Origin of the sequence: Kineococcus rugosus (genome assembly GCF_050871975.1) — a bacterium.
Classification (GTDB): Bacteria; Actinomycetota; Actinomycetes; order Actinomycetales; family Kineococcaceae; genus Kineococcus.
This window is the reverse complement of sequence record NZ_JBJLSJ010000008.1, coordinates 1-57,270: the sequence shown is the minus strand read 5'-3', so window position 1 is coordinate 57,270 and position 57,270 is coordinate 1. Positions and strand designations below refer to the sequence as shown.

The following is a 57,270-nucleotide window of genomic DNA, read 5'->3' as shown; positions in this document are numbered from 1 at the left end:
TCCACCCGGACCAGGGCGGGGCGTTCGAGCATGGCGGCCCCGGCGACGCCGGGCCCGAACCGGGCGACCTCGCGGACGGTGGCGCCGCCGTCGTCGGAGCGGGACAGCACGAGGGCGTCGGTGCCGGCGCGCTCGCGGTGGGCCAGGACGAGCGACCCGTCGCGGTCGAGCACGGCGCAGGGGGCACCGGCCCAGCGCTGGGGGCCGGTGGTGGGGGCCGGGACGAGGACCGAGGAACCGGTGGGGATCGAGGGGATCGAGGGGACCGGAGGGATCGTCAGCACGGCTCCAGGGTCGGCGGGCGGGGGCGCGCGGACCAGTGGCAGGACTGTCGGGGGACCGGACGTTCCTGCCATGCTCGCGGGGTGCGTCCCGCCCGCGTCGTCGCCGCCCTCACGGGCCCGTGCGTGGCGACGTTCGAGCTCGGGGTCGCCACCCAGGTGTTCGGCCTGGACCGCACCGACGACGGGTTCGCCGCGACGGAGTTCCTGCTGTGCGGCCCGCGCCGGGGGCCGGTCGCGACGACGTCGGGTTTCGCGGTGCACGTCCCGCACGGCCTGGACGCGCTGGAGCGCGCCGACCTCGTCGTCGTGCCGGGGTGGCCCGCGCTGGACGACCCGCTGCCGCGGGGGGTGGGGCCGGCGCTGCGGCGGGCCGTCGAGCGCGGGGCGGACGTGCTGACGATCTGCTCGGGCGCGTTCGCCCCCGCCGCGGCGGGCCTGCTCGACGGGCGCCGCGCCGCGACGCACTGGCAGTTCGCCGACCGGTTCGCGCGCCGCTTCCCGCGGGTGCTGCTGCAGCGCGACGTCCTGTACGCCGAGGACGGCCCGTTCGTGACGAGCGCGGGGGCCGCGGCGGGGATCGACGCGTGCCTGCACGTGGTGCGCCGGGACCGCGGGGCCGCGGTCGCGAACGCGCTGGCCCGCCGGATGGTGACGGCCGCGCACCGGCCCGGCGGGCAGGCGCAGTTCGTCGACCGCGCGGTCCCGGCCGAGCCGTCCGACGCGCTGGCCGGCGTGCTGGACCGGATGCGGCGCGACCTCGCGGCGGACCTGACCGTGGAGGAGCTGGCCCGCGGGGCCCTGCTGTCCCCGCGCACCTTCGCCCGCCGGTTCCGGGCGGCGACGGGCACCACGCCGCACCGCTGGCTGGTGGAGGAGCGGCTGCGCCGGGCCGAGGAGCTGCTCGAGCGCACCGACCTGACCGTCGACGTGGTGGCGCGCCGGTGCGGGATGGGGACGGCGGACGCCCTGCGGCGGCAGTTCACGGCGCGGCGCGGGGTGGGCCCGGCCGCCTACCGGCGGGGTTTCCGGGCCGTCGACCCGCCTCGTCGTGACGGTGGGTGAAAGTTCAACAGCGCTCGGTCAGGAAATGCCCGCGATGGGGGTAAAACGCGCACCGTCCCCCCGCATCAGGGCAGACTGCGACCAGCGCGGGGGGCGCGCCGACCAGGAACGACGACAGAGCCGGGGGGCTGCGCGATGACCGTCGTGGAGTGGGACCAGACCGACGACCGCACCACCGGAGCCGCGCGGCACCGCACCGCCGGAGCCGTGCGGCCGGGCCTGGGCCGCCACCTGCGTCGCCACCGGGGCCCCGCCGCGGCCGCCGCGCTGTCCGTCCTGTGGCCCGGCCTCGGCCACGCCCACCTCGGCCGCACCGCCCCCGCCGCGGGGCTGATCGCCGCGCAGGTGCTGCTGGTCCTGCTCACCGTCGCCCCCGGCGCGTGGCGGTTCACCGTCCCCGCCTGGGGGGTCCTCGTCGCCCTCGCCGCCGTCACCGCCTGGCGCGCCGCGCGGGAGCGCCCCGGGCAGCGCCGGCGAACCTGACCCCGGCAGGGTCTGGCCCCGGCGGCGGCGAACGCCTAACGTCCGGGCCGTGGCGGCACCCGAGGCGAGCGAGGAACAGCGACCGGTCCTGCTGACCGTGGACGACGACCCCGCCGTCTCCCGCGCCGTCGCCCGCGACCTGCGCCGCCGCTACGGCAAGGACTACCGCGTCGTGCGGGCCGAGTCCGGGGCCGACGCGCTCGGCGCGCTGCGCGAGGTCAAGCTCCGCGGCACCGCCGTCGCCGCCGTCCTGGCCGACTACCGGATGCCGCAGATGGACGGCGTCGAGCTCCTCGAAGCGGCGATGGACCTGTTCCCCTCCGCGCGGCGGGTCCTGCTGACGGCGTACGCCGACACCTCCGCCGCCATCCGCGCCATCAACGACGTCGACCTCGACCACTACCTCCTCAAACCGTGGAACCCGCCCGAGGAGAAGCTCTACCCCGTCCTCGACGGGCTGCTGGAGCGCTGGCGCGCCGAACCCGTCCGCCCGCCCGACGAGGTCGTCGTCATCGGCGACCGCTGGTCGGCGCGGTCCTTCGCCGTCCGCGACTTCCTCGCCCGCAACGAGGTCCCCTACCGCTGGCTGCTCGCCGGCCAGCCCGAGGCCGACCGGCTGCTGCGTGCCGCCGGCGCCTCCCAGCTGCCCGTCGTGCTGGCCCCCGCCGACGGCGCCTGCCCGGAGGTCCTCGTCGACCCCGACGACGTGACCCTCGCCGACCACGTCGGGCTCACCACCCGCCCGCAGCGCGAGTTCTACGACCTCGCCATCGTCGGCGGCGGGCCCGCCGGGCTCGGGGCCGCCGTCTACGGCGCCTCCGAGGGGTTGCGGACCGTCCTCGTCGAGCAGCACGCCACCGGGGGGCAGGCCGGGCAGAGCTCGCGCATCGAGAACTACCTCGGGTTCCCCGACGGGCTCTCCGGGGCGCAGCTGGCCGACCGCGCCCGCCGGCAGGTCGCGAAGTTCGGCGCCGAGACCCTCACCGCCCGCACCGTCACCGGCCTGGAGGAGGTCGGCGGTTCCCGCGTCGTCCGGTTCGCCGACGGCACGAGCATCGCCGCCCACACCGTCCTGCTCGCCACCGGCGTGTCCTACCGCACGCTGGAGGGCCCCGGCCTGGCCGAGTTCACCGGCCGCGGCGTCTACTACGGCGCCGCCCTCAGCGAGGTGTCCGCCTGCGCCGACGAGGACGTCTACGTCGTCGGCGCCGCGAACTCCGCCGGGCAGTCCGCCGTGAACCTCGCACGGTCGGCCCGCAGCGTCACGGTGCTCGTGCGCGGCACCTCCCTGGAGACGTCGATGTCGGCGTACCTCATCGAGCAGATCGCGGCCCTGCCGAACGTCCACGTCCGCACCGGCACCGAGGTCGTCGCCGCCGCCGGGGCCGAGCGGCTCGAACAGATCACGCTGCGCCACAAGGACACCGGTGAGGAGACCGAGGTGCCCGCGCACCACGTCTTCGTGTTCATCGGCGCCGCGCCCCGCACCGCCTGGCTCGACGGCGCCGTCACCCGCGACGACCACGGGTTCGTCCTGGCCGGGCCCGACCTCGTCGTCGACGGCGAGCGCCCCGCCGGGTGGCGGCCCGCGCGCGACCCCTACCACCTGGAGACGTCCATGCCCGGCGTGTTCGTCGCCGGGGACGCCCGCGCCGAGTCCGTCAAGCGCGTCGCCTCCGCCGTCGGCGAGGGCGCGATGGCCGTCATGCTCGTGCACCGCTACCTGGCCCAGCAGTGAACCGCCCGGCGAACCGTCCCGCGACCCCCGCCGAGCTGCGGACCCTGTTCCTGTTCGCGGACCTGTCCGACGCGCAGCTGGAACGCCTCACCGGCAGCGGGGACGTCGTCACCGCCGACCCCGGCTGGCTGTACCGCGAGGGGGACCCCGCCACCTGCTTCTACGTCCTGCTCGACGGCCACGTCGGCCTGCACCACCACGGCGCCGGGGAGGACCTGGAGATCGGCCGCACCCGCCAGCGCGGCGTCTACGCCGGGGCGTGGGAGGCCTACCTCGGGGACGCCGCGCCCGCCGGGTACACGTCGTCGCTGCGGGTCCTGGAACCCTCCACGTTCTTCGTGCTGCCCGCGGCGACGTTCGGGCAGGTCGTGCGCGAGTGGTTCCCGATGGCGGTGCACCTGCTGGAGGGGCTGCGCATCGGGCTCACCGAGAAGCAGCAGCTCACCAGCGCCCGGGAACGGCTCCTCGCCCTCGGCTCCCTCACCGCCGGGCTCACCCACGAGCTCGGCAACCCCGCCGCCGCGCTGGCCCGCACCCTCGCCCAGCTCCAGGACGAGCTGCGCGACCTGGAGGGCACCGTGCGCGGGCTGCTGCCCGCGCTGCCGGTCGTCCCCGACCGCGGCGCCGCGCCCGTCCCGACTGACCCGCTGCGCCGCAACGACGCCGAGGACGCGCTCGTCGACGCCCTCGACGAGCTCGGCGCCCCCGACCCCGACGACCTCGCCCCCGTCCTCGTCGAGCACGGCTTCGCCGCCGCCGACCTGCCGCCCGACCCCGCCACCGCGGCCTGGTTCGCCCGCACCGTCGCCGTCCGCTCCCTGCTCGCCGAGGCCGCCACCGCCTCCGCCCGGATCAGCGCCCTGCTGACCTCCGCCGGGAACTACGCCCAGCTCGACCGCGCTCCCCAGCGCTGGGTCGACGTGCGCGAGCTCCTCGACGCCGCGATCTCCATGCTCGGCGCCGGAGCCGGACGCGCCGTCGGGAACTCCCGCGTCAGCACCCGCTACCAGGACGTCCCGCAGGTCCTCGGGCACACCGGCGAGCTCACCCAGGTCTGGACGAACCTGCTCGACAACGCCCTCGACGCCCTCGGCCCCACCGGCGGCACCGTCACCGTCACCGTCCACCCCGACCGCGACGGCGTCTGCGTCGAGGTCGCCGACGACGGCCCCGGCATCGACCCCGACGTCCTGCCCCGCGTGTTCGAGCCCTTCGTCACCACCAAGGACGTCGGGGAGGGCACCGGGCTCGGCCTCGACATCGCCTGGCGCGTCGTCGTGCACCGCCACCACGGCCGCATCGACGTCCAGAGCGTCCCCGGGAACACCGTGTTCCGCGTCTGGCTGCCCGTCGACCCCCAGGAGGAGACCCCGTGACCGACCAGATCGACCCCATTGCCGCCCCCAGCGGCCCCGGCTGCGCCGACTGCGAGACGGCCCAGCCGCAGGGCTGGTGGTTCCACCTGCGCCGCTGCGCGGCCTGCGGCCACGTCGGCTGCTGCGACTCCTCACCCGCCCAGCACGCCCGCGCCCACGTCGCCGCCTCCGGCCACGCCGTCGTGCGCAGCTACGAACCGGGCGAGGAGTGGTTCTACGACTTCGCGACCGACCGGACGTACGCCGGCGGGCCCGACCTCGCCCCGCCGCTGAACCACCCCGAGGACCAGCCCGCCCCCGGCCCCCGCGGCCGCGTCCCCGCGAACTGGACGACGCTGCTGAACCGCTGACGACGGTCAGGAGACGACGGCGTAGAGGATCCAGACGAGGGCGAAGGCCATGAACCCGATGCCGGTGGCCACGACGCTCCAGGTCTTGAGCGTCGTGGCGGTGTCGAGGCCCAGGAAGCGACCGACCAGCCAGAACCCCGAGTCGTTGACGTGCGAGAAGGTGATCGCACCGGCCGCGATCGCGACCGTCAGGCAGGCCAGCTGCAGGGCCGACAGCGACCCGCCGGCGGCGACGGCGGGGGCGAGCAGACCGGCGGCGGTGGTGCCGGCCACCGTCGCCGAACCCTGCGCGATCCGCAGGGCGACCGCGATGAGGAACCCCGCGACGATGAGCGGCAGCCCGGCGGCGTCGAGCTCCCCGGCCAGCGCCCCGCCGATCCCGGTGTCGGTGAGGACCCGGCCGAACATCCCGCCGGCCCCGGTGATGAGGATGATCGAGCAGACGGGGGCGACGGCGTCGTCCACGACCTCCTCGAGGCGGCTGCCGACCTTGCCGCGGTGGGGGCGCACGACGAGCAGCAGCATCGCCAGCAGGCTGGTGATGAGCAGCGCCACGGGGGTGGCGCCGATGATCTGCAGCACCACGACCAGCGCGTTGTCCTCGGCCACGCCGTAGTTCGCCACCGCGGTGCTGGAGGCGGTCCCGCCGAAGATCAGCACGAGCGGGAGCAGCAGGACCAGCAGGATCACGCCGAAACCGGGCCGGGGCTGGTCACCGCTGTCGCTGGGGCGGCCGAGGAGCTCGGGGACGGGCAGGAACGGCGAGCGCTTGGCCAGGGCGTACGCCAGCCGGTACCCCACGACGTACCAGGTGGGCAGCCCGACGAGCAGACCGACGACCAGCACGAGGCCGACGTCGGCGCCCAGCAGGCTGGAGGCCGCGACGGGTCCGGGGTGCGGGGGGACCAGGGCGTGCATGGTGAGGAAGGCGCCCGCCGCGGGCAGCGCGTAGAGCATCAGCGACCCGCCCAGGCGGCGGGCGACGGTGTAGATGATCGGCAGCATGACGACGAACCCGGCGTCCAGGAAGATCGGGAAGCCGTAGAACAGCGACGCCACGGACAGCGCCAGCGGCGCGCGCTTCTCCCCGAAGCGCGCGAGCAGGGTGTCGGCGAGGACGCGGGCCCCGCCGGAGATCTCGACGATGCGCCCCAGGACCGCGCCGAAGCCGACGAGCAGGGCGACCGTGGCCAGCGTGTTCCCGAACCCGCTGGTGAGGGTGCTCACCAGTTCGCCGCGGGGGATGCCGGCGGCGACGGCGGTGAGCAGGCTGACGACGACGAGGGCGTAGAAGGCGTGCAGCTTGACCTTGATGATCAGGACCAGCAGCACGGCGATCGCGACGACGGCGGTGATGAGCAGGAACGGCGTCGACCGCGTCGTCTCGACGGCGGCCGCCGTGGCGAACCCGGCCGAGACGGCGGGGGCACTGGCGAACATCGAGTGGTTCCTCTCCTCGGCGAGCGGCTGCCGCGACCCTACCCCCGATCTCTCTACGGAGATTCTCAGGAGGCTCACGGGCGGGTGGACGACGGGACGTGTGGTCGCCGCCCCCGGAACGTAAGGTCGGGGGGTGAAGTACCTGCTGATCGTCCTCGTCCTGGCCGTCGTCGCCTTCCTCGCCTACCGCCGCCTCAAGGGTTCCGGCTCGGCCCTGCGCGACACCGACCCGCGCACGCTCAAGGACGAGTTCCGGGGGAACCCCGGCGACTGACCCGCCGCCGCAGCAGCACCAGCACGGCCAGCGCCACCGCCGACCCGGTGGTGCCGAGCACCATGTCCCCGAGCGTGTCCTCGTACGCGGTGCCCAGCTCCGTGCCGTGGCGGATGAACGTCCACCACTCCCCGATCTCCCACAGCAGCGCCAGCAGCGCGCCGCCCCCCACCGTCGCCACCGCCCGCGCCCACCGCGGCCGCACGTCGGCGACCCGCAGCACCAGCCCCAGACCCAGCGTCAGCAGGCACCAGTTCAGGAAGTGCAGCAGGTCGTCCCACCACACGACCGTGTCGTACAGGTCCAGCGTGTTCCCCGAGACGTCGACGAGGAACGGCAGCATCACCAGCGTGAACCCCGCCCACGGGGCGGGCCGGGACCCGCGGTGCACCGCGAACCACACCACCGGCACGAAGAGCATCAGCAGCGGGTAGGACACCAGCCGCGCCCCGAACGCCTTCCCCTCGAACTGCGGCAGGTCGCTCGCGAACGTCGCCACCAGCAGTTGCCCCACCGTCGCGGCCAGCACCGCGGCGGCCCCGGTCCACGAACGGCCCCGCGCGCGCAGCATCCGGCGACCCTACTGCGGTTACCCTCTCCGACGGTCCGGTGCTCGCCGGGCCGTTCCCAGGGAGGGTGACGCGCGTGGCGGGTACGGGTTGGCGGCTGCACGGTGACGGACGGGCGGTCTCGCCGGGCGAGGTCGTCGCCCCCGACGAACGCCTCACGTGGGGCCGGACCGTCGGGATCGGCCTGCAGCACGTCGTCGCGATGTTCGGCTCGACCGTCCTCGTCCCGGCCATCACGGGGTTCCCGGTCGCGACGACCCTGTTCTTCTCCGCGGTCGGCACCGCCCTGTTCCTGCTCGTCACCCGCAACCGGCTGCCCAGCTACCTCGGGTCGTCGTTCGCGTTCATCGCGCCCATCCTCGCCAGCTCCGCCGGCTCGGCCACCGGCGGCGTCCTCGTCACCGGGCTGCTGCTCGCCGCCGTCGGGGTCGTCGTGCACCTCGCCGGGTCCCGGTGGATCGACGTCGTCATGCCGCCCGTCGTCACCGGCACCGTCGTGGCGCTCATCGGCCTCAACCTGGCCCCCGCCGCGTGGGGGACCACCGAGGACTCCGGGTTCCGCGCCGACCCCCTCACGGCCGTCATCACGCTGCTGGCCATCGCGCTGACCAGCGTCCTGTTCCGCGGGCTGCTGGGCCGCCTCGCGATCCTCGTCGGCGTCGTCGTCGGCTACGTCGTCGCCGCGCTGCGCGGGCTGGTGTCCTTCGACGCCGTCGAGAGCGCCTCCTGGGTGGGGCTGCCCACGTTCACCGCCCCGCGCGTCGAGGTGTCCGACCTGGCCCTGTTCCTGCCCGTCGTGTTCGTCCTCGTCGCCGAGAACGTCGGGCACGTGAAGTCGGTGGCCGCGATGACGGGCAGGGACATGGACCCGCTCGCCGGGCGCGCCCTGGTCGCCGACGGCCTCGCCACCACCCTCGCCGGGCTCGGCGGCGGGTCCGGCACGACGACGTACGCCGAGAACATCGGCGTCATGGCCGCCACGAAGGTGTACTCCACCGCGGCCTACTGGGTCGCCGCCGCGGCCGCGCTCGTCCTGTCGTTCTCGCCGAAGTTCGGCGCCCTCGTCGGGTCCGTCCCCGCCGGGGTCCTCGGCGGGGCCGCGACCCTGCTGTACGGGATGATCGGCGTCCTCGGCGCCCGCATCTGGGTGCAGAACAAGGTCGACTTCTCCGACCCCGTGAACCTGACGACCGCCGCCGTCGCCCTCATCGTCGGGATCGCGAACTACACCCTGACCACGTCGTCCGGGCTGACGTTCGAGGGCATCGCCCTCGGCACGGTCGCCGCGATCGGGCTGTACCACCTCATGCGGGCCGTCGGGCGGGCCCGCGGGACCACCACCGCCTGAGGGGTCAGCGGCGGCCGGTGACGTGCAGCAGCACGTCACCGTGCTGCAGCGCCGCGACCTCGTGGAACAGCAGGGTCCGCCCCTCGCGCCGGACCGCGAGCACGGGGAAACCCAGACCCCCCGGGGCCCGGCCCACCTCCCCGGCCTCCACCGGCCGCTCGTCCAGGTCCAGCCCCGTGCCGAAGGACACCAGGTCCTCGACCACCTCCACGGCGGCGGGGCTGCCCGCGGCCAGCCCCAGCAGCCGCCCCGACGTCTCGGACGTCACCACGACCGAGTCCGCCCCCGACTGCCGCAGCAGGTCGGCGTGCTCGACCTCGCGGGCCGTGGCGACGACGGTGGCCCGCGGGTTCAGCCGGCGCAGGGCCAGCGTCGCCAGGATCGCCGTGTCGTCCCGGTCGACGGCCACCACGACCGTGCTGGCCCGGTCGGCCAGCGCCGTCGTGAACGTCTCCGACCGCGTGACGTCACCGGTCACGCACAGGTACCCGTCGCGGGCGGCGTCGGCGGTCGCGCCCGGGTTGCGGTCCACCACGAGGACCCGGTCGGCCGGGGTCCCCTTCAGCCGCAGCTCGCGGACCGCGTTGCGGCCCTTCGTGCCGTACCCCAGGACCAGGACGTGGTCGTGCATGCGGGCCCTCCACCGCGCGAGGCGGATCTCCTTGCGGGAACGCTCCGTGAGCGCCTGGATGGTGGTGCCGACGAGGATGACGACGAACAGGATCCGCACCGGCGTGACGAACAGGGCGTTGACCAGGCGCGCGCTGTCGGTGACCGGGACGATGTCGCCGTAACCGGTCGTCGAGAGCGTGACCGTCGTGTAGTACAGGGCGTCCAGCGCCGACAGCGACCCGTCCACCCCGTCGCGGTAGCCGTCCCGTTCGAGGACGACCACCCCCCAGGACAGCAGGACCAGCCCCAGCGCCAGACCCAGCCGCAGCGCGATGGCGCCCAGCGGCGAGACCGGGCGACCGGCGGGCAGGCGCAGGCGCGCATCGCGATCGGCCACGGCCCGAGTCTGCTGGATCACCGGTGGTGCGTGCACCCGGGGGGCGCGCGGTGCCAGGATGGGCGGCCGGAGCACGGACGAGGGGGCGGCGTGGACGAGTACCGACCGAGGCCGGACGACACCGGGGCGTGGCAGGACCGGGACCCCGAGCGCGAGCGCCGGGAGCGGCGCCCCGCGCCGCCCCCGCCGGCCCCCGTGCAGCCCTACCAGCAGTCCTACCCGCAGGCCCGGCCCGTGGTGCTCGTCCCCGCCAAGACACCCGGCCTGGCCGTGCTGTTCTCGTTCCTGTGGCTGGGCGCGGGGAACTGCTACGCCGGGCAGGTCGGGCTCGGGGTGACGCTCATCGTCGCGCAGGTGGTGTGCGCCCCGGTCGCCGCGTTCCTCGCCTCCATCACCTTCGGCCTGTCGCTGGTGGTCACGGTGCCGATCTGGCTCGTGGCGTTCGCCGTGTCCGCCGCCACCGGGTACTCCCGGTGCACAGAGCACAACCGGTCCCTCGGGCTGCACCGGTACTGACGGGGACGACGAAGGCCCCGGTCCAGCTGGACCGGGGCCTTCGCGCTGCGCGGGCTCAGGCGGTGAGCTCGGCCGCGATGAGCTCGGCGATCTGCGCGGTGTTCAGCGCCGCGCCCTTGCGGAGGTTGTCGCCGCAGACGAACAAGTCGAGCGTGTTCGGGAAGTCCAGCGCCTGCCGGAGGCGGCCCACGACGGTTGGGTCCCCGCCGACGGTGCCCGCCGGGGTCGGGAACACGCCGTTCGCGAGGTCGTCGCGCACCTCCACGCTCGGGGCGGCCTCCAGCGCGGCGGTCGCCTCGGCCACGGTGATCGGCCGCGCGAACGTGGCGTGCACCGCGAGGGAGTGGGTCGTCTGGACCGGCACCCGCACGCAGGTCGCGGAGACCTTCAGGTCCGGGATGCCGAGGATCTTGCGGGACTCGTTGCGGACCTTCAGCTCCTCGCTGGTCCAGCCGTCGTCCTTCAGCGAGCCCGCGACGGGGATGACGTTGAGGGCGAGGTGGGTCTGGAACGGGGAGTCGTCGCCGAGCTTCTCGGAGACCACCCGGGCGGTGTCGCCCGCCGTCGAGCCGAGGGTGCGCTGACCGGCGATCACCTCGATCTCGTCGTACAGCCGGTCCACGCCGGGCTGGCCGGCGCCGGAGGCCGCCTGGTAGCTGGCGACGACGAGCTCGGTGAGCTGCCACTGCTCGTGCAGGGCGCCGAGGGCGTCCATCATCGTCAGCGTCGTGCAGTTCGGGTTCGCGATGATGCCCTTGGGGCGGTTGCGCGCGGCCGCGCCGTTGACCTCGGGCACCACGAGGGGGACCTCGTCGTCCATCCGGAAGGCGCCGGAGTTGTCGACGGCCACCGCGCCGCGCTCGGCGGCGATCGGCGCCCACACCGCGGACACCTCGTCGGGGACGTCGAACATCGCGACGTCGACGCCGTCGAAGACCTCCGGGGTCAGCTCCCGCACGACGACGTCCTCGCCGCGGACCCGCAGGACCTTGCCGGCCGAACGGGCGGAGGCGACCAGGCGGATCTCGCCCCACACGTCGGGGCGCTCGGAGAGGATGCCGAGCATGACGGTGCCGACGGCGCCGGTGGCGCCGACGACCGCGAGGGTGGGCTTGCGGGTGCTCATCGTCCGGTACCTCCGTAGACCACGGCTTCAGCTTCGGCGTCCAGGCCGAAGGCGGTGTGCACGGCGCGGACCGCGTCGTCGAGCTGGTCCGCGCGCGTCACCACGGAGATGCGGATCTCCGAGGTGGAGATCATCTCCAGGTTGATCTCCTTCTTCGCCAGCGCGTCGAAGAACGTCGCCGACACGCCCGGGTGCGAGCGCATCCCGACGCCGATGAGCGACACCTTGCCGATCTGGTCGTCGTACTCGGTGCGCTCGAAGCCGATCGCCGGCTTCACCTTCTCCAGTGCGCCGATCGCCGTCGCGCCCTCGGCCTTGGGCAGCGTGAACGAGACGTCGGTGCGGCCCGAGGCCCCCACCGACACGTTCTGGACGATCATGTCGATGTTGACCTCGGCCTCGGCGACGGCCTTGAAGATGGCCGCGGCCGTGCCCGGGTTGTCCGGGACCCCCACGACGGTGATCTTGGCCTCGCTGCGGTCGTGCGCGACCCCGGAGATGATCGGCTGTTCCACGGGTTCCTCCCCGGTCTGGTGGGTGGCGAAGGCGGCGGGGATCGGGGAGTCGGTCACCCAGGTCCCCTCGTGCGGGCTGAAGGAGCTGCGCACGTGGATCGGCAGGTCGTAGTTCCGGGCGTACTCGACGCAGCGGAGCATGAGGATCTTGGCGCCGCTGGCCGCCATCTCCAGCATCTCCTCGCTGGAGATGCGGTTGATCTTCCGCGCGGTCGGCACGATCCGCGGGTCGGCCGTGAACACGCCGTCGACGTCGGTGTAGATCTCGCAGACGTCGGCCTTGAGCGCCGCGGCCAGGGCCACGGCCGTCGTGTCCGACCCGCCGCGCCCGAGGGTGGTGATGTCCTTCGTGTCCTGGCTGACGCCCTGGAAGCCGGCGACGATCGCGATCGCACCCTCGTCCAGCGCCGAGCGGATGCGGCCCGGGGTGACGTCGATGATGCGGGCCCGCCCGTGCGAGGAGTCGGTGATGACCCCGGCCTGGGAGCCGGTGAACGAGCGCGCCTCCAGGCCCAGGTTCGAGATCGCCATGGCGAGCACCGCCATCGAGATCCGCTCCCCGGAGGTCAGCAGCATGTCCAGCTCGCGCGCGGGCGGCATCGGGCTGACCTGCTCGGCGAGGTCGATCAGCTCGTCGGTGGTGTCGCCCATCGCCGAGACCACCACGACGACCTCGTGGCCGGCGCGTTTGGTCGCGGCGATGCGTTTCGCCACGCGCTTGATGCCGTCGGCATCAGCGACCGAGGAACCGCCGAACTTCTGCACCACGAGAGCCACGGTGAGCGATTCTACGGACCCTCCGGCGTGCTCCGGGCCGTGCTCAGCCGCGCGCGGGCGGGCTGTGCAGTGTGCTCAGCGCCCGGCCCGATCGGGGCGCGATCAGGGGTGGAGAGCGTCGAACTCCGCGTCCGAGGCGGTCTCGGCGTCCACGTCCAGCCGCAGGTGGGACAGCAGCGACTGCAGGACGCGCAGCGCCGCCGCGGCCCGCGGCCCCCACGAGGACAGGTACGAGAACTGCCACCACCACAGGGCCTCGGTGAGGTCCCCGCGCTCGTGGTGGCGCAGGCCGTGCTCCAGGTCGGCGGCCACCGCCGTCAGGTCGTCGGACAGCGCCCCCCGCACCAGGGCCGCGTTCGTCAGCGGGTCCACGACGTCGGCGTAGTCGTCCAGGCCCTCCAGGACGTTCGCCAGGCTCGCGCGGACCGGGTCGACGTCGGGGTCCGGGCCGGCGTCCGGCTCGAAGCGGCGGGCCGGGACGACGTCGTCGACGGCGCCGAGCCGGGCCCCGGTGACCAGCGTCTGGCTGACGGCGAGCAGCAGCACCGACAGGGCGGTGGAGTCCAGCCGGCCGGTCGCGACCTCGGTGACGGTGGCCAGGTACGCGCGGACCTCGGCGGCGGTGGTGTCGGCGAGCCGCGCGAGCTCCTCGTCGGCCGCCCCGGCGCGGTCGTTCTCAGCCATCGAGGGACCTCCGTCCAGCGAACGCCCGCCCGAGCGTCACTTCGTCGGCGTACTCCAGGTCACCGCCGACCGGCAGGCCGGAGGCCAGACGGGTCACCTTCAGCCCCATCGGCTTCAGCAGCCGCGCCAGGTACGTCGCGGTCGCCTCGCCCTCGAGGTTCGGGTCCGTCGCGATGATCGTCTCGGTGACCTGCCCGTCGGACAAGCGGGAGAGCAGCTCGCGCATCCGCAGGTCGTCCGGGCCCACGCCCTCCATGGGGCTGATCGCGCCGCCCAGGACGTGGTACCGGCCGCGGAACTCGCGCGTCTTCTCGATCGCGACGACGTCCTTGGACTCCTCCACGACGCAGATGACGCTCGGGTCGCGCCGGGGGTCGCGGCACACCCGGCACAGCTCCTCCTGGGCGACGTTGCCGCAGACCGAGCAGAACCGGACGCGGCTCTTGACCTCGGTGAGGACCTGCGCGAGCCGCCGCACGTCGTCCGCGTCGGCGGCCAGCAGGTGGAACGCGATGCGCTGAGCGCTCTTGGGCCCCACGCCGGGGAGCCGACCGAGCTCGTCGATCAGGTCCTGGACGACTCCTTCGTACACGCCACGAGACTACGTGCCCGTTCCGACACCGACGGCCACCGCGGCTCCTCAGTCGTCGGTCGACAGGACCTTGCCGCCGAGGATCTGCTCCACGACCGCGATGCCCGTCAGCGTGGACTCCTCGGCGTCGGCGTCGTCCCGGCTGGGGGTGTCGTCCTCCACCGCGACCGGCGCGGGGGCGGGGGAGGGCTCGGAGCGGCGCGGGCGGGACAGCTGCTCCTCGCCCGGGTCGTCGATGGGCTCGGCCGGCGGCGGGACGTCGGCGTAGTAGTCGTTCTGCGCCGGGGCCGGCGGCGCGGGGGTGCGCGGCGCCGCGGCGCGCGGGGCCGCCGCGGGGGCCTGCTGACGGGGCTGCTGAGCGGCCTGCTGGGTGGCCTGCTGAGGGGGCGGCGGGGCGGCCTGCTGCGGCGGCGCGGCCGGGCGCGGTGCCTGCTGCTCGGGAGCCGCCGGGCCCCACCCGCCGCGCGAGGGGCGCTGCGGGGCGGCCCGCCCGCCGCCGGCGTCGCCGCCCCCGGCGGCCTGGACCTTCGCCTCGATGCCGGTCACCTGGAACAGCGCCTCGGCGACGTACCCCGCGTCGTTGCCGCGGGTGAACCGGGCCGCGAGCTGCGGGGAGCGGAACTGCAGGGTCAGCACGCCCCCGCGGAAGTCCGCCACGGTCGCGTTCTCGGCGACCAGCGACCACGTCAGCCGCTTGAGGCTGAACAGCTTGCCCAGCACGTCGGTCCACAGGCGGCGGACCGTCTCGGCGTCGCCCCCGGCCGCCGGGGCCGACGGGACGGGGGCCTCGACGTGCACCGGGGTCGGGGCGGCGGGCTGGGCGGCGGGCGGGGCGGCGGGCGGGGCGCCGGGGGTGCGCGCGGACGGCCAGCCGCCCGCCGCGGGCTCGCGGGGCGCGGTGGCCGCCGGGGCGGGCGCCGGCTCGGGGGTCGGGTCGGGAGTCGGGTCGGTCGGCGTCGGGGTGGCCGGCGCCGGGGTGGCCTCCCGGACGGGCGGCGGGGCCGCCGCGGGCGCGGCGGCGACCGGCGGGGCCGCGGCCGGCAGCCCACCGCCGGCGCTGATCCGCCGCTCCAGCCGGTCCAGCCGGGTGCCGAGGCCGCCGTCGGCGTCCGCGCCCGGCAGCAGCAGCCGGGCGCACAGCAGCTCCAGCTGCAACCGCGGGGAGGTCGCCCCCGTCATCTGCTCCAGGCCCGCGGCCACGACGTCGGCCGCGCGGGACAGCTCGGCGCGGCCGAGGTGGGCGGCCTGCGCCTGCAGGCGCTCGAGGGCGTCCTCGGGGACGGCGAGCGCGTCACCGGCCGCGTCCCCGACCGCGGCGACGATGACGAGGTCGCGCAGCCGCTGCAGGAGGTCGTCGGCGAACCGGCGCGGCTCCTGGCCGGTGTCGACGACCCGCTCGACCGCGCGGAAGACCGTGGCCGCGTCCCCGGCCGCGACGGCCTCCACCACGTCGTCGAGCAGCGAGGCGTGCGTGTAGCCCAGCAGCGCGACCGCGATGTCGTACGTGACGCCGTCGTCGCCGGCGCCGGCGATGAGCTGGTCCAGGACCGACAGGGTGTCGCGGACCGAGCCGCCCCCGGCGCGCACGACCAGCGGCAGGACGCCCTTGCCGATCCGGACGCCCTCCTTCTCGGCCAGGTCGGCCAGGTACGCCGTCAGCTGCGCCGGCGGCACCAGCCGGAAGGGGTAGTGGTGGGTGCGGGAGCGGATGGTCGTCAGGACCTTGTCCGGCTCGGTGGTGGCGAAGACGAACTTCACGTGCGGCGGCGGTTCCTCGACCGTCTTCAGCAGCGCGTTGAAGCCCGCGGCCGTGACCATGTGGGCCTCGTCGAGGATGTACACCTTGAAGCGGTCGCGCGCGGGGGCGAAGGAGACGCGCTCGCGCAGGTCGCGGGCGTCGTCGACGCCGTTGTGGCTGGCCGCGTCGATCTCGACGACGTCGATGCTGCCGGGGCCGCCGTTGGCCAGGTCGGTGCACGAGTCGCAGACCCCGCAGGGCGTCGGGGTGGGGCCCTGGGCGCAGTTCAGGCAGCGCGCCAGGATGCGGGCGCTGGTCGTCTTCCCGCAGCCGCGCGGACCGGAGAACAGGTAGGCGTGGGTGACCCGGCCCTTGGCGAGGGCCTGCATCAGCGGGGTGGTGACGTGTTCCTGGCCGATGACCTCGGCGAAGGCCTCGGGCCGGTAGCGGCGGTACAGCGCGGTCGTCACGGGGTCGAGGCTAACCCCGTCCCGCGACACGACCGGCGGGTCGCGCGGGCGGCCGCGGAGCCGGGGGGACGAAGGGACCCCCCGCACACCCGCCAGAGCCCATCTACCCTTGCTGCCTTCCGGCCCTGGGGGGGTTTGACGGGGTGACGCCGCACGAGGGGTCTGCGACCACCGTACGGCACGGCCCGTCCCGGGGTCCAACCGCCCCGCCCGGACGGGGGAGGGCGACCGGGGGACACGGGGGTGGTCGAGAGCACTCGTCACGGCGCGCTACGCTGGTGGCACTGGAGGATTCGCCTAGTGGCCTATGGCGCACGCTTGGAAAGCGTGTTGGGTTAACGCCCTCAGGGGTTCAAATCCCCTATCCTCCGCCGCACGAGGCCCGTCCCGGACACGTTCCGGGGCGGGCCTTCGTCGTCCCGCTCCGCAGCGCGGCCGGGACACCCGGCGCGGTGACCGCCCGTGAGCTCGCCTCACGCCTAGACTCTCGCGCTGTGATCTTCCAGGCCGTCGGCGAGGGACGCCCCTACCCCGACCACGGGTACGAGACGACGAGCCAGTGGTCGAAGGTCCCGCCGCGGCAGGTCCGGCTGGAGGAGCTGACGACCACCAAGCGGACCCTCGACCTCGACGCGCTCCTCGCGGAGGACTCGACGTTCTTCGGCGACCTGTTCGCGCACGTGGTGTCCTGGCGCGGGCGGCTGTACCTCGAGGACGGGTTGCACCGCGCGGTGCGGGCCGCGCTGCACCAGCGCCAGGTCCTGCACGCGCGGGTGCTCACGCTGCCGGACTGACGATCGAGCACGGGGACCGAGGGGGAACGGTGGCACGCGAGCACGAGGGGCGCGAGGAGCACGGGGCGGGCGCCGACGACAGCGTCGACGACCTCGCCGGCGAGAGGGCCGGCGAGAGGGCCGGCGAGGGGGTCGACGAGGGGGCCGGCGACCGGGTGCTGCCCGACGTCGAGGACGACCTCGACGAGGAGTCGTACCAGCGGCTGGCGCGCCAGCGGCGCACCCGGCTGGTGCGCCAGCGGGTCGTCTTCGCCGTCGTCGTCGCGCTGGTGCTCGCCGTCGGCGGCGGCGCCTACCTGGTGTGGAGCGACCGCTGGCAGCCCGGTGGCGCGGCGACCCCGTCGGCGGCCGCGACGCCCAGCTGCGCGCCCGCGGCCCCGGTGCTGCTGACCCCGGGGGAGGTGACGCTCGACGTCCTCAACGGGACCGACCGCCGGGGCCTGGCGGCCGCGGTGGCCGGCGAGCTGCGCACCCGCGGCTTCGTGGTGGGTTCGGTCGGCAACGCGCCGACGCCGACGGGACCGGGGACGGCCCTGGTGGCGTACCCGGCCGGCGCCGTCCAGCAGGCCGTCACCGTGGCGGCCCGGCTGCCGGAGGCCCAGCTCGTCGAGGACCCGGCCGCGACGGTCGTGACGGTGAGCCTGGGCGACGGGTACCAGGCGCTGCTCGGCGAGGACGCCCTCGTGCCCCCGGTGCCCGCGAACGCCCAGCCGGCCTGCTGACGCCGCTGCAACCCCGGTGCGACGCCACCCGTGGCGCTGCTCCGGCGTCGTGGGTCTGCTGCCGCACGTCGTGAGCCTGCGCCCGGACCCGGCCCGCGCGGCCGAGTCCGGTCCCGAGGGGGCGTCGTCGCCGCCGAGCGGCTCGCGGCCGGCCTCGACCCCGTCGCCGGCGGCCTCGGGGGCCGCCCCCGCACGACGAAGGGCCCCGGGGGAACCCCGGGGCCCTTCGCCCTCACTGCGGTGACGGTGGGATTTGAACCCACGGAGGAGTTGCCCCCTCACACGCTTTCGAGGCGTGCTCCTTAGGCCGCTCGGACACATCACCTTGGTGCCCGACCAGGGTACACGCCGGCGGGCGGTGCCCCCCGTCAGCCCCTGCGCTCGGCGAAGAAGGCGTCCAGCAGGGCGCGGCACTCGTCCGCGCGGACGCCGCCGGCGACCTCGACGACGTGGTTCAGCCGGGGGTCGCGCACGACGTCCCGCAGCGAACCGGCCGCGCCGAAGCGCTCGTCCCAGGCCCCGAACACGAGCCGGTCCACCCGGGACAGCACCGTCGCGCCCGCGCACATCACGCACGGTTCGAGGGTCACCACGAGCGTGCAGCCGCTGAGCCGCCACTGCCCGTGCCGCGCGGCCGCGGCCCGCAGGGCGAGGACCTCGGCGTGCGCGGTGGGGTCGTTCGCGGCCTCCCGCTCGTTGCGGCCCACCCCGAGGACCTCGCCGCCGGCGTCGACGACGAGCGCCCCCACGGGGACGTCGCCGGTGGGCAGGCAGTCGCGGGCCTGCTCCAGGGCCGTCCCCATCCAGTCCGACCAGCGGGCCGGGACGGCCAGCCCGCTCAGCGCAACGACTCCAGGACGTCGGCGAACCCGAGCAGTTCCCCGACCTCGACCGTGGCCTCGGCCGGGTCGACGCCGGAACCGGCCAACCGCAGCAGGACGGCCGCGGGGCAGCCGAGGTCGGCGAGGAGTTCGGGGTCCCCGGCCCACACGTCCTCGGCGACGGCCGGTTCGGGTCGCGCCTCCTGCGTCCCGTCGTCCGCGTCCTCGTCGTCCTCGTCCCCGTCGTCGTCCCCGTCGTCCCCGCCGGCGGTGCCGGCCCGGTCGTCGGCGGTGGGGAGTTCGGCGAACAGCGGCGCGTAGGCGCTCTCGGCCGCGGCGACCGCGTCGGAGACGAACACCTTCACGTCGATGGGGCCGTCGGTCCGCACGACCGCGAACCACTCGTCCTCGCGTTCGAGGACGGCCAGGACGGGGGCGTCGGGGGACCCGGAGCCGTCGACGGCCCCGCGCAGGACGTCGCCGAGCTCGTCGGGGGAACCCGCTTCGAGGTCGACGTCCACCGGACGCCAGTCGAGGTCGCCGGTGGAGCCGTCGCCCGAGCCGTGGGGGGAGAGCACTGCGGTGAAGTACGCCACGGACCCATCGTGGCAGGACCGGACCGGCCGGGGCCACCACCGCAGTTCGCCCGGGGCCCGGAGCGGCGTATTTTGGTGCTCCATGCGCCTGTCCGTCATCGACCACCCCCTCGTCGCCCACAAACTGACCGCGTTGCGGGACCGTGGCACCGATTCCCCGACGTTCCGGCGCCTCGCCGACGAGCTCGTCACCCTGCTGGCCTACGAGGCCACCCGCGACGTCGCGGTCGAGCCGCACCCCATCACCACCCCCGTCGGGCCGACCACCGGCGTGCGGATCCGGTCGCCCAAACCGATCGTCGTCCCGATCCTGCGGGCCGGGCTCGGGATGCTCGACGGCATGGTGCGGCTGCTGCCCACCGCCGAGGTCGGGTTCCTCGGGATGATCCGCGACGAGCAGACCCTCCAGGCCACGACCTACGCGAACCGGCTGCCCGACGACCTCACGGGCCGGCACTGCTTCGTGCTCGACCCGATGCTGGCCACCGGGGGAACCCTCGTCGCGTCCATCACGTACCTGCTCGACCGCGGCGCCCAGGAGGTCACGGCGCTGTGCCTGCTGGCCGCCCCGGAGGGCATCGAGGTCGTGCGCTCGGCCTTCGACGACCACGCGCAGGTCACGGTCGTCACCGCCGCGGTCGACGAACGCCTCGACGAGAACGGGTACATCGTGCCCGGCCTGGGCGACGCGGGGGACCGCCTGTACGGCGTCGTCTGACCCCTCGCCCGCACCCCGGAGCCCCGTGCCGAGCAACTCGCGGCGCGGGGCTTCGTGCTGGGCGGCGTTTCCGGCAGGATGTCCCCCGATCAGCTCAGCTTTGTCCGCACTCCGTGAGGTACGACGAGCGTTCGGTGGAACGCAGGGAGGAGCCGGCCCGTGAAGTGGCGCCGAGTTCTGTGGTGGGTGCTGGTGGTCTTCGCCGTCTACGCGGTCTACCGGTCCCCCGACCAGGCGGCCGGCTTCGTCCGCAACGTCGGTGAAGGACTGGGGACGGCGGTCAGGAGCATCGCCGACTTCTTCGACGGGTTGCTGAGCTGAAACACGACCCGCACCCCGACGGGCGGCCCGAGGACCCCGACGACCAGGGCCGGGAGCTGGTGATGTTCTCCGGCACCCGGCTGCGGAAGTCGGCGCGGGACGGCACCTGGCGCGTCGTGCGGCCCGCGGACGACGAGCACCGCCTGCCCGGCCTCGAGGACGACCCGCTGCCCAGCGGGGCGGACGAGGACGACGAGGACGACGCGGACGAGATCGGCGAGGGCGGGACCCCGGGCCGGGTGGCCGGGACGGCGCACGACCCCCTGTGGGAACGTCCCCCGGCGCGGGTGCGCCGCTACGTGCTGGACACCGAGAAGCGGTTGGTGTGCCTGCGCCGGCACCTCGTGGTGCTGGCCGAACCGGTGCTCAGCTGCGTCGCCGGGCTCGTCCTGTGGCTGTGGCTGGTCGGGCGGATCGAGGACGTCCCGCACCTGCCGAACGTCCTGTTCGCCGGCTGGCTCTGCCTGCTGGCGCGGGCGGTCTGGAAGTGGTTGCAGTGGCGCGGCGACTGGTTCGTCGCGACCGACAAGCGGTTGTTGCTGACCTACGGCGTCGTGAAGCGCCAGGTCGCCATGATGCCGCTGACGAAGGTCACCGACATGAGTTACCACCGCTCGCTGCTCGGCCGGTTCCTGGGCTACGGCGAGCTGGTGATGGAATCGGCCGGGCAGAACCAGGCCCTCAGCGACGTCGACCGGCTGCCGATGCCCGACCAGGTGTACGTGCGCATCTGCGAGCAGTTGTTCGGGGAGGTCGGGGCCGCCGACACGCCGCCCCGGCGGGGTTCACGGGTGCGGCGGCTGGCCCGCGCGGCGGTGCCGCGGCGCTCGCGCTGACGACCGGAGGGCGGGGTGGACCGCCCCGGACGTGCGACAGGGGGCGGGGTCGTGAAGACCCCGCCCCCTGTCGCGTCCAGGCTGGACTCAGCTCACTGAGCGGCCTTGAACTGGTCGATGATCGTCGTGGAGATCGGGCCGCGCGGGGCGACGGCGATCCCGTTGGCGGCGGCCCACTCGCGCACGGCGCGGGCGTCCACGGCGGCGCTGGAGGCCGGAGCCGACTTCTTGGCGGTGGTCTTCTTCGTGCTGGCCTTCTTGGCGGCCGGAGCGGGAGCCGGGGTCGCGGCCGGCGCCTCGGCGGCGGTTTCCTCGACCGGGGCGGCGGGGGCCGGGGCGGCCTTCTTGGCGGTGGCCTTCTTCGCCGGGGTGGCCTTCTTCGCCGGGGCGGCGCTCTTGGCCGGGGCGGCGCTCTTCGCCGGGGTGGCGGTCTTCGCCGGGGTGGCGCTCTTCGCCGGGGTGGCGGTCTTGGCCGGGGCGGCGTTCTTGGTCGCAGCGGCCTTCTTCGCCGGGGCGGCCGCCGGGGCGGTGGCGGTACCGGCCAGCGCGGCGGGGAGGTCCTCCCACGTCACGTTGGTGGCGGCCTTGGCGGTCGCCGGGTTCCACGAGACACCGTTCGCGTTCACCGTGAAGGTGCCGATCTTGCGACCGTTCCGCTTGACGGGGATCTCGAGGTCGACGGCACCGACGGGCAGTTCGGTGGCCACCTTCAGTGCGACGTCGTGACTTGCCATGCTGGGCTCCCGGGGGAAGTGGGCTGGATAATCCTGAGTCAATGAAACCACAGTTCCATCGGAGTTCGCGCACCGGAGCGTGGATTCTCCGGTGAGTTCCACCCTTCTTGCGGTATGGGGCCGGGGAGTTGTCCCCGGCTCCCGGTGTGAACGGTTCTCGGCCCTCAGAACCCGTTCGCGAACGGGTTCTGGCGGTGTTCTGGCGCGGGTCGGTCCCGTGGGGAGCGGGGTGGTGCGGGGTGAGCGCCGCAGTTGTCCGCGTGCCGCCGAGGTGTTCTGGGGGTGTTCTCGAGGTCTTGACCGGGGGAGTTCTCGGTGGGTTGTCCGCGGGGTTGTCCCGGGGTTCTCCGCGGGGGTTGTCCCGGGGTTGTCGCGGCGTTGCCGCGGGGTTGTCGGGCGGGGTGGACTGGGGTGGACCGGGGTGGACCGGGGTCGTGGTCCACCGGGGTCCGGAGCCGGGGTCGGAGCCCACCGCCCGCGTCCGGGGCCGGAGCGCGGCCGGTCGTCGACTCCACTGGGCCGGGCCGGGCCGGGCAGGGCCGGGGCGAGGCGGGGACCGGGCCGGGGCGTCGAGGCGCGCGGGGCCGCCGTCCCGGCCGGGGTGACCCCACCCGGCGATCGTCGCGGGGCGCCGGGCAGGGGGGCGGGACCGGGGGTGCGTGGGACGCCGCGCGACGCGCGCGGCCGGCGAGCGAGGGGGAGCCGCCCGAGGGCGGGAACGCGAGAGGCCCCCGGCGGTGCCGGGGGCCTCTCGTCGTGCAGGTGTGCGCCCGAAGGGATTCGAACCCCTAACCTTCTGATCCGTAGTCAGATGCTCTATCCGTTGAGCTACGGGCGCGTCCAGCGCGCCGTGACGCGCTGACTGGACCTACTGTAGCGGGCTTCGGGCCGCGTCACCAATCGGTTGCCCCGCAACGCCTTCCGGGTCACTGGTCGGCCCTGCGGGTCGTCGGGGAGGTCCCGGGAAGCGGCGAGGGCCCCGGTCGCGGTGTGCGACCGGGGCCCTCGACCCTGGCGGAGGCGGCGGGATTTGAACCCGCGAGGGGGTGTTAGCCCCCAACCCGCTTAGCAGGCGGGCGCACTAGGCCACTATGCGACGCCTCCAACGTCATGAAGGCTAGCAGCCCGTGACGTGCGAGCATCACCGACGATGACCGACAACGCGCCCGAGCCCGAGTCCCCGTCGTCCGGCGGTGCCGCCGGCGCCCCCGCCGCGGGAGGTGGCCACCTCGCCCGTCGCGCCCTCCTGGCCGGTGGCGGAGCCGTCGTCGTGGCCGGCGCGGGGGCCGGCGCCTGGTGGCTGGCGTCCGGGCGCGACGACCCCGAGCGGGACGTCCGCGCCGCGGCGCAGCAGCTGGCCGACGCCTGGTCGGGCCCCGGCCTGGGCGCCGCGGGCCTGGTGCCCGCCCCCGCGGACGTCGAGGCGGAGCACGCGCGCCTGACCGGGTCGCTGGCCTCCCCGCCGCCCGCCGTCACCGTCGCCTCCGTCGACGCCGCCGGAGCGGGGGAGGGCGCGGCGCGGGCCACCCTCGACGTCGTCCACGACCTCGCCGCGACGCACGGCGCCCCGCCCGGGGCGGTCTTCCGGTACAGCACCACCGCCCGGTTCGCCCGGCAGGACGACGGTTCCTGGCGCCCGGTGTGGGAACCCGCCCTCGTGCACCCGGCGCTGGCCTCCGGGGCCACCTTCGTCGTGGACCGCACGGTCCCGCCGCGCGCCGACGTCCTGGGTCGCGACGGTTCCCCCGTCGTCACCGCCACCGACGTCGTGCGGGTGGGCGTCCAGCCCTCCCGCACCACCGACCCGGTGGCGACGGCGAACGCGCTCGGCGCGGCCCTCGGGGTCGACGCGGCCGCGCTGGCGACCCGCGTGCAGCAGGCGGCCCCGGACGCGTTCGTCGACGTCATCACCTTGCGGCGCAGCGACTACGACGCCCAGCGGGCCGTCCTGCAGCCGATCCCCGGAGCGGTCTTCGCGGAGTCCACGCTGCCGCTGGCGCCGACCCGGGGTTTCGCCCGCTCCCTGCTCGGCGGCGTCGGCCAGGTCACGGCCGAGGTCGTCGAGGGTTCCGCCGGCCGCTACGTCGCCGGGGACGTCGCGGGGTTGTCGGGGTTGCAGCGGACCTACGACGAACGGCTCGCGGGCCGGGTCGGGCTCGCCGTCCAGGCGCAGGGCGGCGACGACGCCACCTCGGTGGAACTGTTCCGCGTCGAGGCCGTGCCCGGGCGCACCGTCGGCACGACCCTCGACGCGGCCGTGCAGCGGGCCGCCGACGACGCCCTGGCGGCCGCTCCGGCCGACGCCGCCCTCGTCGCGGTCGACGTCGCCACCGGCGCCGTCGTGGCGGTCGCCAACCACCCCGTCGACGGCGGGGACCGCGCGCTGACCGGGCGGTTCCCGCCGGGGTCGACGTTCAAGGTCGTCACGACGCTCGCGCTGCTGGCCGACGGCCTGGACGTGGGGGAGACCGTGCCCTGCCCGCCGACGTACACCGTCGAGGGGCGCTCGTTCTCGAACTTCGAGGACGAGGCCTTCGGGGAGGTGCCGTTCCGCACGGACTTCGCCCGCTCCTGCAACACGGCCTTCGCCGGCCTCAGCGTGCGGCTGGGGAACGACGACCTGCCCCGCGCCGCGGCCGAGCTGGGCGTGGGGGCGGAGTGGGCGGCGGGGGTCGACGCCTTCGCCGGGACGGTGCCCAGCGCCACGTCGGCCGTCGACCTGGCGGCCGCCAGCTTCGGGCAGGGCCGCACGCTCACCTCGCCGCTGGCGATGGCCGTCGCCGCGGCCTCGATCGCGGCGGGGGAGCTGCGGCGGCCCACGATCGTCACCGACCCGGCCGCCGCCGAGCCCTCGGCCCCGGCGTCGGCGGCGGACCCGGCGCTGTTGGGGGTCGTCGGCGGGCTGATGCGCGACGTCGTCACGGCCGGGACGGCCACCGTCCTGGCGGACGTGCCGGGCGGCCCGGTGCACGCCAAGACGGGCACGGCCGAGCACGGGACCGCCGTCCCCCCGGCCACGCACGCCTGGACGATCGGCTACCAGGCCGGGCTGGCGTTCTCGGTCTTCGTCACAGAGGGGGTCAGCGGCGGGACGGTCGCGGCGCCGCTGGCCCGCGACTTCCTGGTCCGGCTGGCGGCGGCCGGGGGGTACGCCGGGGGTTCCTGAGCCGTTTCCTGTGCGCGTCCGGTGAGCGTGCTTCGAGGAACGGCCCGGGTTCGGCACGAAATCTCCGCTTCCTGCGGCGAAGGAATTGCCAACCGCCCCCACCAGGGGTGAGGATGCTGCAGTACGCCCTGTGGGCTACACGCGGGCCCGGCTCATCCCCCCCGAGCCGGACCGTCGACGGCCCCCGCTCCCCCCCAGCGGGGGCCGTCTCCTTCTCCCCCCGAGACCGTCCCGCGCGACGCCACGGTCTCCACAGGCGCCCTCCCCGCCACCGCCGTCCACAGGACGCGACCGGCGGCACCGACGGCCGCACCCCCTCCCGCACGGTGGTCCCCCCGACCACCGCCCAGGAGGCCACCGTGCCCGTCCGTCCCCCGCTCCGCACCCCCCGCCGCCGCGCGGCGGCCGTCCCCGCACCCCCCGCCCACCCCGGGACCGTGCGGCTGCTCACCGACGACCCCGAGCTCACCGCCGCGGTCAGCAGGCTGGCGGCCGCGGCCGGGTGCCCGCTGCGGCGCGACGGTGACCCCCCTGTGGATCCCGCCGACGGCGAGGGGACCCCGGCCACCGCCCTGGTCGTCGCCGGGACCGACGCCGACCCCGCCGCCCTGGCCCGCGCCCGCACCGGTGGCACACCGGCCGTCGTCGTGGGCCACGCCCCGCTCCCGCCCGGCTGGTGGCAGGAGGCCGCCGCCCTCGACCCCGACCACGCCGTCGTCCTGCCCGAGGCCCAGGACTGGTTGCTGGAACGGCTGTCCGACGTCGCTGACGGCGTCGGCGGCCGCGGCCCCGTCCTCGGCGTCGTGGGCGGCACCGGCGGGGCCGGGGCCAGCGTCCTGGCCGCGGCCCTGGGGCGGGCGATGGCCGACACCGTCGGCGGGTGCCTGCTCGTCGACGCCGACCCCCGCTCGGGCGGGCTGGACCTGCTGCTCGGCGGCGACGCCCTGCCGGGCCTGCGCTGGGCCGACCTGGCGGGCGTGCAGGGGCGCCTAGCGCCCCAGGTGCTGCGCTCGGCCGTGGACGTCGGCGGGGGCCTGCACGTCCTGCCCTGCGACCGCGACGGCGGGGGCGGCCCGGACCCGGCGCAGGTGTGGACCGTCGTGGACGCCGCGCGGCGCGCGTTCCCGGCGACGGTGGTGGACCTGCCGCGCGGCGGCCTGGACGGCCTCGCCCCGGTGCTCGGGGCCTGCGCCGAGCTGCTCGTGGTGACCCCCGGCACCACCCGGGGCGCCGCGGCCGCCTGCGTGGTCCTCGACGAGCTGCGGGCCGCGGGCGTGGCCGGGGCCCGCCTCGTCGTGCGCGACGTCGGCGCCGGCGCCGACCCCGACGACGTCGCCGACGCGGCCGGCGCGGCGCTGGCCGGGGTCGTGCGGCCCGACCGGGACCTCGACGCGGCGCTGGAGCTGGGCGAGGGCGTCCCCGGCGGCCGGCGCAGCGGTCTGCGGGCCTTCGCGATGGCCTGCGCGCGCGACTGGGCGGCCGGCGCGTGAGGACGGCCGACGACGCCGCCACCCGCGACTTCGCCCGCGACGTCGAGCGGGTCCGGCACCGCCTCGCCCGCGACGGCGCCGACCCGGGGCCGAGCGCGGTCGCGGCCGCCGCGCGGGCCGAGGGCGTCGTCCTGGGGGCCGCGGACCTGCTGCGGCTGCTCGACGCCGTCGGCGCCGCCGTGGCCGGGGCGGGCCGGTTGCAGCCGCTGCTGCGGGCGCCCGGGACGACCGACGTGCTCGTCAACGGCGGCGGGGAGGTCTGGGTCGACGACGGCCGCGGGCTGCGGCGGGCCGACCTGGCCCTGGCCGGGGAGGAGGAGGTCCGCGCCCTCGCCGTGCGGCTGGCCGCCACCGCCGGCCGGCGCCTGGACGAGGCCAGCCCGTTCGTCGACGCCCGCCTGGGCGACGGGACCCGCCTGCACGCCGTGCTGCCGCCGCTGGCCCCCGACGGCACCCACCTGAGCCTGCGGGTGCCGGCCGTGCGCCGCTTCGGCCTCGAGGAGCTGGAACGGTCCGGCGCCGTCCCCGCCCCCGCGGGGGCGGTGCTGCGCGCCGTCGTCGCGCAGCGGCTGTCGTTCCTGGTCAGCGGCGGGACCGGCAGCGGCAAGACGACCCTGCTGCAGGCGATGCTCGGGCTGGTCCCCGGCACCGAGCGCATCGTCGTCGTGGAGGACTCCGGGGAGCTGCGGCCCGACCACCCGCACGTCGTCCGGCTCGAGGCGCGGCACGGCAACGTCGAGGGCCGCGGGGCCGTCGGCCTCGACGACCTCGTCCGGCAGGCGCTGCGCATGCGCCCCGACCGGCTCGTCGTGGGGGAGTGCCGCGGCGCGGAGGTCCGGGACCTGCTGGCCGCGCTGAACACCGGCCACGCCGGGGGCGCCGGGACGGTCCACGCGAACGCGGCCGCCGACGTGCCCGTGCGGCTGCACGCGCTCGCCGCGACCGCCGGTGTCGACGCGGCCGTCGTCGACGCGCAGCTGCTCGCCGGTGTCGACGTCGTCGTGCACGTCCGCCGCCGCGGCCACGGGCGGGAGGTCGCCGAGGTCGGGGTCGTCGCCGCCGACCGCGGGCGGGCCCGGGTGCTCCCGGCGCTGCTGGTGGGCCCGGACGGCGGTCTGCGCGCCGGGCCCGGGCACGACCGGCTCCAGGCGCGCCTGGGCGCCCCGGTGCCGGTGGGCGCGCCGTGAACGCCCCGCTCCTGGTCACCGGCCTGCTCCTGGCGGCGGGCCTGACCGGCACCGCGCCCGCCCGCGGGGCACCGCGTCCGCTCCGGTCGCGGCGGCCGGTGCGGTCCGGGCGGTTCGAGCGGTCCGGGCGGCGGCGCACCGCCCCGGCCGGCCTCGACGACCTGGCCGGGGCCCGCGTCGCCGAGCGCGCCGCGGCGCTGCTGCGCGCCGGGGTGCCCCCCGCGACCGCCTGGGAGCACGCCGGGGACCGCTCCGGGCAGGTCCCCCCGCCCGTACGGGCCGTGCGGCGGCTCGTCGCCGACACCGGCGCCCCCGCCGCGCAGGCCCTGGAGGCGTGCGCGGCGGGGCTGCGGGCCGACGCCGCCGCCCGCGCGGCCCTGCGCACCGCGCTGGCGGGGGCGCGCGTCAGCGCCCGCACGGTCTCGGCCCTGCCCCTGCTCGGCCTCCTCCTCGGCGCGGCCCTGGGCGCCCCGCCGTGGCAGACGCTGACCGGCTCGACGGCGGGCCGGGTCTGCGCCGTGACCGGTGCGCTGCTGCTCGTGGCCGGGCACTGGTGGAGCGGCCGGCTGGTCACCGCCGCCGGCCGGGCCGTGCGGTGAGCGCCGCCGCGCCGTGCGTGGCGGCCCTGCTGGCCGCCGCCGTGCTCGTCTGCGGGGACCGTGGCGGGGACGGTGGTGGGGACGGTGGTGGGGACGCTGGTGGGGACGGCGGTCCGCCGCGGCTGCCCCCGTGGGCCCGGCGTCCCCGGCGTCCCGGGCCACCCCCGCCGCCGGCCGACGCCGCCCTGGTCTGCGACCTGGTGGCGGCCGCGGTGGGCGCCGGCCTGCCGCCGGGGCGGGCCCTGACCGCCGCGCTCGACGCCCTGGCCGCGGAGGGGTACGCGCGCGCCCCGGAGCTGGACCGGGCCGCGGTCCGGCTGTCCTGGGGGCAGGACCCGCAGGAGTTCGCGGACGCGCTCGGGACGGGCCGGTGGGACGACCTGGCCGAGCCCCTGCTGCTGTCGGCGCGCACCGGGGCCCCGGCCGCGTCCCTGCTGAGCTCGGCGGCGGTCTCGCGCCGCGCCCGGCGCCGCTGGGAGGCCGAGGCCGCCGCGGCCCGCTTGTCGGCCACCCTCGTCCTGCCCCTGGGGTTGTGCACGCTGCCCGCGTTCCTCCTCCTCGGGGTCGTCCCCGTCGTCCTCGGCCTGGCCCGGCAGGTCCTGTCGTGACGCCGCGGTCCCCACACCCCGCCCCGGCCCCGGGATCGTCCACACCCTCGCCGGACGGCGCCCCGGGGACCGGGCCGGCGCCCGAGAGTGGTTGCGCGCCGGGCGTTCCGGCCGCCACCACCGCGAGGAGGAACCGTGCACGAGCAGTTCGTCGACGAGGACCGGGACCCGAACCCCACGGGCAGCGGGGGACCCGGGGAGGAACCCCTGGAGGAGACCGGGGAGCGGACCGGGGAGCGGACCGGGGAGGAACCCGGGCCGGACGCCGGGATGGCCACCGCCGAGTACGCCATGGCGACGCTGGCCGCCTGCGGCTTCGCGGCGCTGCTCGTCGCGGTCCTGCGCAGCGACGAGGTGCGGGGGATGCTGCTCGGCGTCGTCCGCCAGGCCCTCACCCTCGGGTGAGCCGCCCCGGACCGGGCGACCGGGGTTCGGTGACGTCCGAGTTCGCCGTCCTGCTGCCCGCCGTCCTGGTCCTGCTCGCCCTCGCGCTGGGCGCGGTCCGGGTCGTGGTGACGCAGGTGCAGTGCGTCGACGCGGCCCGCGCCGCCGCCCGCGCCGCCGCGCGGGGGGAACCGGCGGACGTGGTCCGGCGCACCGCGCTCGCCGCGGCCCCCACCGGCGCGGACGTCCGGGTCGAGGCCGCCGGCGCCACCGTGCGGGTCGTCGTGAGCTCCGCGCAGCGGCTCGCCGGTCCCCTCGGCGGGGCCGTGCTCGCCCGCGGCGCCGCGACGGCCGCGGTGGAGCAGCGGTGACCGGCCGCGACGGGGGCAGCGGCACCGTCCTGGCCGTCGGGGTGTGCGCCGCCGTCCTGGCGGCCCTGCTCCTCGTCCTCGCCGTCGCCTCCGCCGTCGTCGCCCGGCACCGCGCCGAGGCCGCCGCCGACCTCGCCGCGCTCGCGGGCGCCGACGTCGCCGCCGGGCGCGCCGGCGGTGACGCGTGCGGGCGCGCGGGCGGTGTCGTCGCCGCGCACGGGGCCGCGGTCGTGGCGTGCGCGGTCGGTGCCGACGGGTCGGTCACCGTCACCGCCGCCGTCCGGCCCGCCGGGCTCGCCGGTGCCCTGGGCCGCGCCCGGGCGTCCGCGCGCGCCGGTCAGGCCACGACCGGGGCCGCGGGGTCCCCGGGGGGCCCGGGGTGAGCGCGGACGGCCGTCACGAGCACGTCGAGCAGCGCCAGCGCCCCGGCCTTGTCCAGGGGCTCGTTCCCGTTGCCGCACTTGGGCGACTGCACGCACGCCGGGCAGCCGTCCTCGCAGGCGCAGGCCCGCACGGCGTCCCGCGTCGCGGTGGTCCACCGCGCGAACCGCTCGTGGGCGCGGTCGGCGAAACCGGCCCCGCCGGGGACGGCGTCGTGGACGAACACGGTGGGCAGGGCGGTGTCGGGGTGCAGGGCCGTCGACAGGCCGCCGAGGTCCCAGCGGTCGCACGTCGCCAGCAGCGGCAGCATCCCGATCGAGGCGTGCTCGGCGGCGTGCAGCGCCCCCGGCAGCCGGGTCGCGTCGCCCAGGACCGCCTCGGCGACGGCGGGGTCGACGGTCCACCACACCGCGCGGGTCCGCAGCCGGCGCTCGGGCAGGTCGAGGGGCTGCTCGCCCAGGACCGTCCCGGTGCCGACGGTGCGCCGCAGGAAACCCGTGACCCGGCTCGTCACCTCCACGACCCCGCACGACACCGCGACCGGCCCGGCGGTGCGGGTCCGGTCCACGGCCAGGACCCGCACGTCGGAGTCCGAGCGCGCGTGCGTCGTGTACCCCGGGTCGGGTTCGCGGTGCACGACGGCGACGGACTCCTCCAGGTCGAGCCGGTCGACCAGGTAGGTCCGGCCCTGGTGGACGTGCACGGCGCCCTCGTGCACCGACGCGTCGGCCGACCCGGCCTGGACGGTGCCCAGGATGCGGCCGGTGACGTCCTCCACGACCCGGACGCTGCCGCCCGCGCCGCGCAGGTCGGTGAGGTCGACCGCGCGGTCCCGGCGCGTCCAGTACCAGCCGTTCGGCCTGCGCCGCAGCATCCCCCGCCGCACGAGGAGCTCGACCACGTCGGGCGCGACGGGCCCGAACAGCTCCAGGTCCGCCTCGGTCAGGGGCAGCTCCTGCGCCGCGGCGGCCAGGTGCGGGGCCAGGACGTAGGCGTTGTCGGGGTCCAGGACGGTGGCTTCCACCCCGGCGCCGAACAGCGCCTCGGGGTGGTGCACGAGGTAGGTGTCCAGCGGGTCGTCGCGCGCCACGAACACCCCCAGCGCCGGGGCGCCGCGCCGCCCGGCCCGGCCGACCTGCTGCCAGAACGAGGCGCGGGTCCCGGGCCAGCCCGCGACGAGCACCGCGTCCAGCCCGGCGACGTCGACACCCAGCTCCAGCGCGTTCGTGGTGGCCATGCCCACCACGCGCCCCGACCGCAGGCCCTCCTCCAGCGCCCGCCGGTCCTCCGGCAGGTACCCGCCGCGGTAGGCCACCACCCGGCCGGCGAGGTCGGGGTCGACGTCGGACAGCCGCCGCCGCGCGCCCGCGGCCACCGACTCGGCCCCGGTGCGGCTGCGGACGAACGCCAGCGTCCGCACCCCCTCGAGCACGAGGTCGCCCAGCAGGTCCGCCGCCTCGGCCGTCGCGGTCCGCCGCTCGGCCCTGCCCACCGGTCCCCCCGCGCCCGTCGCGGGGCGGGTGGGCGGTTCCCACAGCGCCACCGAGACCGCCGGGCGGGCCGAGGAGTCGTCGGTGACGGCGTGGACGTCCAGTCCCGTCAGCCGGCGCGCCGTGGTGGCCGGGTCGGCCACGGTCGCCGAGGCCAGCACCACGACCGGGTCGGCGCCGTAGCGGGCGGCCAGCCGGCGCAACCGGCGCAGCACCGCCGCGGCGTGCGAGCCGAACACCCCCCGGTAGGTGTGCAGCTCGTCGACCACGACGAACCGCAGGCGGCGCAGGAAGCTGGCCCAGTGCTCGTGCCCGGGCAGCACCGACCGGTGCAGCATGTCGACGTTCGTCAGCACCAGCGCCGCGTGCTCGCGGATCCAGCGCCGCACCTCCGGCGGGGTGTCGCCGTCGTAGGTGCTGGTGATCGGGGCGTCGAGCCCCAGGGCGCGCAGCCGGGAGTCCTGGTCGGCGGCCAGCGCCTTGGTGGGGGACAGGTACAGCGCCGTCGCGCCCTTGCCGTTGGGGCTGGCGAGCGCGGTGGCGCGCAGCGCCGTCAGCACCGGCAGCTGGAAGGCCAGCGACTTGCCCGAGGCCGTCCCGGCGGACAGCACGGTGGAGCGACCGGCGTGCACGGCGTCGGCGGCCAGCACCTGGTGCCGCCAGGGCAGGCCGCCGGTGCCGCGCTCGAGGGCGGCCACGACGTCGGGGTCGGCCCACGACGGCCACGGCTCCCGGGCTCCGGGGCGCGCGGGCAGCTGCTCGACGTGCCGGACGCGGTCGCCGCGGCGACCGGCGTCCAGCAGCCGCTGCCACCGGGGCGGGCCGGCGGGGCCGGGGCTGTCCGAGCTCACGCCGCACAGTCTCCCCCCGCCCGGGGGAGCCCATCGCCCGAGCTGGACAAGCCGATCACGCAGCGCAATGGTTGAATGCCAGGGAGGGCGCGGCAGCGTCCTCGGCAGCAGACTCCGCACGTACCTGCACGCGACCGCGCGCAGCCGACCAGCAGCGAGGAGGGGTCCTAGTGGACCTGTCGGTGACCAGCCGCGAGGAGAGCGGCCGGACCGTCGTCGAGGTGTCCGGCGAGATCGACGTGTACACCGCACCCACCCTGCGTGAGCGGCTCAACGAACTCGTCGGCGCCGGCCACCACCACCTCGTCGTGGACATGGAGGGCGTCGAGTTCCTGGACTCCACCGGGCTCGGCGTCCTCGTGGGCGGCCTCAAGCGCGTCCGCTCCCACGACGGTTCCCTGCACCTGGTGTGCCAGCGGGAGAAGATCCTGAAGGTCTTCCGCATCACGGGCCTGACCAAGGTGTTCCCCATCCACGACACCGTCGCCGACGCCATCGCGGCCTCCGCGTCGTCCGACGAGGCCAACGCCTCCTCCTGATCCGCCCGCTCCTCCCAGTCAGGACCCCACCCGTGCCCACCGTCACCCTGCGGTTCTCGCCGCTGGCCGAGCACGTGCGGACCGCGCGGCTCGTGGCCGTCTCGGTGGCGCGCCGGGCCGGGTTCGGGGAGGAGCAGCTCGACGAGATCCGCATCGCCATCGGCGAGGCGTGCGCGCGCGCCGTCGCCGGCGGTGCGCTCCAGACCCCCACCGGGCCGGCGGTGGGCCTGGTCGACATGCGGCTGTGCGACGACGAGGAACGTCTCGACGTGACCGTCGTGCAGTGCTCGGCCGACGGCGAACCGCTGCCGGACGGCCCCGGCCCGCTGGCCACGGCCGACCCGCTGTCCCTGGCCCTCATGGCCGGGATGGCCGACTCCAGCGAGCCGTCCAGCCAGTCCGGCGGGGTGACGCTCTCGTGGCGGCTCCAGGCCGAGACGGCACCGGTACGCGCCTTCTGACCCACCGCGGGCTCGCAGGGCGGTGATCGCACGGCGTGGCACTCCCGGGAGTGCTGTCCTACGCTGCGCAACGAGGTCATCACTCGTCGAGGAGGACGCGTGCCCGTACCCGAGAGTCTTTCCGGTTCCGCCCAGGGCATCACGATCGCCGTCGCGGTCGTCGCCGTCCTCGCGCTCCTCGCCGCCTTCGTGTTCCGACGGCAGGTGCTGGCGGCCGGTGAGGGCACCGAGCGCATGCAGGCCATCGCCCGGGCCGTCCAGGACGGCGCGGCGGCCTACCTGCGGCGGCAGTTCCGCACCCTCGCCTGGTTCGCCGTCGCCGTCCTGATCCTGCTGCTGGCGCTGCCCGCCGACGGCTGGGACCTGCGGGCCGCCCGCAGCGTCGCGTTCCTCGTCGGCGCCGCGTTCTCCGCCGCCATCGGCTACCTCGGGATGTCGCTGGCCGTCCGCGCGAACGTGCGCGTGGCCGCCGCCGCCCGCCGGCCCGACGGCGGCCGCGAGGACGGCATGCGGATCGCGTTCCGCACCGGCGGGGTCGTCGGCATGACCACCGTGGGCCTGGGGCTGCTGGGCGCGGCGGTCGCCGTCCTGGTCTACGGCGACGACGCCCCCACCGTCCTGGAGGGCTTCGGCTTCGGCGCGGCGCTGCTGGCGATGTTCATGCGCGTCGGCGGCGGCATCTTCACCAAGGCCGCCGACGTCGGGGCCGACCTCGTCGGCAAGATCGAGCAGGGCATCCCCGAGGACGACCCCCGCAACCCCGCCACCATCGCCGACAACGTCGGCGACAACGTCGGCGACTGCGCCGGGATGGCCGCCGACCTGTTCGAGTCCTACGCCGTCACCATCGTCGCGGCCGTCATCCTCGGCAGCGCCGCCATCGGCGAGGACGGCCTGGTCCTGCCGCTGCTGATCCCCGCGATCGGCGCGGTCACCGCCGCCCTCGGCGTCGTGCTCGTCCGCGCCCGGCCCGGCGTCAGCGGCCTGACGTCCATCCAGAACGGGTTCTACCTGTCCGCGGTCGTCGCCCTCGTCGGCACCGGCGTCGCGTGCTACGCGTTCCTGCCCTCGACGTTCGCGGGGTTCGCCGGCGCCGACGCGACCGTCGCCACCCTCAACGGCGACCCCCGGCTCATCGCGTTCGCGGCCGTGTTCCTCGGGATCCTGCTCGCCGTCCTCATCCTGTTCCTCACCGGCCACTACACCGGCACCGAGGCCAGGCCCACCCGCGACGTCGCCGGTTCCTCGGTGACCGGGGCCGCGACCGTCGTGCTGTCCGGGATCGGCCTGGGCCTGGAGTCGGCGGTCTACACCACGCTCGTCATCGGCGGCGCGGTGTTCCTGGCGTTCCTGCTGGCCGGGGGCGTCCTGGCCCTGGCGATGTTCCTGGTGGCGCTCGCCGGGTGCGGGCTGCTCACCACGGTCGGCGTCATCGTCGCGATGGACACGTTCGGCCCGGTCAGCGACAACGCGCAGGGCATCGCGGAGATGAGCGGCGACGTCGACGGCGCGGGCGCCGCGGTCCTCACCGAGCTGGACGCGGTCGGGAACACGACGAAGGCCGTCACCAAGGGCATCGCGATCGCGACGGCCGTGCTGGCGGCGACGGCGCTGTTCGGGTCGTACCAGGGCGCGGTGGTGCAGCGCATCAACGAGGCGGCCGTGGGGATCGAGCCCCCCTCGCAGTACCTGCAGCGCACCATCGGCGACTTCAGCGTCTCGACGCCGACGACGCTGGTGGGGGTGCTGCTGGGGGCCGCGGTGGTGTTCCTGTTCGCCGGGCTCGCGATCAACGCGGTGGGCCGCTCGGCGGGGGCCGTCGTGCTGGAGGTGCGGCGGCAGTTCGCCGACCACCCCGGGATCATGGACGGCACCGAGGAACCGGACCACGGGCGGGTCGTGGACCTGTGCACCCGCGACGCGCTGCGCGAGCTGGCCACCCCGGGGCTCCTGGCGGCGTTCGCGCCGATCGCCGTCGGGTTCGGCCTGGGGGTCGCCCCGCTGGCGGGTTTCCTGGGCGGCGCGATCGCCGCGGGCGTCCTCATGGCGGTGTTCCTGGCGAACTCCGGCGGGTCGTGGGACAACGCGAAGAAGCTCGTCGAGGACGGCCTGCACGGCGGGAAGGGGTCGGCGGCGCACGCGGCCACCGTCATCGGCGACACGATCGGCGACCCGTTCAAGGACACCGCCGGCCCGGCGATCAACCCGCTCATCAAGGTGATGAACCTGGTGGCGCTGCTGGTGGCGCCCGCGGTCGTGACGCTGTCCATCGGCACCGACGCCAACCCGGTGGCCCGGTACGGCATCGCGGCGGTCGCGACGGTCGTCATCGTCGTCGCGGTCGTCCTCAGCAAGACGCGGCGGGTGGACATGTCGGCCCCCACGGGACCGGCGGCGGGATCGGCGGCGGGCTCGGCGGCGGTGGACCTCACGGCCGAGGAGGGCGCGGACCGGCTGCGCTGAGCTGGCAGACTCGGGCCGCGTGAGCGACCCCAGAGAACTCCTCGCCGGCCTGCGCGCGGACCTGCGCGCCGCGGACTACACCGTCGACGGGGTGGGCCGGCTCGTCGGGGACGTCGCCCGGGCCGCCCTGGACCGCGAGCAGCCGCTGCCGGCGCTGCGGGCGACGGCCGGTTCCCGGGAGCCGGGCGCGGTCCTGCTGCGGCTGGGTACCCTGGGGCGGGCGGTGACCCGCGGTGAGCTGGACGCCGCGCTGCCCCGCACGGGGACGGCCGGGGCCGCGGCCCTGGGCCTGGTGGCGGCGGCGGGGTCGGCGCCGGAGGACGAGGTGCGGCCCCTGGTGGACCTGCGGCCCTACGCCGCCGACGACGCCGGTGAACCGGTGCAGTGGTGGCTGGTCAGCGACCTCGGGGAGGTCGCCACCGGGGACGTGCTGCGCCCCGACCACGTCCTCGGCGTGGGGGGCGCGTCGCTGACGCTGGCCTCGGCGACGGTCCGCACGCCCGTCGACCGGGTCCTGGACATCGGCACCGGCTGCGGGGTGCAGGCCCTGCACGCCGCGCGGCACGCGCGCCGCGTCACGGCCACGGACACCTCCGAGCGGGCGCTGGACCTCGCGGCCGTCAACGCCGCCCTCAACGAGGTGGCCCTGGACCTGCGCCACGGGTCGCTGCTGGAGCCGGTGGAGCCGGGGGAGCGGTTCGGCCTGGTCGTGTCGAACCCGCCGTTCGTCATCACCCCCCGCACCGGCGCGGTCCCCACCTACGAGTACCGCGACGGCGGGATGGCCGGCGACTCGCTGGTGGCGCAGCTCGTCGGGTCGCTGCCGTCGGTGCTGGAACCGGGCGGCGTCGCGCAGCTGCTGGCGAACTGGGAGCTGCACGACGGGCAGACCTGGTCGCAGCGCGTGGAGGGCTGGCTGGAGGGGACGGGGCTGGACGCGTGGGTCGTGCAGCGCGAGGTCGCCGACCCGGCCCTGTACGCCGAGACGTGGATCCGCGACGGCGGGCAGAAGCCCGGCCCGCGCTTCGACGAGCTGTACGCCGCCTGGCTCGACGACTTCGCCGCGCGGGGCGTGGACGGCGTCGGGTTCGGCGTCGTCACGCTGCGCCGCCCGGCCCGCGACGGCGCCCCGCTGCGCCGGTTCGAGGAGAACCTCGCGGCGCTGAGCGACCCGCTGGGGGAGGTCTTCGCGGCCGGGCTGGCCGCGCACGACCGGCTGGCGCTCGTGGAGGACCTCGGGGAGCTGCGGCTGACGGTCGCCCCCGACGTGACCGACGAGCGCTTCCACACCCCCGGCGACCCGGACCCGCGGATCGTGCTGCTGCGCCAGGGCGGCGGCCTGCGCCGCGTCGCGCAGGTCGACGGGGACCTCGCCGGGCTCGTGGGGGCCTGCGACGGGGAGCTGACGGTCGGGCAGATCACCGCCGGGCTCGCGGTGCTGGGGGAGGAGGCCGTGGGCGGGGTGCGGGAGCGGCTGTACCCGCGGGTGCGGTCGCTGGTGGCGGACGGGTTCCTGCGCCTGCCCTGACCGCGCCCCGGCCCGCCCCGGTCCCGTCCCGGTCCCGCCCCCGGCGACCGCGGGTTGCGTCCCCCGGGCGGTGCCGTGGCACATTGGCGGGGCACGCCCGGCGCGGGTCCGGAGCACGGACCGGCGCAGCACGGGTGCACACGGTGCCGACGTGGCGTGCGAGAGTGCTCGGCAGGGCGTGCCGGCCCAGCGGTGGGACCGGCGCCCGGGGCAACGATCCGAAGGTGAGAGGCAGGACCAGTGGCGGGCAAGTCCCAGGCAACGACGGCGTCCGGTGACGGGCTGCGCCGACTGGTGATCGTCGAGTCGCCGAACAAGGTCAAGAACATCTCCAACTACCTCGGACCGGGGTACGTCGTGGAGGCGTCGGTCGGCCACATCCGCGACCTGCCGCAGCCCTCGCAGCTGCCCGACGACATGAAGAAGGGCCCCTTCGGCAAGTTCGCGGTCGACGTCGACCACGGCTTCGAGCCCTACTACGTCGTCGACACCGACAAGAAGAAGAAGGTCTCCGAGCTCAAGCGCGCCCTCAAGGACGCCGACGAGCTCATCCTCGCCACCGACCGCGACCGGGAGGGCGAGGCCATCGCCTGGCACCTCGTGCAGGCGCTCGAACCGCGCATCCCGTACCGGCGCATGGTGTTCGGGGAGATCACCCGGGAGGCCATCCAGCAGGCGGTGCGGGAGCTGCGCGACATCGACGACCGGCTCGTCGACGCGCAGGAGACCCGGCGCATCCTGGACCGCCTCTACGGCTACGAGCTGTCCCCGGTGCTGTGGCGCAAGGTCCGCGCGGGCCTGTCGGCCGGGCGCGTGCAGTCGGTGGCCACCCGGCTGTGCGTGGAGCGCGAGCGCGAGCGGATGGCGTTCGTCGCCGCCGGCTACGCCGACGTCACCGGCACCTTCGCGCCCGAGGGCGACAGCGCGTTCACCGCGAAGCTGTCGCAGGTCGAGGGCCGGCGGGTGGCCAGCGGCCGCGACTTCGCCGACGACGGGACGCTGAGGACGCGGAACGTCGCCCACCTCGACGTGGCGGCCGCGCAGGCCCTCGTCGCGGGGCTGGAGAACTCCGAGTTCGCCGTCCGCGGGGTGGAGGAGAAGCCGTACACGCGGCGCCCGGCGGCGCCGTTCATCACCTCCACGCTGCAGCAGGAGGCCTCCCGCAAGCTGCGGCTGAACGCCCGGCAGACGATGCGCACCGCGCAGGGCCTGTACGAGCGCGGCTACATCACGTACATGCGCACCGACTCGATCCAGCTGTCGGCGCAGGCGCTGGCGGCGGCGCGGGCGCAGGCCCGGGAGCTGTACGGCCCGGAGTACGTGCCGGACTCCCCGCGCAACTACACCTCCAAGGCGAAGAACGCCCAGGAGGGCCACGAGGCGATCCGCCCGGCGGGGGAGAACTTCCGCACCCCCGCGCAGGTGTCCGGTGAGCTGCGCGGCGACGAGTTCCGCCTGTACGACCTCATCTGGAAGCGGACCGTCGCCTCGCAGATGCACGACGCGCGGGGGACGACCGCGACGGTCCGGCTGGGGGCGACCACCGCCGACGGCCGCGACGCCGAGTTCTCCGCCTCCGGCACGATCATCACGTTCCGCGGGTTCCTCGCCGCCTATGAGGAGGGCCGGGACGCCACCCGTGACGAGGAGAGCGCCGGCGACGACGACCGCCGCCTGCCGCAGGTCGCCGCCGGTGACCGGCTGACCGCGCGGGACCTGACCGCCGACGGCCACGAGACGACCCCGCCGGCCCGGTACACCGAGGCCAGCCTCATCAAGACGCTGGAGGAGAAGGGGATCGGGCGTCCCTCGACGTTCCAGTCGATCATCTCGACCATCGTCGACCGCGGGTACGTCTGGTACAAGGGGTCGGCCCTGGTGCCGAGCTGGCTGGCGTTCGCGGTGACGCGACTGCTGGAGGAGCACTTCCCCAAGCTCGTCGACTACGACTTCACGGCCGAGATGGAGAACGACCTCGACGCGATCTCGCGCGGGGAGGCCGAGCGCGTCGACTGGCTGACGAAGTTCTACTTCGGGGCCGACGGCCCGGCCAACGGTGCCGCCGCGCCCTCCGGCGCCGGCCCGGACTCCGGTGCCGGTCACGCCGCGGACCTGGAGCTGGACGGCATCAAGGGCCTGGCCGACGACCTCGGCGCGATCGACGCGCGGGAGATCTCCACGATCCCGATCGGGGACGGCGTCGTCCTGCGGGTGGGCCGGTACGGGCCCTACCTGGAGGGGCCGGACCGCGAGACCGGTGAACTGCTCAAGGCGTCGGTGCCCGAGGACGTCGCCCCCGACGAGATGACCGTCGAGCGGGCCTACGAGCTGCTGACCACCCAGTCCGAGGGCGACAACGTCCTGGGGCAGGACCCCGCCACCGGGCGCACGATCGTGGCGCGGGTGGGCCGGTACGGCCCGTACGTCACCGAGCTGATCGAGGACGAGCCCGCGCCGGAGCCGCCGGCGGAGGGGGCGCCGAAGAAGCGCGCCGCGAAGAAGGCGGCGAAGGCGAAGCCGCGCACGGGGTCGCTGTTCAAGGACATGTCGGTCGAGACCGTCACCCTGGAGCAGGCCCTGCAGCTGCTGTCGCTGCCGCGGGTGGTGGGCACCGACCCGGAGACCGGTGACGAGATCACCGCGCAGAACGGCCGCTACGGCCCGTACCTGAAGAAGGGCACGGACTCGCGCTCCCTGGAGACCGAGGACCAGATCTTCTCCATCACGCTGCCGGAGGTGCTGGCGATCTACGCCCAGCCCAAGACGCGGCGCGGTGCGGTCGCCAAGCCGCCGCTGAAGGAGCTCGGCCCCGACCCCGAGTCCGGTCAGCCGATCGTCATCAAGGACGGCCGGTTCGGGCCGTACGCGACGGACGGCACGACCAACGCGACGCTGCGCAAGGACGACGACCCCGAGACGGTGACGCTGGAGCGGGCCGCGGAGCTGCTGGCGGAGAAGCGGGCCAAGGGGCCGGTGAAGAAGACCGCGAAGAAGGCGGCGGCGAAGAAGACCGCCGCGAAGAAGACGGCCGCGAAGCGGGCGCCGGCGAAGAAGACCGCCGCGGCCGCGGAGTCCTGACCGGCACCTCTCACGCACGCCGGGTGAGGGTCGACGCACGCAGCGTCGATCCTCGCTCGGCACCCGGGTGAAGGTGCCGTGAAGACGGCGAGGCGGGGTCCGCGGTGGGCCAGGGTCGCTGCTCGTGCCCACCACCACCCCGCCGCCCGCCGGCCGGCTGCTGAGCTTGCAGGCCGTGCGCGCCGTCGCCGCCTCGCTCGTCGTCCTGGTCCACCTCGGCGGCCCGACCGCCTTCGAGCACAAGGTCTTCGGCACCTCGCTGCTGCAGCCGGTGTGGTGGCCCGCCCAGTCCGGCGTCGACCTCTTCTTCGTCGTCAGCGGCTTCGTCATGGCCGTCACCGCCGGCGGCGCCCTGTTCGCCGGCGCCCCCGCGCCCTCCCTGGGCCGGTTCGCCTGGCGCCGGGTCAGCCGGGTCTACCCGCTGTACTGGGCCGTCTCCCTCGTCCTGCTGGCCGTCGTGCTCGCCGCCCCCGGCCTGGCCCGGGGCAACGGCGAGGAGACCGACCTGCTCGCGACGTTCGCGCTGCTGCCCCAGCGCGGCGAGCCGCTGCTGCTGGTGGGCTGGACCCTCGTCTACGAGATGGGCTTCTACCTCGTCTTCGCCCTGTCGCTGCTGGCCGGCCGCGCCGGCCGCGGCGCCGCCCGCGCCGTCCTGATCGCCTGGGCCGCGGCCGTCCTCGTCGGGCGCCCGTTCGTGCCCGAGGGCGCCTCGCCGTGGCTGGAGGTCGCGACCAACCCGCTGAACCTGGAGTTCGGGATGGGCGTCGTCGCCGGCTGGCTCGTCGTCAGCGGCCGCGCCGCCGGCCGCGGGCCGCTGCTGCTGGGCGCCGGGCTCACCGTCCTGCTCGCCACCTGGGTCGACCTGTCCCTGCAGGGGCCCCTGACCGGCACCGGGCTCGCGATGGCCCTGGCCCTCGGCGGCGGCTCCGCCCTGACCGTCACCGGCCTGGCGACCCTCGAGCGCGAGGGCCGGCTGCGGGTCCCGGCGCTGCTGGGCCGCCTCGGGGACGCCTCCTACTCCCTGTACCTCGTGCACGTGCCCGTCATCACCCTCGCCGCGATCGTGCTGGCCCGCGTCCTGCCCGACCTCGGCGGACCCGCCGGCATCGCCCTCCAGGTCGTCGTCGTGGTCGTCGCCTTCGCCGGCTGCCAGGTCGCCGGGCTGCTCGCCCACGCCCTCCTCGAACGCCCGCTGCTGACCCTCAGCCGCCGCGCCGAGCGCCGGGTCGCGCCCCCGCGCGGCCCCGTCGCGCTGCCCGCGCAGCCCGGCCCCGAGCGCGGGGAGGTGCCCGGCGGGGCATCTACCCTGACGACGTGACCCCACCCGCAGCCGCTCCCGACCACCCCGCGGAGCGCGCTGCGGGCGCACCCGACCACGACGTGCGGGCCCTGCTGCGCGACTACCCCGACTTCCGCCGCATGTGGCTGTCCCTGATGCTCTCCAGCTTCGGGGACTGGCTGGGGATGCTCGCCAAGCTGGGCACCGCCGCGGGCCTGACCGTCGGCGACGCCACCCAGACCAGCGTCGCCGTCTCCACCGTCTTCGTCCTGCAGCTGGCCCCCGCGGCCCTGCTCGGGCCGCTCGCGGGAGCCCTGGCCGACCGCCTCGACCGCCGGACGACGATGGTCGTCGGCGACGTCCTGCGGTTCGCGCTGTTCGCCTCCATCCCGGTCGTCGGGAACCTCACCTGGCTGTTCGTCGCCACCCTGCTCATCGAGCTGGTCACCCTGTTCTGGGGCCCGGCCAAGGACGCCACCGTCCCCAACCTCGTGCCCCGCCACCGGCTGGAGGCGGCCAACCAGGTCAGCCTCGTCGCGACCTACGGCTCGGCGCCCGTCGCCGGGCTCGCCTTCATCCTGCTGACCCTGCTCACCGGGGTCCTGGACAACGTGCTGCCCTTCCTCGCCGGCGGGCAGTCCGATCTGGCGATGTACGTCAACGCCCTCACGTTCCTCGTCGCGGCCGCCGTCATCTGGCGCCTGGACATCCCGCCGCGCCAGGTCGCGCCCCGCGAGGGCGGGCTCGCGCCCACGCTCGGGCGCGACATCGTCGAGGGCTGGCGGTTCGTGGGGCGCTCGGCGCTGCTGCGCGGGCTCGTCCTCGGGATGCTCGTCGCGTTCGGCGCCGGCGGGGTCGTGCTCGGCCTCGGGCGCGCCTTCGTCACCAGCCTCGGCGCGGGCGACCCCGGGTACGGGGTCGTCGTGATGGCCGTCTTCGCCGGGGTCGCCCTCGGGGTGTGGCAGGGGCCGCGCTGGCTGGCCGGGCTCAGCCGGCGCCGCACCTTCGGGCTGGCGCTGTCCGCCGCCGGGGTGTCGCTGGTGCTGGTCGCGCTCGTGCACGACATCGTCGTCGCGTCGCTGTGCGTCGTGGCCCTGGGCCTGTTCACCGGCCTCGCGTACGTCTCGGCCTACACGCTGCTCGGCCTGGAGGTCGACGACGACGTCCGCGGCCGCACCTTCTCCTTCGTCGGGTCCAGCACCCGCGTCGTCATCATCGCCGTGATGCTCGTCGCCCCCTGGGTCGCGAACGCCCTCGGCGAGCTCACCCTGGCGCCCAGCGACCACTGGTCGGTGACGTACGCGGGGTCCGCCCTGGCGATGGCGCTGGCCGGCGTGGTCACCGTCGCCGCGGGCGTGGTCGCCTACCGGCAGATGGACGACCGCCGCGGGACCAGCCTGCGCGCCGACCTCCTCGCGGCCTGGGACCGTCGCGGGCAGGCTGGTGCCGTGGTCCCCGACGCCCCCGCCGCCCGTCCCGCCCGCAGCCCGGGCGGGTTCTTCCTCGCCCTGGAGGGCGGTGACGGCTCGGGCAAGACCACCCAGGCCGCGCTGCTGGCGGCGTGGCTGGCCGAGCGGGGCCACGAGGCCGTCGTCACCCGCGAACCCGGCGGCACCGCCACCGGCCGCGACCTGCGCGAGGTCCTGCTGCGCCACCGCCGCGACGGCGCGCCGCTGAGCCCGCGCGCCGAGGCGCTGCTGTTCGCCGCCGACCGCGCCCAGCACGTCGCCGAGGTCGTCCGCCCCGCCCTGGGCCGCGGCGCCGTCGTCGTCACCGACCGCTACGTCGACTCCTCGCTGGCCTACCAGGGGGCCGGGCGCGACCTGCCCGCCGCCGACGTCGAGCGGCTGTCGGGGTGGGCCACCCAGGACCTGCTGCCGGACCTGACCGTCGTCCTGGACGTCGACCCCGTCACCGCCGCGCGGCGCCGCTCCGGCCGCGCGCCCGACGACCGCCTCGAGGCGGAGTCGCGGGACTTCCACGCCCGGGTGCGCGAGCAGTTCCTGCTGCTGGCCCGCCGCGACCCCGCCCGCTACCTCGTGCTCGACGCCACGACCACCCCCGAGACGGTGCAGGAGAAGCTGCGCGCCCACCTCACGGGCCTGCTGCCCGTCCCGGTGCGTTCGCAGGCGGGTGCGCGGTGAGCGTCTGGGACGAGGTCGTCGGCCAGGGCCCGGCCGTCCACGTCCTGACCCGCGCCGCGCTCGCCGCCCGCCGCGGCACCACCGGCATGACCCACGCGTGGCTGCTGACCGGCCCGCCCGGCTCGGGGCGCTCGACCGCGGCCCGCGCCTTCGCGGCCGCGCTGGCGTGCGAGGACCCCGCCGAGGTCGGCTGCGGCCGCTGCCCCGGCTGCCGGACCGCCGTCGCCGGGTCCCACGCCGACGTCACGGTCTTCTCCACCGAGCACATGCAGATCCGCCGCGAGGACGTCGAGCCGCTCATCGCCACCGCCCAGCGCCGCCCGTCGGTGGCGCGCTGGCGGGTGATCGTCATCGAGGACGCCGACCGGCTCAACCCGACCTCCGGCAACGTGCTGCTGAAGACCATCGAGGAACCGCCCGCGCAGACGGTCTGGCTGCTGTGCGCGCCCGCCGTCGACGACGTCCTGCCCACGATCCGCTCCCGCGCCCGGCACGTCCCGCTGCGCGTCCCGCCCGCCGACGCCGTGGCCGAGCTGCTGGTGCGCCGCGACGGGATCGACCCCGTGATGGCCGCCTTCGCCGCGCGCGCCGCGCAGTCCCACGTCGGGCTGGCGCGGCGGCTGGCCCGCGACGAGGGCGCCCGCATCCGCCGCCGCGAGGTCCTGCGGCTGCCGCAGCGGGTGCGCGGCGTCGGCGACGCCGTCGTGGCCGCCGGTGAGCTCGTCGAGGTCGCCGCCGAGGAGGCCGGTGCCTCCACCACCGAGCGCGACGCCCGGGAGCGGGCCGAGCTGCTGCGCGCCCTGGGCGCCGACGGGTCCGCGACCGTCCCCCCGGCGGTGCGCGCGCAGGTGCGCCAGCTGGAGGAGGACCAGAAGCGCCGCGCCCGCCGGCACCAGACCGACGTCCTGGACCGGGCGCTGGTGGACCTGCTCGGGCTGCTGCGCGACGTCCTGGTCCTGCAGCTGGGGGCCCCGGTGGAGCTGGTCAACGGGGACATGACGAACGACGTGCGGGCGATGGCCGCGGCGAGCACCGCGGAGGACACGCTGCGCCGCGCCGACGCCGTGCAGCTGGCCCGCGAGCGCCTGGCGCAGAACGTCGCGCCGCTGCTGGCCATCGAGGCGCTGGCCCTGAGCCTGCGGCCCCCCGGCCGCGACGAGTGACGTCACGTACCGTGGCCCTCACCATGCGCGCCGCCCGACGAGTCGTCTGCTCCCTCGCCGCCGCCACGCTGGTGCTGTCGGGGTGCTCGGCGCTGGGAGGCTCCAGCCCGGACCCCAGCCCGGTGGGGACCGCGCGGGCGGTCGAGGGCGAGAACGCCACCGACCCGGCGCTGTCGGCGTTCTACGCCCAGGACCTGCAGTGGGCCGACTGCTCCGGCGGGTTCCAGTGCACGCAGCTGACGGTGCCGGTGGACTACGCCGCGCCCGCCGCGGGCACGACGACGCTGGCGGTGGTGCGGCTGCCGACGTCCGCGGAGGGGGAGGACCGGCTGGGGTCCCTGGTCCTGAACCCCGGCGGCCCGGGCGCCTCCGGCGTCGAGTACGCGCGGGCCGCGGAGCAGGTGGTGTCCGCCGACGTGCGCGACCACTACGACGTCGTGGGGTTCGACCCGCGCGGCGTGGGGTCGTCCTCGCCGCTGCGGTGCCTGACCGACGCGCGGGTCGACGCGTTCCTGACGACGGACCCGACCCCCGACGACCCCGCCGAGGTGCGGGCCCTGGCGGAGCGGACCACCGAGCTGGGAGTGGGGTGCGCCGCGTCGGGGCCGCTGGCCGCGCACGTCGACACCCGCTCGGTCGCCCGGGACCTCGACGTGCTGCGCGCCGCCCTGGGCGACGACAGGCTCAGCTACCTCGGCAAGAGCTACGGCACCTACCTGGGCGCCTGGTACGCCGAGCTGTTCCCGCAGCGCGTGGGCCGGGTCGTCCTGGACGGGGCGATCGACCCGGCCCTGACGAGCCAGGAGGTCAACGCCGGGCAGGCCGCGGGGTTCGAGGTGGCGCTGCGGTCCTACGTCGCCGACTGCCTCGACGGGGACGACTGCCCGCTGACCGGGAGCGTCGACGACGGCGTCGCGCAGGTGCGCGACCTGCTGGACTCCCTGGACGCCCGCCCGCTGCCGACCGGCACGGACCGCCCGCTGGTGCAGGGGCTGGGGTACTTCGCGGTGGCGTACCCGCTGTACTCGGCCGCGGCGTGGCCCCGGCTGTCGAGCGCGCTGACGGCGGCGTCCGCGGGCGACGGGTCGCAGCTGCTGGCCCTGGCCGACGCGTACGCGCACCGCGGCGCCGACGGCCGGTACCTGGACAACTCCACCACCGTCATCTACGCCGTGAACTGCCTGGACCGCGACGACGCCGAGTCCGCGCCGCAGGTGGAGCGCACCGTGCGGGAGTTCGCGCAGCGGTCCCCGACGTTCGGGCCGTTCCTGGCCTGGGGCGGGCTGGCCTGCACGAACTGGCCCGTCGCCCCGGTGGGGGAGGTGCGGCCGGTGCGCGCCGAGGGCGCCGGCCCGATCGTGGTGGTCGGCACGGTCCGCGACCCCGCGACGCCGTACGCGTGGGCGCAGGGCCTGGCCGCGCAGCTGGCGTCGGGCCGGCTGCTCACCTACGACGGGGACGGTCACACCGCGTACGCGACGGGGTCGGCGTGCGTGGACTCCGCCGTCGACGAGTACCTGGTCGCCGGGACCGCGCCGCAGGAGGGGACCACCTGCTCCTGACCGCCCCGTGATCACGGGGCGCCGCCGGGGCCCCCCCCCCGGGGGGGGGGTGGGGTGGCCCGACCGTCCCGGCTCCCCCCACCCCCCCCGGGCCGCCGCCCCTCCGGGCGGGCGTGCGGGGGCCACCCCCCCCCCCCCCACCCCCCCCCGCCCCCCCCCCCCCCCCCCCCCCCCCCCCCCCCCCCCCCCCCCCCCCCCCCCCCCCCCCCCCCCCCGCCGCGCCCCCCTACGGTGGGCGCGTGAGCGGAGCCACGACCGTCCGGGAACCGACGACGCCGCCGGGACCGCCGCCGCCCGGGCCGTGGTGGGCCCGGGGGAACCGGGCGCTGCGCCTGACCGGTGACGCGCTCGCGGTGCTGGGCTGCTGGGGGGTGGGGCTGGTCCTGGTGGGCATCGGCCTGGAGGACACCCCGGAGCAGCGCTCGGACGCCGTCGTCGCGGCGGACCTGCTGCTCGGGCTGGTGCTGACGCCGCTGCTGTTCGCGCGCCGCCGGTGGCCGGTGGCGGTCGCGGTGGTCGTGACGGTGGCCTCGACGCTGTCGTGGGCGCTGGGGCTCGTCTCGCTGGTGACGCTGTTCGGGGTGGCGGTGCGGCGCCGGTTCCCGGTCGCGGCGTGGGTGGCGGCCGGGGTCGCCGCCGCCGCCGTGGTGCAGGGGGTGGTGTGGCCCGAACCGGACATCCCGTGGTGGGCGGTCGTGCCGGTGTACGTCGCGGTCGTCGTGGGGACCCTGGCGTGGGGGATGTACGTGCGGGCGCGGCGGCAGCTCGCGGCGTCCTGGCGGGAGCAGGCCGAGCGGTCCCGCGCCGAGCACGAGCTGCGCGCCGACCAGGCCCGGTCGGTGGAGCGGGCGCGCATCGCGCGGGAGATGCACGACGTGCTGGCCCACCGGATCTCCCTGGTCAGCATGCACGCCGGGGCGCTGGAACTGCGGCTGGAGGGGTCGGCCGACCCGGAGGTCGTGGCGTCGGCGGGAACGATCCGGCGCAGCGCGCACGCGGCGCTGCAGGACCTGCGCGACATCCTCGGGGTCCTGCGGGAGGAGTCGACGCGGGAGGCGGCGAACCCGCAGCCGACGCTGGAGGACCTGCCCGCCCTCGTCGAGGAGGTGCGCGGGCTGGGCCTGCCGGTGGAGCTCGACCTGGCCGTCCCGAACGTCCCCGAGGTGCCGGAGGCGCTGGGGCGCACCGCGTTCCGGGTCGTGCAGGAGGGTCTGACGAACGTGCGCAAGCACGCGCCCGGGCACCGGGCGCGGGTGCGGGTGAGCGGGCGGCGCGGCCGGGCGCTGCACGTCGTCGTGCAGGACCGGCCCGGGGGTCCCGCCGCGGTGGGGGTGGGGGCGCCGTCGTCGGGTTTCGGGCTGGTGGGGCTGCGCGAACGGGTCGAGCTGGTCGGCGGGACGGTGCGCGCGCACCGGGACGGGGAGGGTTTCGCGCTGGTGGCGCGCCTGCCGTGGCCGCGCCGGTCCTGACGCCTCAGTCGTGCAGGTGGGCCCGTTCGCCGTCGCGGTCGAAGATGGACAGGATCTCCAGGTCGCCGGTGCCGGGGGCGGCGCTGATGCGGTGCGGGACCATCGTGGAGAAGTCGGCGGCCTGACCGGGGACCACGTCGACGACGCGGCCGCCGAGCTCGAGCCGGGCCCGGCCGGACAGGACGGTGAACCACTCCCGGCCGGGGTGGACGCGGGGTTCGTCCTCCGGCGACCCGGACGGGGGGCCCGCCGGGGTCGCGGCGAGGCGCATCTTCGCGACGCTCACCCCGGCGACGGCGCGGTCGCGGGACAGCAGCCACGTCGTGACACCGGGCCGGTGCTCGGGTTCGGGGCGGATCAGCACGTCCTCGTCGTCCTCGGTGGCGACGAGGTCGTCGAGGGTGGTGTCGAGGGCGCGGGCGATGGGGACGAGCTGGTCGAGCGCGATGCGCCGGTTGCCGGTCTCCAGGCGGCTGAGGGTGGAGGGGCTGAGGAAGCACCGGGCGGCGAGGTTGTCGAGCGACCAGCCGCGGGCCAGGCGCAGGCCCCGGATGCGGCGGCGGATGAGGCTGTCCACGTCTTGCTCCATGCGCAAGATGGTAAGCGTCTGGCGCACGGCGTCCGTACCGTGGAGGCATGAGCCACCACCACGGGCAACAGCACCAGCACGAGCACCAGCACCGGGACCACGACGGCCACCACCGCGTCCTGGACCTCGACGCGCACGTCTTCGGCGGCCAGCTCACCGCCGTCCTCGACGCGCTCACCGACGCCCTCGGCGACCTCGCCCCGCGCCGCGTCGTCGACCTCGGCGCCGGCACCGGGACCGGCACCCGGCTGCTGCGCGACCGGTTCCCCGCCGCCACCGTCACCGCCGTCGACCACGACCCGGCGATGCTCGACGCGCTGCGCACCCAGGGGTTCACCGTCCTCGACGCCGACCTCGACCACGGGTTCCCCGCCGTCGGCCCCGTCGACCTCGCGTGGGCCGCCTCCTCCCTGCACCACGTCGCCGACCCCGCCGCCCTGCTCGCCGGCGCCCGCGCCGCGCTCACCCCCGGCGGCGCCCTCGCCGTCGTCGAGATCGAGGGCCTGCCCCGCTTCACCACCGACCCCGCCGAGGACGCCGGTCGCGCCGCGGCGCTCGCCGCCGGCTGGAACCACCACCCCGACTGGACCGGGGCCCTGGAGGCGGCCGGGTTCACCGTCACCCGCCGCGACGTCACCACCGGGGCTCCCGACGACGCCGGCACCCGGGCCGCCGCGCAGGAGTACGCCCGGCTGTGGCTGCCCCGCTACCTGCACGTCGACGGCCTGGACCGCGCCGCCGCCGACGCGCTGACCGCGCTGCTCGACGGACCCCTCGCCCTGGCCCCGCAGGCCACCCGCGCCCTGTGGATCGCCCGGTGAACGCCGACGTGAGCGCCGACGTGAGCGCCGACGTGAGCGCCGACGTGAACGCCGACGTGGTGGTCCTCGGCGGGGGAGCGGCCGGGCTCGCCGGCGCGGTCGCGCTGGCCCGCTCGCTGCGGGACGTCGTCGTCGTCGACGCCGGCGAACCCCGCAACGCCCCCGCCGGGCACGCCCACAACGTCCTGGGTCGCGAGGGCACCGCGCCGCTGGACCTGCTCGCCGCCGGCCGCGCCGAGGCCCGCGGGTACGGCGCCCGGTTCCTCGACGACCGGGCCGTCACCGCCCACCGCGACGGCACCGGGTTCACCCTCGGCCTGCTGTCCGGGCGGGTCGTCCGGGCCCGGCGCCTCCTGCTGGCCACCGGGCTCGCCGACGAGCTGCCCGACGTCCCCGGCCTGCGCCGGTTCTGGGGCGGCAGCGTCCTGCACTGCCCGTTCTGCCACGGCTACGAGGTGCGCGGGCAGCGGATCGGGGTCCTCGGCTCCCGGCCCTCCGCGCTGCACCAGGCGCTGATGTTCCGCCAGCTCTCACCCGACGTGACCCTCTTCGTGCAGGACCTCGACGTGCCCGCCGAGACCGCGCAGCAGTACCGCGCCCTGGGCATCACCGTCCGCGAGGGCACCGTCCGCCGCGTCGGCGGGACCCCCGGCGACCTCGTCGTGGACCTCGACGGCGAGGACGTCGGCGTGCAAGCCCTCGTCGTCACCCCGTACTACCGGGCCCGCGCCGACCTGTTCCGCCAGCTCGGCGGGCAGCTCGCCACCAACCCGATGGGCGAGTTCGTCCCCACCCGTCCCGGCGGCGCCACCGACGTCCCCGGCGTGTGGGCCGCCGGGAACGTCGCCGACCCCGGCGCCATGCTCGCCGCCTCCACCGGGGCGGGCGTGATGGCCGGGGCCGCGATCAACGGCGACCTCATCACCGAGGACGCCCGCGCCCTCGTGGCCCGCGCCGCGGTGTGAGGGGCGGTGAGCCCGTGGTGAAGGCACCTGCTGGTGTCCTGTAGGCTCAGTGTCCGTGCCCGCGAGGGCGCAGCACCACCAGCAGTGCCGCCTTAGCTCAGTCGGCCAGAGCGACGCACTCGTAATGCGTAGGTCCGGGGTTCGATTCCCCGAGGCGGCTCCACCCGTTGCGCTGCAACGGTGCAGAGGCCGGGTCCCCCAGGGGCCCGGCCTCTCCTGCTTCCCCCCTCCCCCCTGGCCCCCGTCGACAGGCTCACCGCCGCCCGCGCCGCAGGGACCACGCGCTGACCGCCGCGGTCAGCGGGACGAGCGGCCGGTACACCGCCCGCAGCAGCCGGGGGTCGGTGGTGGAGTGCCGTTCCTCGAGGTCGACCCGGGCCCGCAGGTGCTCCTTGGGGCCGTAGGTGCTCGGGGGGACGGCGGCGTGCACCTCGATCCGGTGGACGTGCTTGACGTTCTTGTAGCCGTACTGCCGCGGCGACACGAGCCGCAGGGGCGCGCCGTGGGCGGGGGTGAGCGGTTCGCCGTCGAGGCGGTCGGCGAGCAGGACGTCGGGGGCGAGGGCGTCCTCGAGCAGCAGGACGGCGCGCGCCCCGTCCAGCCCCTCCACGACGACGCAGCTCGTGTCCGGGGACGGCCCGCACGCAGGCTCGACGACGTGGTGCCAGAACGCGCAGAACGGCAGCCCGCTCCAGCGCAGGCCGCGCGTCGTCCACGTCGTGACGCAGTGGAAGTCGGCGACGACGTCGGCCCGCCGGGCCGGTCCCACGACCCCGGGCAGGGGCAGCCGCAGCTCGCGCTCGACGGCGCCGGTGACGACGAGCTCCGGTTCGGCCGGCAGCCGCGGCGGGGGTTTCAGCGGGTCGTCGGAGAAGCGCGGGAAGACGCCGAGCTCGCGCTGGCCCGGGGGCAGGCCGGCGCCGCGGCGCCAGGGCACCAGGTCGCGCAGGCGGTGCCGGTCCGGGTGCCGGGACTCCGTCACCGCTGCGCCGGCCCGGTGCTGGAAACGACGCTGGTCCGTGCTCGCGGCAGCACGCCGCCCCCTCTCCCACGCCGGCAGGAGCACGGACGGTAGTGCACCGGCAGCGACCGCGGCAGGGTCGCGCGGTCCTACCCTGACCCCGTGCCCTCCCTGGACCTGCGCGGGATCCCCAGCCACGTCGAGACCGCCGGCGCGGGCGAGCCGCTGGTGCTGCTGCACGGCGGGTTCTGCTCGCTGGAGACGATGCGGCCCATCGGCGACGCCCTCGCGGACGCGTTCACCGTGCACGCCGCCGAACGTCCCGGCCACGGCCGCACCCCGGACCGGGAGGGCCCGTTCTCCTACGACGACGGCGTCCTCGACACCCTGGCCCTGCTGGACGCGCTGGGCGTCGGCCGCGCCCACCTCGTCGGGTTCAGCGACGGCGGGGTCATCGCGCTGCTGATGGCGGTGCGGCACCCCGAGCGGGTCCGGTCGGTCGTGGCGATCAGCGCGAACCTCAGCCCGGAGGGCATCAGCACGCAGGACGTGCCGGAGAACTCCGAGGCGATGGCCCGGATGCGCGCCGAGCACGAGGCGCTGTCGCCGGACGGGCCGGGGCACACCGCGGTGGTGCTGGCGAAGCTGGTGGAGCTGTGGGCGGACCAGCCGCGGATCCCCGTCGCGGACCTGGCCGCCATCGGCGTCCCGGCGCTCGTCGTGGCCGGGGAGCACGACGTGGTGGACCGCGAGCACACCCGCGCGATCGCGGCCGGCATCGCCGGGGCGCGCGAGGAGATCGTCGCCGGGACGACGCACCTGCTGGTGGTGGAACGCCCCGAGGAGGTCACCCGGCTGGTGCGGGAGTTCCTCGCGACGGTGCCGGGCGCCTGAGCCGGGCCGCCGTGCTGACCGACCTGCTGGACCCGGCCGCCCACGCCGACCACTGGCTGTGGGCGCTGGTCCTGCTGCTGGCCGCCGTCGTCGTCGGCGCGCTGCTGCCGGTGCTGCCCACCGGCGCGGTCGTCTCGGCGATGGCGGCGCTGGGCCACCACCGGTCGTGGCTGTCGCTGGGGGAGGTCGTCGTGGTGGGCGCGGTCGCGGCGTACGCGGCCGACGTGGTGCTGTACGCGCTGCTGCTGCGCGGGGCGCACACCGGGCCCGGGCGGCGGCTGCGGCGGCGGGCCGGGGACCACGGGCACCTGGAGGAGCTGGGGGAGCGGCTGGCCCGGCACGACGTGGGGACGCTCGTGACGTCGCGGCTGCTGCCGGGGGCGCGGGTCCCGGTGCTGGCGGCGGCCGCGACCACCGGGTACCCCGCCGTCCGGTTCGCCGTCGCGGACGTGGTGCCCGCGCTGTGCTGGGCCGTGACCTACGCCGCCCTCGGCCTGGCCGGGCGCGGCGTCAGCGACCGCCCGTGGGTGGGGGTCGCGGCGGCCGTCGCGTTCGGCCTGGCCGCCTCCGGGCTCACCTCTCTGGTGCGGCGGCTGCGAGCGCGCTGAGCTCGGCGCCCAGCGTCGGCGCCGGGCGGGGCCGGCCCAGCAGGAACCCCTGCGCGGCGTCGCAGCCGACGGCCCGCAGCGCCTGGAGCTGCTCGTCCCGCTCGACGCCCTCGGCGACGACGCCGAGGGAGAAGCTGTGCGCCGCACCGACGACGAGCCGCACGAGGTCGGCGTGGGCGCGGTCGCCGGAGCCGATGAAGCTGCGGTCGATCTTCAGCACGTCCACCGGCAGCCGGGACAGCTGCCCGATGGAGGTGTAGCCCGTCCCGAAGTCGTCGAGGGCGACCTTGACGCCCAGGGCCCGCAGCGCGCGCAGGTGCTCGCGGGCCGTGGGCTCGTCCACCAGGACCGTCTCGGTGATCTCCAGGGTGAGCCGTTCGGGCGCCAGGCCCGCGCCCGCGCACGCGACGGCGACGTCGCCGAGCAGCCGCGGCTGGGCCAGGTGCCGGCCCGAGACGTTGACGGCCGCGCCGACCCCGGCCAGCGCGCCGCCCTCGGCGTCCCACGCGGCGAGCTGCGCGGTGGCCGTCAGCAGCGCCCACCGGCCCAGGTCGCACACCAGGTCGGAGTCCTCGGCGACGGCGACGAAGTGGTCGGGCCCGACCAGCCCGTGCCCGGGCCGCTGCCAGCGCACGAGGGCCTCGACGCCGGTGACCGCCGAGGACGTCAGGTCCACGACGGGCTGGTAGTGCAGGACGAGCTCGCCGGCGTCCAGCCCGGCGCGCAGCGCCTCCTCCAGGGCGGTGCGGTGGGCGATGTCGCGGCGCAGCGCGTCGTCGAAGACCACCACCGTCCCGCGGCCGGCGGCCTTGGCCCGGTAGGCGGCGGCGTCGGCCTCCAGCAGCAGCCGCTCGGCCGGGCAGCCCCCCGGCGGGCTGATCGCGACGCCGATGCTGGCGCCGACCCGGACCTGCGCCCCGGGGGTGGGACCGGCCAGTTCCACGGGGGCGCAGACCGCGTCGAGGAGGCGGGTGGCGAGGTCGACGAGCCCGGCCTCCCCGCGCACCCCCTCCACGATGACCACGAACTCGTCGCCCCCGAGGCGGGCCAGGGCGGCGCCCTCGTGAGGGCCCCCGTGCGGGCCCTCGTGCAGGCACGCGGACATCCGGTCCCCGACGACGCGCAGCAGCTGGTCCCCGGCGGCGTGGCCGTGGGTGTCGTTGACGGCCTTGAAGTGGTCGAGGTCGACGAACAGCAGCCCCACCCGGGCCGGGGGGTCGTCGCCGCGGCGGGTCGCCCGGTCGAGGGCGGCGACGATCAGCTCACCGGCCCGGGCCCGGTTCGGCAGCCCCGTCAGCGCGTCGTGGGTGGCCTGGTGGGCCAGGACCTCCTGCAGCCGCTCCCGCTCGTGCAGGGCGCCGACCATCTGCTGCACCGAGGCGTGCACGACCTCCCCGAGGGCCCCGCGCACGGGGCGGTGCACGACGTCGGCGTCCAGGGCGCCGTCGGCGACGGCCTGGGCCTGGTCGCGGACGCGGCGCAGGGTGTCGACGGCGACGGCCAGGCCCCGCGCGACCGTCCGGACCTCCAGCGGGCCGCTCTCGTCGACGTCGACGAGGACGCCGTCGCTGACGGCGCGGGCCTGGGCGGCCAGCCGGTCCAGCGGCGCGGCGATCCAGCGCCGCAGCAGCAGCGCGGCGGCGAGGGTGCCCAGGACGAGGAGGGCGCACAGCGCGACGAGCAGCCGCAGCGTCCGCTCGGCGCGCACGACGGGGGCGCGGGCGGTGTCGGTGGCCAGCGTCCCGGTGGTCTCCACGACCACGCGCAGGGCCGCGTCGCGGGTGCCGTTGGCGGCGGCGAGCCCGACGAACGCGGCCAGCGAGGGGGGCTGCCCGTCGAGCGCGGCGGCCCGCAGGGGGCCGTCGACGGCGACGGCGCCCGCGCTGGACGTCGCCTCCCGCCAGGCCCGCACGACGTGCGGCGACCCCTGCGCCTCGACCTCGGCGGCGGCGCCGCGGTACCCGCCCCAGGCCGTGAGGAAGGCCTCGCGGTCCGGTTCGCCGGCCTGCGGGCGGGCGGCGGCGAACAGCAGGGGGACCTCGGCGCTGGCGAGGGCGGAGGCGCGGGAGACCAGCTGCAGGTCGGTGAGGGCACCGGTCCCGGCCTCGTCGAGCCCGGCGGCGCGGGCCGAGCGCAGCAGCTGCCCGACCTGGGCGGCCAGGTCGGAGGCCACCTCCCGGTAGCCGGTGAAGACGGCCACGAGGTCGCCGTCGGCGGTGGAGGCCCGCAGCTCCCGGACCCTGCGCTCGGCGGCCCGGGCCCGGTCCTGGGCGCCGGTCCCCGCGGCGGCGGCGACGGCCGCGTCGGTGCCGAGCTGGACCGCGTGGCGCTGCGCGGCGAGCGCGGGGGCGGCGGCCGCCGACAGCGGGCTGAGCGCGCCCGGGTCCACGCCCACCGACGACGCGGCCCGCGGGTCCTGCAGGACGGCCCGCCCCAGCACGGGCACGACCTCCCGGGCGACGGCGGCGCGCACGGCGTCCAGGGCGACGGCGCTGCGCACGTCCTCCGCGGCGGTGGCCGCCGCGCGGGCCCGGGTGGCCTGCTGGTCGACGGCGTGGCCCATGAACCCGACCAGGCCCGCGACGGGGACGAGGACGAGGGCGAACAGGCTGCGTCGCAGCGTTCCCGGGCGCCGGTGGCGGGCGGTCGGCACGCGGGTCACCTCCGGGGTCGGTCCCCCGGGCGGTGGACGCTCGACTTCAGGGTGTCACGACGTGGTCACTGGCGATGACGTCACGGGCAGCTCGGCGGCGGGCAGCTCGGCGGCGGGCACGGGGCGGGCGAACAGGTACCCCTGGGCCGCGTCGCAGGAGGCCGCCAGCAGCGCCGACAGCTGACCGTCCTCCTCGACCCCCTCGGCGACCACCCCGAGGGAGAAGCTGTGCGCCGCGCTGATGAGCAGCCGGACCAGATCGGCGTGACCGGCCTCGGGGGAGGAGACGAAGCTGCGGTCGATCTTCAGCACGTCCACGGGCAGCCGGGACAGCTGCCCGATCGAGGTGTAGCCGGTCCCGAAGTCGTCGATGGCGACGCGGACGCCGATCTCGCGCAGCGAGCGCAGGTGCTCCAGGGCCAGCGGCTCGTCGACCAGGACGGTCTCGGTGATCTCGACCGTCAGCCGCGCCGGGTCCACGCCGCTGGCGGTGAGGGCGTCGGTCACGTCGTCGAGCAGGTGCGCCTGCGCCAGGTGCCGGCCGGAGATGTTGACGGCCACCCCCAGCCCGGCGCGGTGCCCGCCCTCGGCGTCCCAGCGCACGAGCTGGGCGGTCGCCTCGGCCAGCGCCCACCGCCCCAGGTCGCACACCAGCGAGGACGCCTCGGCGACCGGGATGAACGCGTCCGGCGGGACCAGGCCGTGCCCGGGCCGCTGCCAGCGCACCAGGGCCTCGACGCTGCGGGTGCGGCCGGTCGCCAGGTCCAGGACGGGCTGGTAGTGCAGCACCAGCTCGCCGGTGACCAGGCCGTGGCGCAGCGCGGTCTCCAGCTCGGTGCGGGCCGCCAGCTCGGCGCGCAGCTCGTCGTCGAAGACCTCCACGACCCCGCGGCCGGCGTCCTTGGCGCGGTAGGCGGCCGCGTCGGCGTCGCGCACGAGCCGGTCGGCGTCCAGGGCGCCGGGGGCGCTGACGGCCACCCCGACGCTGGCGCCGACGCGCACGTGCTGGGCCCGCGGCAGCCCCGCCAGCGCCACCGGCGCGCTGAGGGCCGCGATGAGCCGCTGCCCGAGGTCGACGAGCCCCTTCTCGTCCTCCACGCCCTCGACCAGCACCACGAACTCGTCCCCGCCGAGGCGGCACACCACGTCGCCCCCGCGGACGGTGCCCTGCATCCGGGCCGCGGCGGTGCGCAGCAGCTCGTCCCCGGCGGCGTGCCCGAAGCTGTCGTTGACGGCCTTGAAGTGGTCGAGGTCGACGAACAGCAGCCCCACCCGGTGCCCCTGCCGGGCCGCCCGGTGCAGGGCGCGGCCGGTGAGGACGAGCGTCTGGGCGCGGTTGGGCAGCTCGGTCAGGGCGTCGTGCGCGGCCTGGTGGGCCAGGTCGGCCCGCAGCCGCTCCCGCTCGTCGAACGCGGTGAGGACCTGCGTGACCGAGGCGTGCACGATCGCCCCGAGCGGGCCGGGCACGGCCGTGCGGACCACCTCGCAGTCCAGGTCGCCGGCGGCGATGGCGTCGGCCTGGGCCTGCACGCGCCGCAGCGTGCCGACGGCGGCCGACAGGCCCTGCGCGACGACCCGCACCTCGGTGGGGCCCTGGGGGGGGGCGGCGGGGGGCGGCGCGGGGGGGGGGGCGCGCGGCGCGGGGGGGAGGCGGGTCCGCGGCCGGGGGCTGG

Annotated in this window: 52 protein-coding genes, 5 tRNA genes and 1 other RNA gene (1 of these 58 only partly in view); 37 read left to right on the top strand and 21 right to left on the bottom strand. The window is 76.4% G+C overall.

Translation table 11 applies throughout. The annotated features are described in order from the left end of the window. A protein-coding gene (locus ACRYM6_RS06140; RefSeq protein ID WP_432541861.1) for a glycoside hydrolase family protein crosses the window boundary here: on the bottom strand, positions 1-284 show its 5' portion. Its footprint begins 598 nt before the window's first position; the window shows 284 of its 882 coding nt (coding positions 1-284); it begins with the start codon at positions 282-284; its stop codon lies beyond the left edge, outside the window. An 81-nt stretch (positions 285-365) separates the two neighbouring features. On the opposite strand from ACRYM6_RS06140, the gene ACRYM6_RS06135 reads away from it, so the two are divergent. The 5 genes from ACRYM6_RS06135 to ACRYM6_RS06115 all read left to right on the top strand — a co-directional run bounded on the left by ACRYM6_RS06135 (position 366) and on the right by ACRYM6_RS06115 (position 5,293). Next, positions 366-1,346 (top strand): helix-turn-helix domain-containing protein, encoded by a 981-nt coding sequence (locus tag ACRYM6_RS06135; RefSeq protein WP_432541860.1) that lies wholly within the window; start codon positions 366-368, stop codon positions 1,344-1,346. A 135-nt stretch (positions 1,347-1,481) separates the two neighbouring features. Then, entirely contained in the window at positions 1,482-1,829 is a 348-nt protein-coding gene (locus ACRYM6_RS06130) for a hypothetical protein (protein WP_432541859.1), read from the top strand. Between the two features lie 49 nt (positions 1,830-1,878). Continuing rightward, a complete protein-coding gene (locus ACRYM6_RS06125; RefSeq protein ID WP_432541857.1) occupies positions 1,879-3,567 on the top strand; it encodes an NAD(P)/FAD-dependent oxidoreductase in 1,689 nt (562 codons plus the stop codon). Continuing rightward, entirely contained in the window at positions 3,564-4,943 is a 1,380-nt protein-coding gene (locus ACRYM6_RS06120; protein ID WP_432541855.1) for a sensor histidine kinase, read from the top strand. Before ACRYM6_RS06125 ends, ACRYM6_RS06120 begins: the two co-directional genes overlap by 4 nt. Next, positions 4,940-5,293, top strand: coding sequence for a UBP-type zinc finger domain-containing protein (locus ACRYM6_RS06115; protein ID WP_432541853.1), 354 nt, complete (start codon positions 4,940-4,942; stop codon positions 5,291-5,293). The genes ACRYM6_RS06120 and ACRYM6_RS06115 overlap by 4 nt, the downstream gene beginning before the upstream one ends. 6 nt (positions 5,294-5,299) lie before the next feature. Here the strand turns inward: ACRYM6_RS06115 and ACRYM6_RS06110 are convergent, their stop codons facing one another. After that, positions 5,300-6,733, bottom strand: a complete 1,434-nt coding sequence (locus ACRYM6_RS06110; protein WP_432541852.1) for a GntP family permease — start codon at positions 6,731-6,733, stop codon at positions 5,300-5,302. Positions 6,734-6,866: 133 nt separating this feature from the next. Between ACRYM6_RS06110 and ACRYM6_RS06105 the strand changes: the two genes are divergently transcribed. Next, on the top strand, positions 6,867-7,007 hold the full coding sequence (locus ACRYM6_RS06105; protein ID WP_432541851.1) for a hypothetical protein: 141 nt from the start codon (positions 6,867-6,869) through the stop codon (positions 7,005-7,007). Here the strand turns inward: ACRYM6_RS06105 and ACRYM6_RS06100 are convergent. Continuing rightward, complete coding sequence (locus ACRYM6_RS06100; protein ID WP_432541849.1) at positions 6,973-7,578, bottom strand: hypothetical protein; 606 nt, start codon at positions 7,576-7,578, stop codon at positions 6,973-6,975. The two genes, ACRYM6_RS06105 and ACRYM6_RS06100, sit on opposite strands and share 35 nt — an antisense overlap. Before the next feature lie 74 nt (positions 7,579-7,652). Here ACRYM6_RS06100 and ACRYM6_RS06095 point away from each other — a divergent pair, with 74 nt between their 5' ends. After that, positions 7,653-8,924, top strand: coding sequence for a uracil-xanthine permease family protein (locus ACRYM6_RS06095; protein WP_432541848.1), 1,272 nt, complete (start codon positions 7,653-7,655; stop codon positions 8,922-8,924). Positions 8,925-8,928: 4 nt separating this feature from the next. Here ACRYM6_RS06095 and ACRYM6_RS06090 read toward each other — a convergent pair whose 3' ends face one another. Next, on the bottom strand, positions 8,929-9,933 hold the full coding sequence (locus tag ACRYM6_RS06090; protein WP_432541847.1) for a potassium channel family protein: 1,005 nt from the start codon (positions 9,931-9,933) through the stop codon (positions 8,929-8,931). 90 nt (positions 9,934-10,023) lie between these two features. On the opposite strand from ACRYM6_RS06090, the gene ACRYM6_RS06085 reads away from it, so the two are divergent. Then, positions 10,024-10,449 (top strand): hypothetical protein, encoded by a 426-nt coding sequence (locus ACRYM6_RS06085; protein ID WP_432541846.1) that lies wholly within the window; start codon positions 10,024-10,026, stop codon positions 10,447-10,449. Positions 10,450-10,504: 55 nt separating this feature from the next. Here ACRYM6_RS06085 and ACRYM6_RS06080 read toward each other — a convergent pair whose 3' ends face one another. From ACRYM6_RS06080 to ffs, 6 genes are all read right to left on the bottom strand, one after another. After that, a complete protein-coding gene (locus ACRYM6_RS06080) occupies positions 10,505-11,575 on the bottom strand; it encodes an aspartate-semialdehyde dehydrogenase (protein WP_432541845.1) in 1,071 nt (356 codons plus the stop codon). Beyond that, positions 11,572-12,867, bottom strand: coding sequence for an aspartate kinase (locus ACRYM6_RS06075; protein WP_432541844.1), 1,296 nt, complete (start codon positions 12,865-12,867; stop codon positions 11,572-11,574). The genes ACRYM6_RS06080 and ACRYM6_RS06075 overlap by 4 nt, the downstream gene beginning before the upstream one ends. Before the next feature lie 102 nt (positions 12,868-12,969). Beyond that, complete coding sequence (locus ACRYM6_RS06070) at positions 12,970-13,551, bottom strand: DUF5063 domain-containing protein (RefSeq protein ID WP_432541843.1); 582 nt, start codon at positions 13,549-13,551, stop codon at positions 12,970-12,972. After that, positions 13,544-14,143 (bottom strand): recombination mediator RecR, encoded by a 600-nt coding sequence (gene recR, locus ACRYM6_RS06065; RefSeq protein ID WP_432541842.1) that lies wholly within the window; start codon positions 14,141-14,143, stop codon positions 13,544-13,546. Before recR ends, ACRYM6_RS06070 begins: the two co-directional genes overlap by 8 nt. Positions 14,144-14,191: 48 nt before the next feature. Further along, positions 14,192-16,351: a DNA polymerase III subunit gamma and tau gene (locus ACRYM6_RS06060; RefSeq protein WP_432541841.1), complete on the bottom strand. Its 2,160-nt coding sequence runs from the start codon at positions 16,349-16,351 to the stop codon at positions 14,192-14,194. Positions 16,352-16,420: 69 nt separating this feature from the next. Continuing rightward, positions 16,421-16,517, bottom strand: an RNA gene (gene ffs, locus ACRYM6_RS06055) — signal recognition particle sRNA small type. Between the two features lie 120 nt (positions 16,518-16,637). Here ffs and ACRYM6_RS06050 point away from each other — a divergent pair. From ACRYM6_RS06050 to ACRYM6_RS06040, 3 genes are all read left to right on the top strand, one after another. Then, positions 16,638-16,722: transfer RNA gene (locus tag ACRYM6_RS06050), tRNA-Ser, on the top strand. 123 nt (positions 16,723-16,845) lie between these two features. Further along, positions 16,846-17,145 carry a type II toxin-antitoxin system VapB family antitoxin gene (locus ACRYM6_RS06045; RefSeq protein WP_432510434.1) on the top strand — a complete coding sequence of 100 codons (300 nt, stop codon included), beginning with the start codon at positions 16,846-16,848 and terminating at the stop codon, positions 17,143-17,145. 29 nt (positions 17,146-17,174) lie between these two features. Further along, entirely contained in the window at positions 17,175-17,867 is a 693-nt protein-coding gene (locus tag ACRYM6_RS06040; protein WP_432541839.1) for a LytR C-terminal domain-containing protein, read from the top strand. 238 nt (positions 17,868-18,105) lie between these two features. Here ACRYM6_RS06040 and ACRYM6_RS06035 read toward each other — a convergent pair. The 3 genes from ACRYM6_RS06035 to ACRYM6_RS06025 all read right to left on the bottom strand — a co-directional run bounded on the left by ACRYM6_RS06035 (position 18,106) and on the right by ACRYM6_RS06025 (position 19,284). After that, positions 18,106-18,192, bottom strand: a tRNA-Ser gene (locus tag ACRYM6_RS06035). A gap of 43 nt (positions 18,193-18,235) precedes the next feature. Beyond that, positions 18,236-18,670, bottom strand: a complete 435-nt coding sequence (tadA, locus tag ACRYM6_RS06030; protein ID WP_432541838.1) for a tRNA adenosine(34) deaminase TadA — start codon at positions 18,668-18,670, stop codon at positions 18,236-18,238. A gap of 35 nt (positions 18,671-18,705) precedes the next feature. Beyond that, positions 18,706-19,284 (bottom strand): tRNA adenosine deaminase-associated protein, encoded by a 579-nt coding sequence (locus ACRYM6_RS06025; RefSeq protein ID WP_432541836.1) that lies wholly within the window; start codon positions 19,282-19,284, stop codon positions 18,706-18,708. A gap of 82 nt (positions 19,285-19,366) precedes the next feature. Here ACRYM6_RS06025 and upp point away from each other — a divergent pair, with 82 nt between their 5' ends. The 3 genes from upp (at position 19,367) to ACRYM6_RS06010 (ending at position 21,159) form a co-directional block, all read left to right on the top strand. Further along, complete coding sequence (gene upp, locus ACRYM6_RS06020; RefSeq protein WP_432541835.1) at positions 19,367-20,002, top strand: uracil phosphoribosyltransferase; 636 nt, start codon at positions 19,367-19,369, stop codon at positions 20,000-20,002. A 159-nt stretch (positions 20,003-20,161) separates the two neighbouring features. Continuing rightward, entirely contained in the window at positions 20,162-20,323 is a 162-nt protein-coding gene (locus tag ACRYM6_RS06015; protein WP_432541834.1) for a hypothetical protein, read from the top strand. A gap of 62 nt (positions 20,324-20,385) precedes the next feature. Beyond that, positions 20,386-21,159 (top strand): PH domain-containing protein, encoded by a 774-nt coding sequence (locus ACRYM6_RS06010; protein ID WP_432541833.1) that lies wholly within the window; start codon positions 20,386-20,388, stop codon positions 21,157-21,159. Between the two features lie 92 nt (positions 21,160-21,251). Here ACRYM6_RS06010 and ACRYM6_RS06005 read toward each other — a convergent pair whose 3' ends face one another. From ACRYM6_RS06005 to ACRYM6_RS05995, 3 genes are all read right to left on the bottom strand, one after another. Further along, complete coding sequence (locus tag ACRYM6_RS06005) at positions 21,252-21,893, bottom strand: Lsr2 family DNA-binding protein (protein ID WP_432541832.1); 642 nt, start codon at positions 21,891-21,893, stop codon at positions 21,252-21,254. A 765-nt stretch (positions 21,894-22,658) separates the two neighbouring features. Next, positions 22,659-22,731, bottom strand: a tRNA-Arg gene (locus tag ACRYM6_RS06000). Between the two features lie 174 nt (positions 22,732-22,905). Then, positions 22,906-22,997: transfer RNA gene (locus ACRYM6_RS05995), tRNA-Ser, on the bottom strand. A gap of 46 nt (positions 22,998-23,043) precedes the next feature. On the opposite strand from ACRYM6_RS05995, the gene ACRYM6_RS05990 reads away from it, so the two are divergent. The 8 genes from ACRYM6_RS05990 to ACRYM6_RS05955 all read left to right on the top strand — a co-directional run bounded on the left by ACRYM6_RS05990 (position 23,044) and on the right by ACRYM6_RS05955 (position 30,081). Then, entirely contained in the window at positions 23,044-25,059 is a 2,016-nt protein-coding gene (locus tag ACRYM6_RS05990; RefSeq protein WP_432541831.1) for a penicillin-binding transpeptidase domain-containing protein, read from the top strand. Between the two features lie 359 nt (positions 25,060-25,418). Next, positions 25,419-26,549: a septum site-determining protein Ssd gene (gene ssd / locus ACRYM6_RS05985; RefSeq protein ID WP_432541829.1), complete on the top strand. Its 1,131-nt coding sequence runs from the start codon at positions 25,419-25,421 to the stop codon at positions 26,547-26,549. Beyond that, positions 26,546-27,736 (top strand): TadA family conjugal transfer-associated ATPase, encoded by a 1,191-nt coding sequence (locus ACRYM6_RS05980; protein WP_432541828.1) that lies wholly within the window; start codon positions 26,546-26,548, stop codon positions 27,734-27,736. Before ssd ends, ACRYM6_RS05980 begins: the two co-directional genes overlap by 4 nt. Next, entirely contained in the window at positions 27,733-28,335 is a 603-nt protein-coding gene (locus ACRYM6_RS05975) for a hypothetical protein (RefSeq protein WP_432541827.1), read from the top strand. Before ACRYM6_RS05980 ends, ACRYM6_RS05975 begins: the two co-directional genes overlap by 4 nt. Continuing rightward, positions 28,332-28,943 carry a type II secretion system F family protein gene (locus ACRYM6_RS05970; RefSeq protein WP_432541826.1) on the top strand — a complete coding sequence of 204 codons (612 nt, stop codon included), beginning with the start codon at positions 28,332-28,334 and terminating at the stop codon, positions 28,941-28,943. The genes ACRYM6_RS05975 and ACRYM6_RS05970 overlap by 4 nt, the downstream gene beginning before the upstream one ends. Before the next feature lie 135 nt (positions 28,944-29,078). After that, positions 29,079-29,348 (top strand): DUF4244 domain-containing protein, encoded by a 270-nt coding sequence (locus ACRYM6_RS05965; protein WP_432541825.1) that lies wholly within the window; start codon positions 29,079-29,081, stop codon positions 29,346-29,348. A 29-nt stretch (positions 29,349-29,377) separates the two neighbouring features. Continuing rightward, entirely contained in the window at positions 29,378-29,698 is a 321-nt protein-coding gene (locus ACRYM6_RS05960; protein ID WP_432541824.1) for a TadE family type IV pilus minor pilin, read from the top strand. Further along, positions 29,695-30,081: an Rv3654c family TadE-like protein gene (locus ACRYM6_RS05955; protein ID WP_432541823.1), complete on the top strand. Its 387-nt coding sequence runs from the start codon at positions 29,695-29,697 to the stop codon at positions 30,079-30,081. Before ACRYM6_RS05960 ends, ACRYM6_RS05955 begins: the two co-directional genes overlap by 4 nt. Here ACRYM6_RS05955 and ACRYM6_RS05950 read toward each other — a convergent pair. Beyond that, on the bottom strand, positions 30,036-32,420 hold the full coding sequence (locus tag ACRYM6_RS05950; RefSeq protein WP_432541822.1) for a DEAD/DEAH box helicase: 2,385 nt from the start codon (positions 32,418-32,420) through the stop codon (positions 30,036-30,038). The genes ACRYM6_RS05955 and ACRYM6_RS05950 overlap by 46 nt on opposite strands. Positions 32,421-32,590: 170 nt before the next feature. Between ACRYM6_RS05950 and ACRYM6_RS05945 the strand changes: the two genes are divergently transcribed. The 10 genes from ACRYM6_RS05945 to ACRYM6_RS05900 all read left to right on the top strand — a co-directional run bounded on the left by ACRYM6_RS05945 (position 32,591) and on the right by ACRYM6_RS05900 (position 48,106). After that, positions 32,591-32,959, top strand: coding sequence for an STAS domain-containing protein (locus ACRYM6_RS05945; RefSeq protein ID WP_432541821.1), 369 nt, complete (start codon positions 32,591-32,593; stop codon positions 32,957-32,959). A gap of 32 nt (positions 32,960-32,991) precedes the next feature. After that, a complete protein-coding gene (locus ACRYM6_RS05940; protein WP_432541820.1) occupies positions 32,992-33,420 on the top strand; it encodes an ATP-binding protein in 429 nt (142 codons plus the stop codon). A 99-nt stretch (positions 33,421-33,519) separates the two neighbouring features. Continuing rightward, positions 33,520-35,883, top strand: coding sequence for a sodium-translocating pyrophosphatase (locus tag ACRYM6_RS05935; RefSeq protein WP_432541819.1), 2,364 nt, complete (start codon positions 33,520-33,522; stop codon positions 35,881-35,883). A 19-nt stretch (positions 35,884-35,902) separates the two neighbouring features. Further along, positions 35,903-37,411 carry a DUF7059 domain-containing protein gene (locus tag ACRYM6_RS05930; RefSeq protein ID WP_432541818.1) on the top strand — a complete coding sequence of 503 codons (1,509 nt, stop codon included), beginning with the start codon at positions 35,903-35,905 and terminating at the stop codon, positions 37,409-37,411. A 240-nt stretch (positions 37,412-37,651) separates the two neighbouring features. Continuing rightward, entirely contained in the window at positions 37,652-40,489 is a 2,838-nt protein-coding gene (topA, locus tag ACRYM6_RS05925; protein WP_432541817.1) for a type I DNA topoisomerase, read from the top strand. 124 nt (positions 40,490-40,613) lie between these two features. Beyond that, positions 40,614-41,807, top strand: coding sequence for an acyltransferase family protein (locus ACRYM6_RS05920; protein WP_432541816.1), 1,194 nt, complete (start codon positions 40,614-40,616; stop codon positions 41,805-41,807). Beyond that, positions 41,804-43,912: a dTMP kinase gene (gene tmk, locus ACRYM6_RS05915; protein ID WP_432541815.1), complete on the top strand. Its 2,109-nt coding sequence runs from the start codon at positions 41,804-41,806 to the stop codon at positions 43,910-43,912. Before ACRYM6_RS05920 ends, tmk begins: the two co-directional genes overlap by 4 nt. Then, entirely contained in the window at positions 43,909-45,075 is a 1,167-nt protein-coding gene (locus ACRYM6_RS05910) for a DNA polymerase III subunit delta' (protein WP_432541813.1), read from the top strand. Before tmk ends, ACRYM6_RS05910 begins: the two co-directional genes overlap by 4 nt. Before the next feature lie 11 nt (positions 45,076-45,086). After that, positions 45,087-46,637, top strand: a complete 1,551-nt coding sequence (locus ACRYM6_RS05905) for an alpha/beta hydrolase (RefSeq protein ID WP_432541812.1) — start codon at positions 45,087-45,089, stop codon at positions 46,635-46,637. Positions 46,638-46,876: 239 nt separating this feature from the next. Then, on the top strand, positions 46,877-48,106 hold the full coding sequence (locus ACRYM6_RS05900; RefSeq protein ID WP_432541811.1) for a sensor histidine kinase: 1,230 nt from the start codon (positions 46,877-46,879) through the stop codon (positions 48,104-48,106). Between the two features lie 4 nt (positions 48,107-48,110). Here the strand turns inward: ACRYM6_RS05900 and ACRYM6_RS05895 are convergent, their stop codons facing one another. Continuing rightward, positions 48,111-48,695, bottom strand: a complete 585-nt coding sequence (locus ACRYM6_RS05895; protein WP_432541810.1) for a helix-turn-helix domain-containing protein — start codon at positions 48,693-48,695, stop codon at positions 48,111-48,113. A gap of 47 nt (positions 48,696-48,742) precedes the next feature. On the opposite strand from ACRYM6_RS05895, the gene ACRYM6_RS05890 reads away from it, so the two are divergent. From ACRYM6_RS05890 to ACRYM6_RS05880, 3 genes are all read left to right on the top strand, one after another. Then, positions 48,743-49,516 (top strand): class I SAM-dependent methyltransferase, encoded by a 774-nt coding sequence (locus tag ACRYM6_RS05890; protein WP_432541809.1) that lies wholly within the window; start codon positions 48,743-48,745, stop codon positions 49,514-49,516. Continuing rightward, entirely contained in the window at positions 49,513-50,481 is a 969-nt protein-coding gene (locus tag ACRYM6_RS05885) for an NAD(P)/FAD-dependent oxidoreductase (RefSeq protein ID WP_432541808.1), read from the top strand. Before ACRYM6_RS05890 ends, ACRYM6_RS05885 begins: the two co-directional genes overlap by 4 nt. A gap of 86 nt (positions 50,482-50,567) precedes the next feature. Continuing rightward, positions 50,568-50,644 (top strand) — tRNA-Thr (locus ACRYM6_RS05880). A 90-nt stretch (positions 50,645-50,734) separates the two neighbouring features. Here the strand turns inward: ACRYM6_RS05880 and ACRYM6_RS05875 are convergent. Further along, complete coding sequence (locus tag ACRYM6_RS05875) at positions 50,735-51,463, bottom strand: molybdopterin-dependent oxidoreductase (RefSeq protein WP_432541807.1); 729 nt, start codon at positions 51,461-51,463, stop codon at positions 50,735-50,737. Between the two features lie 141 nt (positions 51,464-51,604). Between ACRYM6_RS05875 and ACRYM6_RS05870 the strand changes: the two genes are divergently transcribed. Beyond that, positions 51,605-52,336 (top strand): alpha/beta fold hydrolase, encoded by a 732-nt coding sequence (locus tag ACRYM6_RS05870; protein WP_432541806.1) that lies wholly within the window; start codon positions 51,605-51,607, stop codon positions 52,334-52,336. An 11-nt stretch (positions 52,337-52,347) separates the two neighbouring features. After that, positions 52,348-52,944, top strand: a complete 597-nt coding sequence (locus ACRYM6_RS05865) for a DedA family protein (protein ID WP_432541805.1) — start codon at positions 52,348-52,350, stop codon at positions 52,942-52,944. On the opposite strand, the gene ACRYM6_RS05860 is transcribed toward ACRYM6_RS05865, so the two are convergent. Beyond that, complete coding sequence (locus ACRYM6_RS05860; protein ID WP_432541804.1) at positions 52,910-55,597, bottom strand: putative bifunctional diguanylate cyclase/phosphodiesterase; 2,688 nt, start codon at positions 55,595-55,597, stop codon at positions 52,910-52,912. The two genes, ACRYM6_RS05865 and ACRYM6_RS05860, sit on opposite strands and share 35 nt — an antisense overlap. Before the next feature lie 54 nt (positions 55,598-55,651). Next, positions 55,652-57,178, bottom strand: a complete 1,527-nt coding sequence (locus ACRYM6_RS05855) for a putative bifunctional diguanylate cyclase/phosphodiesterase (RefSeq protein ID WP_432541803.1) — start codon at positions 57,176-57,178, stop codon at positions 55,652-55,654. Positions 57,179-57,270: the final 92 nt, after the last annotated feature.

Excerpts from the sequence above, each read along its gene's own strand:
- ACRYM6_RS06080 (WP_432541845.1), bottom strand. The coding sequence starts at position 11,575 with ATGAGCACCCGCAAGCCCACCCTCGCGGTCGTCGGCGCCACCGGCGCC.
- ACRYM6_RS05890 (WP_432541809.1), top strand. The coding sequence starts at position 48,743 with ATGAGCCACCACCACGGGCAACAGCACCAGCACGAGCACCAGCACCGG.
- ACRYM6_RS06010 (WP_432541833.1), top strand. The coding sequence starts at position 20,386 with ATGTTCTCCGGCACCCGGCTGCGGAAGTCGGCGCGGGACGGCACCTGG.
- ACRYM6_RS06070 (WP_432541843.1), bottom strand. The coding sequence starts at position 13,551 with ATGGCTGAGAACGACCGCGCCGGGGCGGCCGACGAGGAGCTCGCGCGG.
- ACRYM6_RS06110 (WP_432541852.1), bottom strand. The coding sequence starts at position 6,733 with ATGTTCGCCAGTGCCCCCGCCGTCTCGGCCGGGTTCGCCACGGCGGCC.
- tadA (WP_432541838.1), bottom strand. The coding sequence starts at position 18,670 with ATGGGGACGGCCCTGGAGCAGGCCCGCGACTGCCTGCCCACCGGCGAC.
- ACRYM6_RS06005 (WP_432541832.1), bottom strand. The coding sequence starts at position 21,893 with ATGGCAAGTCACGACGTCGCACTGAAGGTGGCCACCGAACTGCCCGTC.
- ACRYM6_RS06100 (WP_432541849.1), bottom strand. The coding sequence starts at position 7,578 with ATGCTGCGCGCGCGGGGCCGTTCGTGGACCGGGGCCGCCGCGGTGCTG.
- ACRYM6_RS05895 (WP_432541810.1), bottom strand. The coding sequence starts at position 48,695 with ATGGAGCAAGACGTGGACAGCCTCATCCGCCGCCGCATCCGGGGCCTG.
- upp (WP_432541835.1), top strand. The coding sequence starts at position 19,367 with ATGCGCCTGTCCGTCATCGACCACCCCCTCGTCGCCCACAAACTGACC.
- ACRYM6_RS06130 (WP_432541859.1), top strand. The coding sequence starts at position 1,482 with ATGACCGTCGTGGAGTGGGACCAGACCGACGACCGCACCACCGGAGCC.
- ACRYM6_RS05990 (WP_432541831.1), top strand. The coding sequence starts at position 23,044 with ATGACCGACAACGCGCCCGAGCCCGAGTCCCCGTCGTCCGGCGGTGCC.